This is a genomic window from Alkalibacterium putridalgicola (genome assembly GCF_900109825.1).
Lineage (GTDB): Bacteria > Bacillota > Bacilli > Lactobacillales > Carnobacteriaceae_A > Alkalibacterium > Alkalibacterium putridalgicola.
On sequence record NZ_FOBL01000022.1, the window covers coordinates 1 to 40,462 of the forward strand.

The window sequence follows — 40,462 nt, forward strand, 5'->3', positions numbered from 1 at the left end:
TAAATACCCCATGAACTGAGAAACACTCAATTTTGGTGGGATGCTGACTAACATATGAATATGATCCTTACATGCATTTGCTTCGTGTATCTCCACTCCTTTTCTCTGACAAAGTTCTCGGATAATCTCACCGATGCTTTGTTTATACTTACCATAGATTATCTGTCTTCTGTACTTTGGTGCGAAAACGATGTGATACTTACATCTCCATTGTGAATGTGCTAAACTGTTCTTGTCCTTCATGGGACGCCTCCTTCAATGATTTGAGTAAGTGGTCGGGAAACCAACTTTATCTTATCATGAAGTGAGGCTTTTTTTGAACCCACGCTAAAAGCTATCCTGAACCCCCGGCACAGCCGGGGGTTTTCAAAGTACATAAAAAGAGGCCCGCATCCACCGGGAATGCGGGCCTTCCTATCTACATCGTTCGATTATTTTACTTCTTTTTCTTCCTCTATCCGCACGATGCTTTCTTTATACGCATCCACGGGTACGCCGTCGGAATCTTCGTCTAAAATGAATGAACCGTTGCTGTACCGGTCGCTGAAGGCATAATCTTTCGCTCTGACTGTGAAATCATTGCCTTTATCCGTCACGATGGTCCATTCAGCATCCAATTGTTCGATATCGATCATCAGCGCCATACGGTGAGGTTTGTTTTTCAGTTCTCTTAATACCAGCAGGCCGCGTTTGGCTCGTGAAATAACATCGAAATCTGCGACATTCATTCGCTTGATCGATCCGCGGTGAGTGACCATCAGGGCGCTCTTGTTCCCTTCAGCAGGGTTAAAGATGAGTCCGCCGGCCACTTGATCCTCTTTCTTCAAGTTGATGGACTTCACACCACTGGCGTTGGCACCCACGGTCGAAACTTCAGGCAAGGTATAGCGCAGGCCGAATCCCAGCTGGGTGACTAAGAAAACATCATAGAGTGATTCGTCATTGATCAGATACACGGACAGCAATTCATCCGTTTTCCCTTTTAACTTGATCGCTGTTGCGGAACGGGAACGGTACGTCCGTTTCGGTGCATACTCGGAAACCAGCGTCTGCTTGATATACCCCGCTTTGGTGATGAAGACAAACTTCTGCTGCTCCGAGAATTCTTTCAGGCCGTAAGCCGCAATGATTTTCTCGTCAGGCTGTATGCTGATCGTCTGGGAAATATGTTCGCCCAGATCTTTCCATTTGATCTCAGGGATCTCATGGACCGGTCGGTTGATGACATTCCCTTTCGTCGTGAACAGAACCACATGATCCAGCGTCGAGATTTTTTCAGTGAAGACTGAGTAATCCCCGTCTCTCAAAGCAATCTCTTCAGCGTTCGTAGCACCATAAGAACGCAGACTGGTCCGTTTCAGGTAGCCCTCTTTGGTCACTGACACAACGACTTCCTCTTCAGTGACGAGCACTTCTTTTTCGACTTTCAGCTCTTCGATCTTGTCTTCGATCACCGTCTGTCTGTCTTTGGCGTTTTCTTTCTTCACTTCTCTCAGTTCTTTTTTCATGACTGATTCCAGTGTTTTTTCATCGTTCAAGATCTTATTATATTCGTCGATACGCGCTGCCAGCTCGTCTGCTTCTTTTTGAAGCTGCGTGATATCTGTATTGGTCAAGCGGTACAACTGCAGACTTACGATGGCTTCAGCCTGCATTGCAGTAAAGTCATACGCACTAATGATATTGTCCTTAGCATCGCCTTTGTTCTTGCTTGCCCGAATGGTCTTGATGACCTTATCCAGGATAGAGATGGCTTTGATCAAGCCTTCAACGATATGCGCGCGTTTCTGGTCTTTATTGAGCAGGAAATTCGTACGCTTTCTGATGATATCTTTCTTATGCGCGATATAAGCCGACAAGAACTCTTTAAGTCCGACTTGCTGAGGACGACGGTCGCTGATCGCGATCATATTCAGGTTGTAAGAGACCTGCAGATCCGTATTTTTGAATAAGTAAGTCAAAATCCCCTGAGTCGGCGTATCTTTTTTCAGCTCGACCACGATACGCAAGCCGGTACGGTCACTTTCATCACGCACGTCTGCGATGCCATCGATTTTCTTGTTGATGCGGATCTCGTCCATTTTACGGACCATCGTCGCTTTGTTCACTTCATAAGGGATCTCGGTGATGACGATCTGTTCTTTGCCGCCTCTCACTTTTTCGATCTCGGTCTTTGAACGGATGACGATTTTCCCTTTACCCGTTTTATAGGCATTTTTAAGTCCTTTGACGCCTTGAATGATGCCGCCGGTCGGGAAATCCGGTCCTTTGATAAAGTCCATCAGTTTGTCGACGGATGCATTCGGATGCTGGATCTGGTAGATGCAGGCATCGATGACTTCGCCCAGATTATGGGGCGGGATATCGGTAGCATAACCGGCAGAAATACCCGTTGCCCCATTAACTAAAAGGTTAGGGAAACGTGCCGGCAGGACGGTCGGTTCATTGGTCGTATCGTCAAAGTTCAGGACGAACTCGACCGTTTCTTTATCGATGTCTTTCAATAATTCATTAGCCACTTTTGACAGTCGCGCCTCGGTATAACGCATGGCTGCCGGTGGATCGCCGTCCATGCTCCCGTTGTTGCCGTGCATCGTAACTAAAGGTGTCTTCATTTTCCAGTCCTGGCTCATTCGGACCATGGCTTCATAAACACTGCTGTCGCCGTGCGGGTGGAAGTTACCGATAACGTTCCCCACCGTTTTCGCTGATTTTCTGAAGCCCTTGTCGTGCGTGTTGCCTTCTGAATACATCGCATACAGGATTCGGCGCTGTACGGGCTTGAGACCGTCTCTGATGTCCGGCAGTGCCCGTTCCTGGATGATATACTTCGAATATCTCCCGAAACGGTCGCCCATCACTTCTTCTAGTGTTAACTCTTGGATTTCTTCTCGTTGTTTTGCCATATCAGTAAGTCAAACCTTTCTCACAACTCTACAGTTTCTTCCACTTCTTCAAGGATGTCATTCGTTTCCAGAATGCTGCCTTCTTCTTCAAGCGAGAATTCCACATTCTCTTCGATCCACTTACGACGGGGATCGACTTTGTTCCCCATGAGGACAGACACCCGGCGTTCAGCCTGTGCGACGTCATCGATCGTCACACGTATGAGCGTCCGTGACTCAGGATTCATCGTTGTATCCCACAACTGGTCGGCGTTCATTTCACCCAAACCTTTGTAGCGCTGGATGATGTAGCCTTTACCGAATGTCTTCAGGAGTTTGTCCAGTTCTTCATCCGTCCAGGCATACTCGATGACCTCTTTCTTGCCTTTGCCTTTAGACACTTTATATAAAGGCGGCAGGGCGAGATACACTTTGCCTTCTTCGATCAGGGGTTTCATATAACGGTAGAAGAAGGTCAAAAGCAGGACCTGGATATGCGCACCGTCTGTATCCGCATCGGTCATGATGACGACTTTATCGTAATTACAGTCTTTGATATCGAATTCAGGTCCGACACCTGCACCGATCGTGTAGATCATCGTGCTGATCTCTTCATTTTTCAGGATATCCTGCATGTTCGCTTTTTCTGTATTGATGACCTTACCACGCAGAGGCAGGATCGCCTGGAATTTTCTGTCACGGCCCTGTTTGGCAGAACCACCGGCAGAATCTCCCTCGACGAGATACAATTCATTCTTCTTAGCATTTTTACTTTGAGCCGGCGTCAGTTTACCGGATAAAAGTGTTTCTTTACGTTTCTTTTTCTTGCCGTTTCGAGATTCATCTTTCGCTTTACGTGCCGCTTCCCGGGCTTCTCTGGCTTTGATCGCTTTCCGGACGATCTGCTGACTCATTTCGCCGTTTTCAGCCAGCCAGAAGTTGAACTGCTCTGAAATCACCGTATCACACGCTGCGCGTGCTTCAGTGGTCCCAAGCTTGCTCTTGGTCTGACCTTCAAACTGGAGTAAATGCTCCGGGATACGGACAGATAGAATGATCGCGATCCCTTCGCGCACGTCGGTCCCTTCGAGGTTCTTGTCCCGCTCTTTTAAAAGGTTCACGCGCTTGGCATATTCATTGAAGGTCTTTGTGATCGCGGTTTTCGTACCGATCTCATGCGTCCCGCCATCTTTGGTCCGCACATTATTGACAAAGCTCAAAAGGTTTTCTGAATAGCCGTCGTTATATTGAAAGGCACATTCCACTTCGATGCCTTTATATTCACCTTCAAAGTAGGCGATCGGTGTCAGTGTATCTTTTTCTTCATTGATATATTTGACGAATTCCTTGATGCCTTCTTCGTAATGAAAGATTTCTTCGGCATCTTCTTTGCGTTCATCTTTGACCGAGATCGTCACGTCTTTCAAAAGGAAGGCCGATTCTCTCAAGCGTTCACTCAACTGTGAGAAAGAATAGTCCGTTGTTGAAAAGATTTCAGGATCCGGTTTGAAATGCACCGTGGTCCCAGTCGCTTTTTTCTGGCCTTTTTTCTTCGTCAGTTTACCGTCAGGCTTTCCGCCCTTTTTAAAATGCTGCGTGTACTCAAAGCCGTCGCGGTTGACTTGGACCGTCAACTCTTCAGACAGCGCATTCACAACAGAAGCCCCTACACCATGCAGACCACCGGATGTTTTGTATCCGCCGCTCTGGCCGAACTTGCCACCGGCGTGCAGGACTGTAAAAATAACTTGTATAGTCGGCACACCAGACTTATGCATTCCCGTCGGCATCCCGCGTCCATCGTCTTTGACTGTGATGCTGTTGTCTTTGTGGATGGTAACGTCGATCCGTGTCCCATATCCGGCCAGCACTTCATCTACGGCGTTGTCAACGATCTCATAGACAAGATGGTGCAGCCCTCTGGAGTCTGTCGATCCAATATACATGCCAGGACGTTTTCTGACCGCGTCCAGGCCTTCCAACACTTGAATTGAACTATCATCGTAATTATTTTTTGCCATTACCACAGATTCTCCTTTGATTCTTCACATGCTGATATTTCGTTATTCAACTTTTTATAATAAAAATAGATTGTGTATTCTTTCGTTAAAAGCCAAGCACTATTAATCTTACCATAATTTAAGTAGCATGTGTAAAAAACCTTTGTTCCCCTAACGCCAGAGGCATGTTATGTGCCTTCACCTGCCATCTTTTATTGTTGTCACCGTCCTGTCATGGTAGAATAATAAAGGATTAAGGGTGAACTTAAGGAGGAAACATGTTTGATTGAACTAATACTCATTGCTGCAGCTTACCTGCTCGGATCGATCCCCTCGGGCGTATGGATAGGTAAAGCATTTTTTAAAACAGATATAAGAGAACAGGGAAGCGGGAACTCAGGGACTACGAATACTTACCGGGTCCTCGGGAAATGGGCCGGCACAGTCGTTTTGGTCATGGATATCGCCAAAGGAACACTAGCTGTTTTGCTGCCGCTCTGGTTTGGTGTCACGATCCATCCCATGATCTTCGGTTTGTTCGCGATCATCGGCCACGTTTATCCGATTTTTGCCGGATTTAAAGGCGGAAAAGCCGTGGCGACAACTGCTGGTGTCGCTCTGGGAGTCCAACCCCTTTTCGTCCTGGTTTTGATCATGGTGTTCGCGGCCATCCTGTATACATCGAGTATGGTCAGCCTTGCAAGCGTACTGACCCTGATCATCGCTGCCGGAGCTGCTCTCTTTGTAGGGGACTGGGTCTTCACTGCCATCGTCTGGATCGCTATGATTTTAGTTGTCGTGAGGCACCGGGCAAACATCGACCGGATCAGAAAGGGCGAAGAAAACAAGGTCCCTTTCGGATTGAATCAATCAGATAAATAAAGAGTAAAAGACCTTTTCCAGCTCAGTCTGTTTAATACGACTGAGTGTGGAAAAGGTCTTTTTTATCCGATTACCCGGTTTTTTCCGTTCGCTTTAGCTTTGTACAAGTTTTTATCCGCTTCTCTGAGAACATCCTCATGGTCCCCTTGGGTGTACAGAGTAAATCCCCCGCTGATAGTCAGCGATTCCAGTTTCAGGAATTCATTGGTTTCTATCGCTAACCGGCAGTCATTAAGCTGTTTTTCTGCTGCCTCTTTTGAAGTGTCGGGTAAAAGGATCAGGAATTCTTCACCGCCGTAACGGCCGACGATCCCTTTTCTATCCAGTTTACATTCCAGTGTCTTCGCGATTTCTTTGAGCACGTAGTCCCCAAAGACATGGCCTTTCGTGTCATTGAGATGCTTGAAATCGTCAATGTCCACCATGCTCACTGCCAGCTGTTTGCCTTTGACAGCCGAATCGATCATATGGGTCTTCAGTTCTCTGATGACTGCACGCCGGTTCCTGATCTGTGTGAGTTCATCTTTGTCGACAAGTTCGATCAGTGAAGACGTCAGATCCTCCAGATTTTCCACTTTGCTTTTCTGCTTGGAGACATCAAATACGATGCCTGCAGCAAATAAAGGTGCCCCGTCTTCTGCTCTTTTCGTGACTTTCCCTCGGTCATAAAACCATTTCCAGGTTCCATCCTTGGCTTTGATGCGGTATTCGACCTCATAAACAGGAGCCAGGCCTTTCAAGTGCTGCCGCATATTATCCATCACAGGTTCGTGATCCTCGGGATGCAGTTTGTTTGTAAAAAAATCATAAGGAATCTTTTCAGGCAGCTGATCGACAGAATAGCCGAGCGCTTCCACTTTCAAAGGATTAAAGACCACGTCATTGGTCTGGATATTCCAGTACCAGTGACCGAGATTTCCTTTCCAGGGATAGTCCAGCTTCGCTTCGGCTGCTTTTTCGGCCAGCAGTTCATCGATCAGCATTTGCTGTTCCTTGATCTTAAAGAGCAGTTCCTCTTTAGTCCGCTCATGTAATTGCTCACTCATCACTTCTGCACCCCAATAAATGTCTTATAAGATATAGCGGCTAAGGTCCTTGTTCTCGACGATATGGCCGATTTTATCTTCAACATATTTTTCTGTGATCTTCACTTCGCCCATCGTCATATCCGGAGATTCGAACAGCAGATCTTCAAGCAGGCGCTCAAGGATCGTATGCAGACGACGTGCACCGATGTTGTCAGTCGATTCATTGACATCATAAGCGATCTCGGCGATCTTCTCGATGGCTTCCATGGTGAAGATGACATCGATGTTTTCTGTTTCAAGCAGCGCACGGTACTGTTTCACCAGTGCATTTTCGGGTTCTGTCAGGATCTTCACGAAATCGTCTTTCGTCAAGTCATTCAGTTCCACGCGGATCGGGAAACGTCCCTGCAGTTCAGGGATCAGATCGCTTGGTTTAGACAGGTGAAAAGCGCCGGAACCGATGAACAGGATATGGTCGGTATTGACTGTTCCATATTTCGTACGCACACTGGATCCTTCAACGATCGGCAGGATGTCTCTCTGAACACCTTCTCGGGAGACCTGACCGCTGTTCTGCTGTCCTTTAGACGTGATCTTATCGATCTCATCCACAAAGATGATCCCTGAGTTCTCTGTCAAGTTGATCGCATCGGAATAAATATCTTCCGTGTTGATCAGCTTGTCTGCTTCTTCTTCCGTAAAGATATCGACCGCTTCTTTAACCGTGACTTTACGCTTCACTTTTTTAGTCGGGGTCAGCTGGCCGAATGTTTCTGACAAGTCGATACCCATCGATTCCAGCGGCTGGCTCATCGGACTATTCGACGCTTTTTTCTTTTCTTCGACTTTGATCTCGACTTCGCGTGAGTCAAGGATCCCGCGGCTGATCTGGTCGATCAGGGCGTCACGTTTGGAAGAGATCTCTTCCGTGACAGTTTCTTCTTCCTCTTCGGCATTCTGATTGAACTGATTCGGGTCCATGCCCATCCCTTTGAACATTCCCGCTAAAGGATTGTTGTCATAGCCGCTTTTTTCCTTCTTGATCCCTGGAGCTAGGGCTTTAGCGACGCGTTCGATGGCACGTCTTTCTGCACGTCCGCGTACGTTTTTACGGTACTCTTCACGGACCAGCTGGATCGCTGATTCTGTGAGGTCTCTGACCATGGATTCCACATCGCGGCCAATGTAGCCGACTTCTGTGAATTTCGTTGCTTCCACCTTGATAAATGGCGCATCCACGATAGCAGCCAGACGACGGGCGATCTCCGTTTTACCGATACCTGTCGCTCCGATCATCAGGATGTTTTTCGGTGTGATTTCTTTCTGCATGTCATCATCGAGCTTCAGACGACGGTAGCGATTACGCAGTGCGACTGCGACCGCTTTTTTAGCGTCCTTCTGGCCCACGATGTATTTATCCAGTTTGGTTACGATTTCTCTTGGTGTTAAATCATTTCTTGCTTTCATGTCATCAGTCTCCTTACAGTTTTTCGGTTACGATATTATGGTTGGTGTATACACAGATATCCGCTGCAATCGTCAAACTGTCTTTGGCGATTTCTTCTGCGGACAGGGTTTCTCCGTGTTTCTTCAAGGCACGGGCAGCTGACAAGGCAAAATTACCGCCTGAACCGATACCTAAAATACCATCGTCCGGCTGGATGACTTCACCATTACCGGAAACCAGAAGCATCTGTTCCTTGTTCATGACGATGAGCAAAGCTTCCAGGTTTTTCATCATCTTGTCTGTACGCCATTCCTTGGCCAGTTCCACGGCAGCACGCATGAGGTGACCGTTGTACTGGTTCAGATAGCCTTCAAATTTTTCTTCGAGTGTGAATGCATCAGCCACACTGCCGGCAAAGCCGACGAGGACTTCATTGTTATAGATCTTTCTTACTTTACGGGCTGAGCCTTTCATAATGACTTTCTCGCCCATTGTGACCTGACCGTCTCCAGCCATGGCACATTCGCCATTATGTTGAATAGCTAAAATCGTGGTTGCATGAAACTCTGTCATTTTGTATTCCTCCATTTAAAAGTGTTTAGTTTATGCTCTGGGGTGATAAGAATTATAATCCTTCTGCAGGTGCTCAGTGGTCACATGCGTATAGATCTGCGTCGAAGCCAGACTCTTATGCCCCAGCAGTTCCTGTACCGTCCGTATGTCGGCGCCATTATTAAGTAAATGAGTCGCAAACGTGTGACGCAGCATGTGAGGAGTGATGTTATGAGACAGCGAACTCTTTTTGATCAGCTGTGTCAGCACGAACTGAATGCCGTTCTGCGTGATCTGATCGCCATGATGATTGATGAACAGATAGTCGTGGTCTTTCTTGTATTTCGACATTACGACTTGACGTCCATCTTCAATATAAGCTTTCACGGCTTCACTCGCATAATGACCGAAAGGAATATAGCGTTCCTTCCGTCCTTTTCCTTTAACGAAAAGCATCCCCATCTCAAAATCGATATCTTCCAGCTGGATGCCCTGGCATTCGCTTACCCGGATCCCTGTGCCGTAAAGCAGTTCCAGAAGAGCCTGATTGCGCTGGTCGAGCGGGGCATCGCCTTCTGTCGCTTCAAAAAGCACCTTCATTTCTTCTTCATAGAAAAAGCTGGGCAGTCGTGACCCGCGTTTTTTCAGATGCAGATAAGAAAACGGGTTGTCCTTAACGATTTCGTTGTTGAGTAAAAACTGATAAAAAGCACGGATACTGGAGATTTTTCGCGAAATCGATGCACGCGAGTACTCTTTATCTGTCAAATAACTCAGATATATCCGTGCATCAGACAATTCAACTGTCAAGATGTCTTCTTCCCCTGTTTCTTTTAAAAATCGCTCAAAGGCCGTTAAATCGTCAATATAAGCAAGAGTCGTATGCTCAGAATAGTGACGTTCATTGGTCAGATAATTCGAAAAAAGGGTGATCCATTTATTTTCCATGCCTATCTCTCCTCACCTTCTCTATTTTACCATATGTGAGACACTGAGGCACATAAAGAAAGTGGGATAAAACAATGAAGATTTAAGAACATTTGAAATGAAGGATCGATCATGCTCGATCCCTTTAGTATCTGGAAGGTCAGCACAGGCTTAGCCTGTCACAATATCGAGAATCGGTTGTTCAAGTCTCTTAGCAACCGATTCTTCCACTGATTCAAGCGGAAAGTGGGTACAAAACCGATATAGTGACACGTTCAATCATCTAGGGCTCTGGAACCTGTCGCAATACCGTGATTAGAACACCTTTTATGCCGCACAGTACTCAAAACCTGTCGCAATACCGGCATAGCGGAAAATTCAAGCACAACATTCCTAAAGTTCTCGCTGCATTTAGACCCAACAGGCCAGCCTTGTAAGTTTGACCCCCTCAATGAGCTCTCTAAAGACGAAGAAAGAGGCTGTCTCCAGCCTCTTTCCACCGTATAACGATCTTTATTTTTGTGGTTCTTCCTTGTAATCACAATTGGAACAAATGACTTGCTTCTGTTTTTTCGTTTTCTTCTCGACCAGATAGTGATCGCATTTCGGACAATCGCGACCGATCGGTTTGTCCCATGACGTGAATTCGCATTCCGGGTAGTTTTCGCATCCGTAGAAGATACGTTTCTTCTTGGACTTGCGTTCCACCACTTCACCTTTTTTACATACCGGACACGTCACACCGATTTTCTTGACGATCGGTTTGGTGTTTCGGCAGTCAGGGAAATTGGAACAGGCATAGAACTTGCCGTAGCGGCCCATTTTAATGACCATGGGCGACCCGCATTTTTCACAGTCAAAGCCAGCCGGTTCATCCTCGATCTCCACTTCTTCGAGTTCTTTTTCTGCCGTTGTGACTTCTTCTTTAAAGGGTTTATAAAACTGATCGATGACTTCGACCCATTCTTTGGTCCCTTCTTCAACGGCATCCAGATCTTTCTCCATATCCGCTGTAAAGTTGACATCGACGATATTCGGGAAGAATTCGCCGATGATCGTATTGACGATGGTACCGAGCTCTGTCGGCTCAAACCGTTTGTTCGCCAGTGTCACATAATAGCGGCGCTGGATGGTTTCAAGCGTCGGTGCATAAGTCGACGGACGACCCACACCGTTTTCCTCCAGTGTTTTGATCAGAGTCGCTTCACTGTAGCGGGCAGGCGGCTGTGTGAAGTGCTGGTTCGGTTCGATCGCATCCATTTTGATCTTATCGCCTTCTTCAAGGTCCGGCAAGATGTTGTCCTTGTCTTTCTTGCTTTCAGCATAAGCCAGCTGATACCCTTTGAATTTAATCTGCGAACCGTTCGCTCTGAATCTCACACCGTTCTGCTCGATATCCACGCGGACGGTATCATAAACAGCCGGTTTCATCTGACTGGCAATAAAACGTGACCAGATCAGCGAATACAGTTTGTACTGATCTTTTGAGAGATACTGCTTGATGTCAGACGGTTTGCGCATGGCGCTGGTCGCACGGATGGCTTCGTGTGCATCCTGGGCAGACTGACTGTTTTTCTGCTTTCTGGGTTTAGTGGCCGCATATTCTTCACCGAACTCACTTAAAATCACTTCATGGGCTTCCTGTTTCGCCGTCTCAGACAAACGCGTGGAATCCGTACGCATATAGGTGATCAGTCCTGTGGTCCCACCTTTACCAAGTGAGATTCCTTCATAAAGCTGCTGGGCGATCATCATGGTTTTACGGGTCCGGAAGTTCAGCTTGCCAGCGGCTTCCTGCTGCAGGCTACTGGTCGTGAACGGTGCATAAGGATTACGCTTGCGTTCCTTCTTGACGACCTTGGTGACATCAAAGTCAGCCTTCTGGTCCAGTTTCTCCAGTACATTCTGTACGGCATCGTTATCCGGCAGTTTGGTTTTCTTGTTGTTCAAGCCGTAAAAATTCGCATCAAACACATTTTTTGCCTTTTTGAATTTGGCTTCGATGGACCAGTATTCTTCAGGCACGAAGTTCTTGATCTCTTCTTCGCGGTCGCAGATCATTTTCAAAGCAACAGACTGTACCCGTCCGGCACTCAGACCACGCTTGACTTTTTTCCAGAGCAGCGGGCTGATCTGATATCCCACGATACGGTCAAGGATACGTCGGGCCTGCTGGGAATCAATGAGATCCTCGTTCAGATTTCTCGGATTTTTTAAAGCGTTCTTCACGGCGTCTTTGGTGATCTCGTTAAAGACGACACGGTTTTTTTCTTCATTATCCAGTTTTAGGATGTGGCTTAAGTGCCAGGCAATGGCTTCCCCTTCTCTGTCCGGGTCAGCTGCGAGAAAAACTTTTTCAGCTTTTTTTGCATGTTTCTTTAGATCCTTGATGACCGGGCCTTTACCGCGGATCGTAATGTAATCGGGCTGGTAATCATGTTCAAAATCCACACCCATACGACTTTTGGGCAAGTCTCTGATATGACCTAAACTGGCCACCACTTTATAATTTCTTCCAAGATACTTTTCGATCGTTTTTGCTTTTGCGGGCGATTCTACAATGACTAAATATTTATAAGCCAAATTGCAGGCTCCTTCCTCATATACCATATTTTTTACGCTGATTTTCTATAATTGCGTCATATTCTTGGTCTTCACAAGAATCGTAATCTATCATAGGGCATATGAATTCACTTTGTCAACTTTTAAAACTATATTTAATTAAAAACTTCACACAGTCATGTGCCATTCTGATAAAATATCGTCGTACGACTGGCAGAGTATTGCTCCTGCTTTGATCAGATCCAGACATCCTTTTGACTGCTCGCTGAAAACAGAACCAGGAACGGCAAAAACATCACGTCCTTCTTCAAGAGCCAGTCGTGCCGTGATGAGACTTCCGCTCCGTTCTCTGGCCTCAACGACTAAGATACCACGGGAGAGGCCGGCAATGATCCGGTTACGCAGAGGAAAATACTGCTTCTTAGGTGTTCTGTTCAGCGGATACTCAGAAAGGATCAGATGGTTCTTGCCGATTTCCTCCTGCAGCGGTTTATTTTCCCTTGGATAAGCATATCCGATCCCATTCCCTAAGACCGCGATCGTTTTTCCTCCATTTTCAATAGTCTTGGTATGCACATACGTATCAATGCCTCTCGCCAGACCGCTCACTGTCACCAAATCATGGCAGACAAGGGGAGGAAGCAGCTCTTTGAGGAATCGCTCACCGTACTCTGTGCAGTCACGTGCACCGACAATGCCTATCGTCCCTTTATATACGAGAGAAAAATCTCCTTTATAAAAGAGGACCAGCGGTGGTTCATAACTTTTTCTCAGTGCATACGGGTAATCCTCCTGACTGAGATAAACGGTATGGATACCTGCCGCTTTCTCTTCTTCCATGGATGTAGCATAATCGAATTCTTTCAAATATCGCCAGAAAGCTGTTTTCTTCTGAAAAGTCATGGCAAGTGACCGGTCAGATATTAACGTGTAGTCACTAAATTCCGGATGGTCACTGATCAAGACCTTCCATTTTTCCTTATGACTTAAAAACGGGCAATAAGCTAACGCATATAAGTAATCTTCTGTCTGGATCGTCTGCAAAACATTATCTCCTTAAATAAAAAAATTGAGTTCCTATCTCTTTTATTGTTAAAAGAAATAAAAACTCACTAATTTTATTCGATTTTTTTACAGAAGGTCTTTGACCGGTCGGAACGACTTCCTGTGGATAGGTGTCACTCCATGCTTTTTCAGCCCATCAAGGTGATCTTTTGTACCGTACCCGGCATTTCTCTCAAAACCGTATCCCGGATATTTTTCCGCCAATTCCTTCATTATATTATCGCGTGTGACTTTTGCAATAATGGAAGCAGCGGCGATCGATATGCTTTTAGCATCGCCCTTGATGATTTTCTCCTGAGGGATCCGGCTGTCGATACGCATGGCATCGATCAGCAGACAATCGGGATGGATGCCCAGACCTTCAACAGATTCTTTCATCGATACGCGGGTCGCTTCATAGATGTTCAAACTATCGATCAGTTCTGGAGAGATGACCGAATAATTGATAGCCAGCGCCACTTTTTTTATCTTTTCAGCCCAGTGTTCCCGTTCTGCCTCACTGAGTTGCTTGGAATCATTGATACCAGCCAAATCAGGTTCTTCCGGCAAAATGACTGCAGCAGAAACGACAGGACCAGCCAGAGGACCGCGTCCCACTTCATCGATACCGGCGATATATCCTTTCCCCTGTTCCCGGAAAGCCCGCTCATACGACTGCATCATATGGTAATTCTCCTGTATCAAGGCCTGTTTCTTCAACCGGTTCTCATACTGCTTCACTGCCGTTTGAACACCTTTTCTTGCATCCTGTTTCAACAGTGCAAGATAATCGCTGGATATTTCTGTTCCACTGCTTAAGAGTTCTTTTATTTCTTTAATCGTCTGTGTCTTTTCCATAGATATCTTCTGGTCGCTCAAGTGTGATCCTTCCTAACAATCCATTTCTAAGTTCGTGAATGAACATTTCTGCTCCTCGGTCATAATCATCCCGGAACCCTCTGACTTTTGTTATCTCTAAAAGTAATTCCGGCAGGTCGAGTGCCTGTTCTCTACCCTCTTTTAAGTTATAACGTTCTGTCATCGCCCCTGGGTAATGTTCTTTCAAATAACCCATGGCATACAGAGCGATATCGTCCAGATGCAGCAGGGTATCTTTGATTGCGCCAGTTACGGCCAGTCGTTTCCCGACATCCTGATCTTCGAATTTCGGCCATAGGATCCCTGGAGTATCCAGAAGCTCCAGTTCTTTACCATACTTGATCCACTGCTGAGCTTTAGTTACACCCGGTTTGTTCCCAGTCCGGGCAATGTTCTTGTGTGCAAACCGATTGATCAGTGTGGATTTCCCAACGTTCGGTATGCCTACGCAGACTGCTCTGATCGCACGTGGTTTCATGCCTTTCGCTTCGCGTTTTTCAAAGAAAGGTTTCAGCACTTTTTTTGTCAGTTTCAAAATTTCTTTGAGGCCCTGTCCTTCTTTCGCGTTGATCGAGATGGCAGGGATCCCTCGGCTTTCATAGTCTCTCACCCAGGCAGCTGTTTGTCTGGGATCGGCTAGATCACTTTTCATTAAGATCACGATATGCGGCTTATCGCCGATCATTTCTTTGACATCCGGATTCTTGCTTGAATAGGGGATCCGTGCATCGATCAGTTCATAAACGACATCCACCATCTTTAATTTTTCCAGAAATTGTCTTTTTGCTTTGGCCATGTGGCCGGGATACCATTGTATCATGTGTCTTTCCTCTCCTTGCATGCCTGCTTAATACAGTACAGGCTTTTTACTCTGTGTCATCGATGAAGCCGAAGCGATCCAGCGGCCAGATGCGCAGACTTGTTTTGCCAGTCACTGAGTCCTTTTCGATAAAGCCGAAAGAACGACTGTCTTTGGAATTCACGCGGTTGTCTCCCAAAACGAAATAGGCATCTTCGGGGACTTCTTCGACGCCCTCGATGGAAGCCAGACTGAAGTTGCTGTTCAAAGACTGCAGGTCAGATTCACTCACACCTGACAGATCGATGTAGTCTTCTTCGATCGTCTCACCGTCGATATAAAGTGTCTGATCCGTAAATGTGATTTCATCTCCGGGAAGACCGATCACACGCTTGATGAACTGTTTATCGTTATCTTCAGGTGAAGGGAAGACGATCACATCAAAACGGTCGATATCACCCACTTTATTCAAAATCAAGCGGTCTCCATCATGCAGAGTCGGTTCCATAGACGCCCCTTCAACTCTGACGGGAGCTATAACGTAGAGTCTGATGCTTAAGAATATACCGGTGATGACAACAATATAAATAAATGTACTTATGATTTCTTGAAACAGTGTTTTTTCTTTTTGGGGCTTCTTATTATATTTGTCTCTTCGGGGAGTAAAAGATGAATCTTCCATACAATGACCTACTCTCTCTTATACATATTTAAAAAAGATAGAGAAAGAAAATGATCGGGCATCAGAAGACACGCGATATTTTCTTTCTCTTCCTTCTTAATTTTCCAATAAATAATCGACTGCCGCATCGTACTGTGCATCATTTGCTTCTATCAGTTCACGCAGTCTCTCGACGAGCGTACGTGCGGTATCACCGGTCACGATGCCATCCTGATCCAGTTCATTTTCAGCCTGGAAAGATTCCACAGCTTCTACCGTTTCTTCATCATAAGTGAAGTCGACTGACCCCACATCATAATCAAGGACATCCAGGATCTGTTCCAGATTATACACTTCTTCGGATACATCACCCGTTTCATACGTTTCTTCTGAATTCACGAGCATAAGGTTGATATAGTCAGGCATTTCAACTTCCATATCCGGAGCGATGCCTTCTTCATTGATCCATGTCCCATCAGCTGTCAGCCATTTTCCGGCTGTGAACTTGATTTCACCGTCACCGGTAATATCCAGGACATTCTGTATGGTCCCTTTGCCGAAAGTGGTCGTTCCGATCAGTGGGATATCAGCCGACTGACTCATTGCTCCGGCAAGGATCTCAGAAGCACTGGCGCTGCCGCCGTTGATCAGCAGGACACTTTCCTGATCCAATTTAAATTCTCCGAGTTCATCCGACGCCGTATAGACATAAGGTTCTTCACCTCTACCTTGAGACTGCATCAGTGGTTCGCCGTTTTCAACAAAAATGTTAGAAAGCTGCAGAGCAGAATCGAGCAGTCCGCCCGGATTTCCTCTCACATCAAAAATAAATTCTTCAGCGCCTTCTGCCTGAAGGGCCTCGATCGCGTCTACCAGTTCCTCGTAGGTCGGTCGATTGAAATTCGTGATGTGCACATAACCGATCGTCGGATTATCTGCGTCTATTTCATATACCACTGACTCGAGCGGGATGGAATCTCTGATGATGTTAACAGTAAATTCATTGTCTCCTCTGATGATCGACAATTCTACTTCTGTCCCTTGAGGGCCACGGATCAAAGCGACCGCTTCATTGATCGACAGTTCAGCTACGGATTCACCGTTCACCTCATCAATCAGATCGTTGGGCAGTAAGCCGGCTTCTTCAGCAGGCGATCCAGATATTGGTGAGATGATACGTACGTATTCGCCTTCTTTCATCACTTCAGCACCGATACCTTCAAAAGAACCTTCAATATCTTCGTTCATTGAAGTGGCTTCCACTTCATCAAGATACGTCGTATAAGGATCTTCCACAGCTTCAGCCATTCCTTGAAGCGCTCCTTCGATCAAGGTATCCGAATCTACTTCTTCCAGATACTGGGTCATTAAAATCGAGTAGACTTCTCTCAAAGGTTCAAAATCCACCTCATCTGCCAGGTCCTCTGATTCTGTTCCCAGTAAAGAATCTGCTTCTTCCGTTTCGTTTTGAAGGTCGGCCTGATCGTCTGAATCTCCAGTGACATTCAGGGCCAGGACTGTTCCTAAAACCGCAACCAGAAGTACGATCAGTAAGGATGCTATATATACAGTCAAACTGACTTTTTTCGTCTCTTTATTCTCCGGTTCGTGCTGCATGAAAGCCCTCTTCTCTTAAATTTACTTGTTGTCTTCCATTCTTAATGCTGCTTCGAGTGCAATGATCATCATATCGTTAAAGGTCGTCTGTCTCTCTTCGGAAGTCGTTTCTTCTCCGGTCAGGATATGATCACTGATCGTCAACAATGCCAAAGCTCTCTTATTGTGCTTGGCAGCCAGGGAGTAAAGACCTGCAGCTTCCATTTCTACAGCCATGATGCCGTAATCAGCCAGTTTCTGCTTGTCCAGCTCTTCATTATAAAAGCGGTCTGCACTCAAAACATTCCCGACACGAATGTTCATTTCTTTTTCCATACCGATATCGTAGGAATGTCTCAGCAAGTCAAAGTCTGCGATCGGTGCAAAATCCACCTGGTTCTTAAAAATGTGACGGTGGATACTTGAATCGGTCGTTGCTGCTTGAGCGAGAACGACGTCGCGGATCTTCACTTCTTTTTTCAGTGCCCCGGCTGAACCAACACGAATAAGATTCTCTACACCATATTCCTGGATCAATTCTTCACCATAGATCATCAGTGACGGGATTCCCATACCTGTTCCTTGAACGGATATTTCAGTCCCTTTGTAAGTTCCTGTATAACCGAAGGCATTTCTAACGGTATTGTACTGCTTGACATCTTCTAAAAATGTTTCAGCGATATATTTAGCTCGAAGAGGATCCCCCGGCATCAAGACCGTTTTTGCGATTTCACCTTTTTTTGCTTCTATGTGTACACTCATTTGACATTCTCCTTTAAAAATATTTTTTTATTTATTATTATCTTTATACATTTGATAAACTTTGTCAAAGACTTCCATTGAGACGACGTAATCCCCATTCATTTCCAGATAATCGGAAAGTTCATTATAATCAGTTGACTGCTTGGGAAATGTGCCGTCATGATCGACCGCATTCGCAAAACGTGTGATGTCGTCTTTTTTATACGGATCTCTTAACGTCTTGACATAGTGGTAAAATGAGCGTCTCATTCACAGACCTCCTGAGGATGTGATTCTGCCCATTGTCTCCGCTGTTCTTGTTCACGTGCATAAGCAGCCGGATTTTTTTTGTAAAACTGCTGGTGTTCTTCTTCAGCCGGATAAAAAGGCCCGGCTTTTTCTATTGTGGTCACAATAGGTTTATCGTAATCGTTCGATGTCTGAAGCTGAGTTCTAGAAGCTTCAGCCTTGACTCTCTGTGCTTCATTAAAATAGAAGATGACCGGACGATAACTCTCGCCGCGATCCATGAACTGACCCATGGCGTCTGTCGGATCCGTCTGCTGCCAGTAGATCGTCAGGAGGTCTTCGTAAGAAAGCTCCTCTTCATCGTAATGGACCATCACCGCTTCGGTATGACCGGTTTCCTGTGCCTTGACTTGTTCATACGTCGGATTCAAAACGTGTCCGCCAGTATAGCCCGAAACAACTTTACTTATTCCTTTCATCGTTTCAAAAGGCTGGACCATGCACCAGAAACATCCGCCTGCAAATAATGCCTTTTCCAATCAAAAAATCCTCTCTAAATATAAAGATACGAAACAAAACTATTATATCATTTTATAGCTTCTTCAGGCAAAATAATATCCAGTCTGATATCATCCGCTTCTAGATCGATTTTTTTCATCCGCAGCTGCATATCATTTTTCAGACTGAATTCATTAAATGCAACAAGGACAAACGCGTCATCGCTGTTTATGCGGATCCATTCCGGTAGTTCCAGCTGCTGATCTAAAATATTCAGCGCGATGTCGATCGGCAGGTCAAACGCCCCAAGCTGGATACGCTGCGCACGCAACTGCAGGTTACCATTATCCATGACTAAAGGTTCCATGTACAAACCGAAATCGACATCAAAGCCAAACACATTCAGTGCCCCTTCCATCTCGACCAGCTCATCAACAGTAACCGTGTAACCGTTAAACCGTTCATCTAACTCTTCCTGCAGATACAAATTAGCGACTCGTTCGACTTGAGTTTTGTCTGTGACTAACTCAAAGTCCATCGCCTCATCCGACACAGCGATTTCTTCTGTATCGGTCTGGATCGTTTCATTGTCTGAAAGGATATTCAGCTGCACAGCAAGCCATATCAAAATGCCGATATTGACCAACAGCAGTATGATGAATGCCCATTTCCAGCCAGATCCATGTTGTCCTGCTGTTCGATTTCCACGCGTATCCGCCAAATCGCATACCCTCCTTTATAACTGCACATTTCTACTTGATTTTAATTTATGTGTTAACATTTTATCTGTGTTATAATAAATAAAAATCAGAAAAAACGATAGTCTTTCTTAAGTAGTATAACAAAATTTCAACTATTCGTACAGAAAGTAACCGTTTTAAGGAGGTAATCATGTCAAACCAAACCGAATCATCCTCATTTTCAAGAAAATATCAAATCACAAATGAAGTCTTAAACGCCGTGACACATGGCATCGGAGTGATTTTGAGTATCATTGCTTTGATCTTTCTTGTGCAAAAAGGACTCGAAATGGGCGGAGTTTTAGAAGTAACCTCTTATACCGTATATGGAGTCACACTCATACTTCTTTACTTGTCCAGCACGCTTTACCACAGTTTCACTTTTACCCGTGCCAGATATGTGTTTCGCATCATCGACCACAGCAGTATCTTCCTGCTTATCGCCGGAACGTATACACCTTACACACTGATCACTATAGGTGATAAGCTAGGTGTGTTCTTAACGACACTCATATGGACGATCGCTTTTCTGGGCGTTTTATATAAAACGATCTGGTTCAAGAAATTTCAGGGGCTGTCTCTCTGGCTGTACATTGCAATGGGCTGGATATCCTTGTTCTTCATGCATTACCTGTATCAGGGGCTCGGAACAAGCGGCTTCTTGTGGCTGCTCGCCGGTGGACTCTCGTTCACGGTAGGTGCTCTCTTTTACCGTTTAAAGCATATTAAATTTATGCATGTCGTCTGGCATTTGTTTGTCATGTCCGGAACTATCTGCATGTTCTTCTCCATTTATCTCTACACTTAAAAGTAAATTAAAGGCAGATAAACACTGATGATCAGTGTTTATCTGCCTTTTTAATTTCTCTTGAAAATCTGAAAAGTATGGGCATGTTTATTTTTTACATCAACAGTTCCCTCTTTTTCCTCAATCAATTCGAACTGTGAATAGTCGATTGCAGGCATATAGGTATCTCCTTCGAACGACTCATGGATCACCGTACGATATAGCATATCCACATCGTCTTTAAAAAGTTCAAACAGGGAAACACCGCCGATTACATGCAGGGGCTTTTCTGAATCCTTGGTTTTCTCCAGGATCTCTTCTTTGGAATGACAGACATGGATACCTTCCAGCTCGAATGAAGGGTTCGATGTCAGCACAAAATTTTCTCTTTTTTTCAGAGGCGGTTTAGGAATACTCTCCAGCGTTTTCCTTCCCATCACGACGTCACCAGTTAACGTCACTTCTTTAAAAAACTGCATGTCAGCCGGCAAATGCCAGGGAAGCTCGCCATTTTTTCCAATCAGTCCATTTTTATCTTCTGCCCAGACAAACGTTATCATATCAGCACCTCTTTCATAATTTGTAACACGCAACTATATAGTTGCGTATGTCAACAACACCTTTTTCAGACAGCTATTGGTGCTTTTATGGCTTTGTGCGGATGGTAATCCAGCACTTCTATGTCATCCATCTCAAAATCAAAAATACTTTTCTCTTTGTTTAATTTGATCGTTGGGAAAGCTTTAGGTTCTCTTGATAGCTGTTCATGGATCTGGTCCATGTGGTTCATGTATAAATGCGCATCTCCTAATGTATGCACAAATTCTCCGACTTCCAGCCCTGTCTCCTGAGCGACAAGATGAGTCAGCAGTGCATAGCTCGCAATGTTGAACGGTACGCCCAAAAAGACATCCCCGCTGCGCTGATACAGCTGACAGCTCAATTTATTTCCTTCTACATAGAACTGGAATAATGTATGGCATGGCGGCAACGCCATTGTGGGTACTTCTTCCGGGTTCCAGGCGGAGACGATATGACGTCTGGACTGTGGATTGGTTTTGATGGATTCAATGACATTCTTGATCTGATCGATCACACCACCGTCTTTTTTCTGCCATGCCCGCCACTGGGCTCCGTAAACATTCCCTAAAGAACCATACTGTTCAGCAAAGGCATCATCGTTCAGGACACTCTCTCTGAATAGTGCCATCTGCTTCTTGTACTCTTCTTTAAACTCAGGATCTTTTTGAGATCGCAGCCCAAAGTCGGTCATATCAGGCCCTTTGTAGTCGGGACTCTTGACATATTTCTCAAAAGCCCACTCGTCCCAGATATGATTATTATTCTCAAGCAGGAAACGAATATTGGTATCTCCTTTTAAAAACCATAAAAGTTCACTCTTGATGAGTTTAAAATAGACCCGCTTCGTCGTTAAAAGCGGGAAACCTTTCTGCAGATCAAAACGCATCTGATGACCAAAGACCGACTTTGTCCCCGTTCCTGTTCTGTCCTGTCGTTCTGTTCCTTCTTCTAATATGCGTCTAGCTAAATCCAGATATTCTTTTTCCATTTTGCTTCACTCCTTATACATACTGTGCCAGATATTCCCAGCGGCTGTACTTCTCTTCCAGCTGATGACTGAGTTCCGTTTGTTTTTCCGTCAGTTCGTTCAACTTGACATGATCCGTGACGACCAGTTCTATCTCAGATTGCACATCTTCGAGTTCTGACTCCAGTGCTTCGATCTCTGACTCGATCGTTTCCCATTCTTTCTTTTCCATATAGGTCAGTGATGTTTTTTCTTTCTTTTCTCTTCGATCGTTCCCAGAACTCACTGTGTTCGATTGTAGCTTGGACTGTTTTTCTTTTTTAGTCAGATCGTTCTGCTCCAGATATTCAGTCAATGAAGCATAGGATTCTTCGATCTTTCCTTCTCCTTTAAAAATGAGCAGTTTGCTGGCGATTTTATCCAAGAAATATCTGTCATGGGAAACCGCGATCACAGCACCGCTGAACTGACCGATAAATTCTTCTAAAATCGTCAAGGTCTGGACATCCAGATCATTCGTCGGCTCATCCAAGAGTAGAACATTTGGCTGCTGCATGAGGATCTTCAGCAGATACAGACGGCGTTTCTCGCCCCCCGACAATTTATTGATGGGCGATCCATGCATGGAACGTTTAAAGAGAAAGCGTTCAAGCAATTGAGACACACTTATCGAGGAACCGTCTGACAACTTGACTTCTTCTGCGATCTCTCTTAAATAAGTGATCACCCGCTTGTCTTCATCAAACTCCTCATTGATCTGCTTGTAGTAACCGATCTTGACCGTTTCTCCCATGATCAGCACACCATTGTCCAACGCTTCTTCTCCGGCAAGGATATTTAAAAAAGTAGTCTTTCCAGACCCATTCGTCCCAGTGATCCCGATGCGATCTGTCTGCTGGATAAGCAGCTCAAAATCATCGAGGATCACTGTATCATCAAGCTGTTTCTCCGCCGCTTCCAGTTCCAGGACTTTTTTTCCTAAACGGGTACCGGAAAGCTGGAGTTCAAGCTCTGCCTTCTCCTCATGTCCTTTCACCTGTCCTTCAAGCTCAGAGAAGCGCTGCTTGCGTGCCTCCTGTTTTGTCCCTCGTGCCCTGACTCCTTCGCGCATCCAGGCCAGTTCCTGCTTGTAAAGCTGTTTCTGCTTGTGAGCGATCCGCTGTTCGGTGGCTTCTTTTTCTGCTTTCAACTGAATATACTGCTGGTAGTTCCCAGGGTATTGTTCCAGCTTCCCGTTATCCAGTTCCACGATTTCATTAGACACTCTATCCAGAAAATATCGGTCATGGGTGACCATCAGGAGGGACCCGCGGTAACTTGACAGATACCCTTCCAGCCATTCGATCATCTGAAAATCTAAATGGTTGGTTGGTTCATCAAGGATCAATAGGTCGGGTTCCTGAACAAGGACTTGAGCCAAGGCGGCCCGTTTCTGCTGACCGCCGGATAGATCGCTCACACGCTTATCCGTGTCTTCCAGACCCAGTTTATTAAGAATGGCTTTCGCGCGTGCATTGACATTCCAGGCATCTTCCTGATTCATTCGTTTCTCTGCTTCCGTAAACATCTGCTGAAACTTTGGATTGGTTGGGTCATTACTAAATTTTTTCAGTACTTCTTCATAATTTCTTGCAGCTCTGATCATGGGTGAATCGCCGTCAAAGACCACATCGAAAATACTCTTGTCAGTATCCAGTTCATTTTTCTGACTCAAGTAGCTGATTTCGTAATCTCCAGGGTGAGTCTTTTCACCTTCGTCCGGTTTCAGGACGCCGGCAACGATACGTAAAAAGGTTGTTTTCCCGGTTCCATTCACTCCGATCAGCCCGATTCTCTGATTTTCCTGAATCGAAAAGGATACGTCATCAAATAATTTTTTTATTCCATATGAATGTGTCAGGTGTTCGATTTTCCATTCTTTCATTATCACTTTCTCCTTAACATTAGAGTCCTTCTTATTTTAGCATACCAAAGGACCCTTTTTCACTTAAACTTTGAATCCTATCAATCGTTGACTATGAAAACGGTATCCTTTATACTGAAGGTTGTAGACGACTAAACTTAAGGAATCATTAGGGGGAAAACGATGACTAAAGGGACTGTTAAGTGGTTTAATAACCAAAAAGGTTATGGTTTCATCGAATACAACGAAGAAGATGATGTTTTCGTTCATTTTACTGGTATCAACATGGACGGCTATAAAGCATTAAATGAAGGCCAGTCAGTAGAATTTGATATCGTAGACGGGTCTCGTGGTCCTCAAGCTACGAATGTGAATGTCGTCGAAGCAGTTAACGAAAATAGTTAAGAACGGTTAAAGTCAGTTCTCCTATGAGACTGACTTTTTTCTATTTTATATGATGGAGTGTTTAAAATGTTAAGAATCTACAGTGATGCAGCAGTTTCGCCCAAAGAGCATTTAGCCGGTGCCGGGCTTGTCATCGTCGGTGAAGGGGTGTATGAACAGCTTTCCATTCCTCTCTCCTCTACAGAAGATAATCATCTGGCAGAGCTCATGGCTTTCCACCACGCTGTGAACTGGCCGATCGAACAGGACCGCTTAAAAGAGTGGACCATTTTCCATACAGATAGTCAGCTCGTTGCCCAAGCAATCAGAAAAAATCATATGAAGAGCAGCACCTATAAAGAAATCTTTGATGAAATCATCGCGTCATTGGAAAAATTGTCCTTCTATGAAGTGAAATGGATTCCTGAAAAAGAAAATAAAGGGGCAGATAATTTAGCCAAACAGGCATTGGCTAAACAAAGAAAAAACAGAAAGTGAGTTTAGATCTCACTTTCTGTTTTTTCTTTTTAAAGTAATTCTTTTCTTAACTGTGCGCCACTTTTCGGTGAAAGGTAGCCGGGTGCGATATCGAATACCGTTTTGGCCCCGTATTGTTTTTCACGTGCCAGTTTTCCGGCTGCACGGGCATAGGCGATCGCCACGGCTGCTGTAAATTCAGGGTTGGAATCCAGATCCAGTCCGAACTGGTAGATTGCTGTATGGTCATCGGTCGTCTTCCCTTGTCTCATCACCGTTCCCCCGTGAGGCATTCCGGCATGCTCTTTGTCAAAGGTTTCCTGATCGATGACATGGATCTCCGTTTCATAGCCTTCAAAATAGTCAGGCATCGTCTTGATCGTCTCTCTGACTTTACTTTCGTCAGCATCCTCTTCCAATACAAGATAGACCATGCGTTTATGGGCATCCAATTTATTATACTCGATAGACTGCTTGTCTTTGACTGCGTCCACCAGTTCTTCTTTAGGAACCGTGTACTGGACGGCATTCTTGACACCCGCTACACGTCTGACCGCATCGCTGTGACCTTGACTGAGTCCAGGACCCCAAAACGTATACGTCTCACCTTTAGGTAAAATGGATTCTGCGATCAGTCGATTCAGGGAGAACAGACCTGGATCCCATCCGGTTGAAATAACAGCGACCGTGTCGTTTTCTCTTGCGACTTGGTCAAGTTTTGCAAAATGTACAGGAATTTCATTGTGATTATCATACGTATCGACTGTGTTGAACGTCTTTGCCAGTTCAGGCCCCTGAACGGGAATATCTTTTTGTGAACCTCCGCAAAGAATCAGTACGTCGATGCTGTCTTTAAATCCCAAAAGATCATCCATGTGATAAGCGGGAGAAGTCGTTTCCAGCTGTTCGGGCTGACGCCGGGAAAAAATACCGGCCAACTCCAAATCTGATGACTGCTTTAGCCCCGCTTCGACCCCTTTACCCAAGTTACCGTAACCCACTATACCAATACGTGTGTTTGACATCGAATCACTCTCTTTCCATTTTTGCTTTTCAGCTTTTATTATCAACAGAGATTAGTTATAAAACAAATTTTCAGTTGGATAAACAGGATCGTTTGTAATATCTATCCCGAGCATTTTTAGCGTCTGTTCATTTTCATGGTTCATGATGACGGTCGAATGGGCCTGGGTATCTTTCAGTTTAGCTAACTGATTGTAAGCCAGCTGAGCTGTCGGATTCGTTACCGCACTGATCGCCAGAGCGATGAGCAGTTCGTTCGCTGACAGCGTCGGGACTTTACTGTTCAGTTCGTCCGTTTTCAGACGCTGGATCGTCTCAAGGATCATTGGAGCCAGCAAATCGATTTCATCCGAAATGTTAGCCAGGACTTTCAGGCCATTGACGACTGCTGCAGCGGAAGCATCCATAAGCGTGGTGGTGCGTCCGGTAATGATGTCCCCGTTGTTCAGCTCTATCGCTATGACAGCCTGAAGGTTAGCATCTTCATTTCTTTCCTGCAGTTTTTTTGCATAGTTTCGTGCGATCCTTACAGGACCCCGGTGTTCTTTTTTCAGATCCGATTCCTCAAGGATCAGCTGTATCCGGCGCAAAGTGTCTTCATCTGCCAGTCCTTTTTTATAATCATTTTCTACTGAAAAGGCCCGTCTGATGATTTCTTCATTCGCTGCTTTAACGACAACTGCTTCATCTATGATACCAGATTTGATCCGGTTGACCCCCATATCCGTTGGTGACTTGTAGACGGATGGCTTGCCGGTGATTTTTTCAATGATCCGTTTGATAACAGGGAACATTTCAATATCCCGGTTATAATTAACGGCCACTTCGCCATAAGCTTCAAAGTGGTAGTTATCCATCATGTTGACATCCTTCAGATCCACTGTAGCTGCTTCATAGGCAATATTGACTGGGTGTTTGATCGGCATGTTCCAGACAGGGAAGGTTTCAAATTTTGCGTAACTAGCCTTGTGTCCGTGAGCATATTCATGATAAAGCTGATTCAGACAGGTCGCCAGTTTCCCGCTTCCAGCTCCGGGGGCCGTCACGACCACAAGTGGTTTTGTCGTTTCGATATAGGTGTTTTTGGCAAAGCCTTCTTCACCGACGATGGCCTCCACGTTGGTTGGATAGCCGTCGATAGCGCGATGCGTATGTACATCGATCCCGCTGCGTTCGAGTTTGGACATGAATATTTTTACGTTCGGCTGTTCCTGATAACGTGTAATGAGCACACTGTTTACAGGGATACCGTAGGCTCTATATTCATCGATCAAGCGTAAAACATCCCGGTCATAAGTGATCCCGTAGTCTCCGCGGACCTTGTTTCTTTCGATATCTCCGGCATAAACGCAGATAATGATCTCTGCTTTATCTTTCAGCGTAGCCAGCAGTTTCATTTTTGCATCTTCATCAAAACCCGGCAGGACCCGTTTGGCGTGTTTGTCCCCGATCAGCTTACCGCCAAATTCCAGATACAATTTCTCACTATTTTCTACGCGTTCTAAAATATACGCAGACTGTTCCTTCAGATACTTCTCTGTATCAAAACCCACTTTATACATAACCGTCCTCCAGTTTTCTTTTTCTATCTCTTCTATTATATCACTCAATCTCAAAAGACCGAATACCTTTTGTTCTTTATACACCCGGTTCATCAAAAACATGAAAGATGTTTAAAGAAATATTCTACTATACTCTGCTTTGCACTTTCAAGTAAACTATTCCCCTATTTTGAACAAGCTGAAAACCGCCCAGGACAACTGGACTGTAAACGAGTAAATGAACGACATCCATAAAATATATTCTTTTATGCAGTCATACTTTTAAACGTCAACGTCCTTTTTAGCTTTTCAATTATAGACAATCACTGGATATATATTCAAAAAAAACACGACCCGGATCCGGGTCGTGTTTTCAACAAGCATGGTCAGAGTGACCTTTTAATCATTTACGGTATGAATAGCCATCTGCGGATAAGGGATCGAGATGCTTTCCTTATCAAAGGTCGTTTTCACTTCTTCAAGCAGGTCGAAATGAACGTCCCAGTAATCGTCCGCTTTGGTCCAGGCTCTGACCGTATACTCTACGGCGCTGTCTCCATGACCGGAAAGGCGGACAAAGGGTTCTGGATCCAGCAGGACTTTCGGGTGCTTCAGTACGATCTGCTTCAGTGTATCGAGGACATGCTGGTTGTCAGCTTCATAGCCTACGCCGAACGTGAAGTCGACGCGACGTGTGTCATGAACAGAATAATTGACGATGCCTGAATTAGACATGTTGCCGTTCGGTACGTATATCATTTTATTATCCGGCGTCACTAATTCCGTATACAAGATTTGAATCGCTTTGACCGTACCGCTGTATCCGGCTCCTTCTATATAATCTCCCACTTTGAACGGACGCATGGTCAAAAGCAGTACGCCCCCGGCCAGGTTCGACAAGGATCCCTGGAAAGCCAAGCCTAAAGCAAGACCAAAAGAACCCAGTATCGCTACGAATGAGGCTGTCGGGATACCTAAAATGCCAACGACACTGACCACAAGCAGCAGTTTCAATCCGATGCTGATGACCGACATGATGAAAGGTTTCAGGCTTTCATCCAGCTTCGACTTGTAAATCTGCTTGCTTATGATATTCACTAGGACTTTTATCACGGCAAGCCCTACTAAAAGTGTGACGATGGCCAGTACGACAGGCATCGCCATTTCAACAACAAGATTGATCCAATCCATTTAAAATCTTCTCCTTTTATAATGTAAGAATTGATGCAGCTTTTCTATCATAACACACCATTCCCTAGATTTATAATGAATTTTCCTAGCGATTTCAAAGAGGCAGGTAATGAACTTTTCTTCATATATAAGGTTTAAATATTTTTATTTTTTAATATTGGTTGCAATTCAGTTGTGCGCTAGTTATTATAGATTAGTCACGTTCCCTGTTTACAAGAGTATACGGAACGGATACTGATTTCGGAAAAAATCTTTATCTAGGGCCTTTAACCCTATGACCCATCTCTTTTCTTCGGAAAAGAACATTAAAGGAGAGATTTTTTATGACTATTTTAGGAATAGTTGGTGTTTTAGTCGCCTTTGTGCTGACATTGTTCGGCTTATGGAAACTTCAGCAGAAACATGTTAAGTTTTCGACACGTGTATTTGTCGGTCTGGGCGCAGGTATTTTATTTGGTGGTGCTCTTCAGGTCTTATTTGGAACAGAGAGCAGCATCACGAGTGGTGCGATGGAATGGATCAATATCGTAGGGAATGGCTATGTAGGCTTCCTGCAGATGCTGATCATGCCTTTGATCTTTGTTTCGATCATCGGTGCATTCACTAAGATACAAGGAAGTAAAGATTTAGGGAAAATCAGTTCATCCGTACTGATCACGTTGATTGCGACGACAGCTGTTGCTGCACTGATCGGTATATTGAGTGTGATGGCTTTCAATCTGGATGGTGCAGAATTCGTTCAAGGCGAGCAGGAAACGGCGCGTATCGAACAGCTCCAGGAAAGTCAGACGGCCGTTGAAGATCTGTCTATTCCGGAACAAATCACTAACTTTATCCCACGTAACGTTTTTGCCGATTTATCTAATGCAAGAAGCACGAGTACCATTGCTGTGGTTGTTTTCTCAGCTTTTGTCGGTACGGCTTATCTCGGTATCAAACGAAAAGAGCCTGAACAGGCCGAAACATTCAAATCGATCATTGACAGCTTATACGCTATCGTCATGCGTATCGTTACCTTAGTACTGCGCTTGTCCCCTTATGGAATTTTCGCTTTGATGACCAAAGCCATTGCGACCAGCAATTTCCAGGCACTTTTGAATCTGGGGCTGTTCGTTGTCGCCTCTTACGTTGCCATTGCTGTCATGTTTATCATTCACTTACTCATATTAGCCGGATTCAAAGTCAATCCAGTCACGTATGTTAAAAAAGTTTGGCCCGTTCTCAGTTTTGCTTTCACTTCACGTTCAAGCGCTGGAACACTGCCGTTAAATATTGAAACTCAAACAAAAGTATTGGGTGTCGATTATGCCTCAGCCAACTTTGCGGGAACATTCGGTTTATCGATCGGTCAAAATGGCTGTGCCGGTATCTTCCCCGCAACGCTTGTAGCGATCATTGCTCCAACAATGGGCATCGACATCACCAATCCCATGTATATCCTGACGATCATGGCTGTGGTAGCCATCAGTTCGTTTGGTGTTGCCGGTGTCGGTGGCGGTGCGACCTTTGCTGCCCTGATCGTTTTAGGTTCACTTGGTCTTCCGATATCGATCGTTGGACTTGTCATCTCGGTTGAACCGATCATCGACATGGCTAGAACCTTCTTAAATGTCAACGACAGTATCGTTGCAGGTATCATTTCATCGAAAACCATCAAACAATTTGATGAATCGATGATGAACGATACAAGCCTGGTTTTACAGGAAGAAATTTAAACTAAAAAGAGTATGGACGGGTTGAATCGTTCATACTCTTTTTTTGTTTATACGCCACCCCTGATCTTACAGGAGGGTCTGCTTTCTTTTTTAGTGATAAATTGCTGATTTTATATCGCCAGAACAGCTAATGTATGGTACGCTTACTTAATAAAATTTTGAAAGAAGTGATTCTATGCTACTAAATCCTGTTTTAATATCAGTTATAGTCATGGTGATATTATCTCTATTTAAACTCAATGTCCTGCTGGCTCTCATTATAGCCGCATTGACTGGTGGACTGGCTGCGGGCATGCCTCTGATCGAAACGATGGAAACTCTGCTTGGCGGTATGGGCGGAAATGCTGAAACAGCCCTGAATTATATTTTACTCGGTGCGCTGGCTGCGGCTATTGAAAAAACCGGAGCGGCAACCATCATCACTCAAAAATTATCAAAAAGCATGAAAGGAACAGGCAAGTCTTTGGTCTTCCTTATCGCTTTTATCAGTATCTTTTCTCAAAACCTGATCCCTGTACACATCGCCTTTATCCCCATACTGATCCCTCCCCTTATCATGGTCATGAATAAACTACGGATAGACAGACGTGCTGTTGCTTCAGCTTTGACGTTCGGACTCAAAGCGCCCTATGTCGCTCTGCCTGTAGGATACGGCCTGATCTTCCATAACATCATCCGGGATGAAATGGCACTCAGTGGTTTAGACCTCGGTGATGCAGAAGTCTGGCATGTCATGTGGATACCTGGCTTGGCCATGGTAACAGGCCTTTTGATCGCTATCCTAGTTACTTACCGCAAGCCACGCGACTATCAGGATAGTGAAAAAACTGGTTTCAAGTTCGGCTTTAAGGATCACGAATGGGCAGAAGTGACTTTCAACCGAGATCACGCCTTTGCGGTTGCCGGTGCCTTGTCTGCACTCATTGTTCAACTGACCATCGGTTCGTTAGTGCTGGGAGCTATCCTTGGTCTGCTGATCATGCTGGCCGGTGGAGCCATCAAGTGGTACAGTCTGGACGATATGATCCACAGCGGGATCAGCATGATGGGCTTCATCGCCTTTGTCATGCTCGTTGCTTCAGGTTACGGTGATGTCATCCGGGCAACCGGCGGTATCGAACCCCTCGTTGAATCCGTCAGCGGTTCGTTTGCGGGCAATCAGTTCATCGCTGCCACAGGAATGATCACCCTCGGCCTTTTGATCACCATGGGGATCGGAACTTCTTTTGGTACCATCCCTATCATCGCGGCCATATATGTTCCGTTAGCTTTGGAACTGGGCTTCAGCCCGATGGCAACTGTTTTACTCATTGGTTCAGCTGCTGCATTAGGCGATGCCGGCTCTCCTGCTTCTGACAGTACGCTTGGACCAACGGCCGGTTTGAATGTCGATGGCCAGCACGATCACATCTGGGATACGTGCGTTCCTACCTTTATGCACTATAATATCCCTATCATGATTTTCGGGATCATCGGTGCGCTCGTACTGTAAAAAATGAAGGTAAACCTGACTAAATAAAGATTTTTCTGTTCAACTAACAAAAGAGCTTGAAAGGACTGAATGATAAGTCTTTTCAAGCTCTTTTTCTATTTTGATTCAAATGTGTTAGAGAGGATCATTCATACTCATCAGTTCATACATTACTTCATCAACAGCATATAAATCTTCTTTTCACCACAAGTTCGATGCTGACTTTATCATAGAGATCTTCAATGACCCATTCCATCGAGTCTTGACGTACCAAGATTTTTTCAGGCTTACTCGTTTGGCATATCTCTTGAAGCATACCCAGAACTCGCTCTGGATCCTCCCTATTCTTTCGTACATATACTGATCCAGTACGTCTCCCATTGCTACGTTAGCTGTAAGAAACAGGCGAGGTATAACCGGCGCTGCTCTTCCTTTTCCGGAAAAGGTACAGGTGGATACAAAACATCCAACCTAAAGTAATCAACAGATAATTGTTGATCACAACTAAAATAGATCAAATCTTTCATTAATCAATGCTCTAATCTAGGGCAGTTTATACCGGTTCTTACTCTCACCCAGTCCCTTGTATCTACCCATCTGTTTTCTCGATATACAATCTGAACGCATTGAAGAAATGAGTTCTATGACTTCCAAAAATAATACGTGGAAACAAACAAATGGTTGTGTAATACATTCAATAATATGAACGCATACTTACTTGCAGATGGAAAGCTGATTACTAAATATTTTCCCCTATCTGTCTTTCTGCTCATTATTAAGCCACTCCTGAACCTTTTATAATACAACAACTCGTTTAACCTTTTGTCCTTCCTATACCAAGTAGAATAAAAAATGAAAAATTTAAACTCCAGACTTTGCATCGGTAAACATTTTAGACTGAGCATAAATGTCCCCCCTCTTCATTTTTTATTTATAGTATTCAAAGGATTTTATATCACAGAAGGAAATTTGTCAGTTGCAACTATCTATGTTATGATGGATAAGTTGTGATTTTATTAATCTTAGGAGGAAATAAAATGAAAAAGATTACGTTATCAAAAACTGCGGTACTGCTTGCTGCACCTTTACTGCTGACAGGATGTGGAGACAGCGACAGCGAGGCTTCTCAGGAAGAAAATGTCGGAGAAGCTATGGAGTATACGATCACTGGCATAGAACCTGGCGCAGGGATGTCTCAAATCGCTCGTCAGACACTTGAAGAATATGACAATCTAGAAGGCTGGGAAATTCAGGAGAGTTCGACTGCCGGCATGCTGACAGAACTAGAGCAGGCGATCAATAATGAAGAACCTATCGTTGTGGCAGGCTGGACACCTCATTACAAGTTTGAACAATACGACTTGAAGATACTGGATGATCCGAAGAATGTCTTTGGCGATGCTGAGGGCATCTATACATTAACACGTACAGGTCTCGAAGAAGAGATGCCTGAAGCCTTTGAAGTACTTAGCCGATTTGAATGGGAACCAGAACACATGCAGGCAATCATGCTTGAAGCTTTGGAAAGAGACTTTGAAGAAGTAACCGCTGAATGGGTCGAAGACAATCGCGAATTGGTTGATGAATGGACAGAAGGCATCGATAAAGTCGATGGCGAGTCGTTTGAATTAGGCTCTATTCCATGGGACACTGAACGATCATCTTCCAATGTTATGGCTCGTGTCCTTGAAGAAATAGGCTACGATGTCAAGATCACGAACCTTGACCCCGCTGTTCTTTATCAGGCCTTGAATCAGGGCGAAGTGGATGCAACCGTAGGCGCGTGGCTCCCGACTGCTCAAGGTGCATTTATGGAAACATACGGTGAAAACATTGTCGACTTAGGCCCTAACCTGAATGGTACCGTTGTCGGTTTTGTTGTTCCCGCTTATATGGAAGATATCGATTCGATCGAAGACCTGCCTGCTCGAGATTAAAAATAAAATAGGCAATCTAAAACAAGTAAAAGACGCAAGGCATTCTGCTATAGGAATGCCTTGCGTCTTTTCTGCTTTTTTTGAGAAACCAGACTGCTTAACTATTTTTAGTTATCACTAATAAAAGACTTTTCTAAATTTCGGCTGTTATGTCTGTTTTCTTCTAGCCCCTGCAGGATGTAATCTTTGTATCTTGTTCCGGAAATCCTTTCCCAGTGACTGAATCCTGTGCTGGCTTTTATAGAATCATACGCTTCATCAATGGTACCTGTAAAATAAGCATGGTTGAACTGAACAAACGTATCCGTCATCCTCTCTGTGACCGAGTCATCAAGTTCAAAATAAAGCAGATGACTGAAGACTTTCTTCCGAGAAACGTCATTAAAGAAATCTTTAGAATAGTCGGTCAATGTCTCACCTAGGTTTAGTCGTGATGTTCCATACGTTAGATTATTTTTAGAGGGATTAACGGTCACTTCACCAAAATAGTGCGGATACACACTCAAAGAACCGGAAGCAATATCATAAAAGTCCCCTTCATTAGCGATATCCTGTAAATGAATATGACCCGAAAAGGTTAAGTTCACCTGATAGCGATTTAAAAGCTCGACCACTTCTTCACTGTTATCTAAAGTAAAACTATTATTGGTGCTTCGATGGTGATTCAAAAAATTATGGTGATTGACCACAAGCGGCTGAATACCTCGTTTTTTACTTTCCTCTAAAACAAATGCGAGCCACTCCAGCGTTCCTTCTTTGATCTGACCAGATGAGATCGACTTGCGCTGTTGATTATGAAAGGCGTATTTATTGGAATCCAGCATGATGACCCATGCATCTTCAGAGAGCTCAGTTACATAACTTAAAGAACTTGGATCCTGACTGACGGCTGTTTCATATCCAAGTTCGGAATAGACCTCTTCAAATTCTTCAGCAGAAACTGAGTCTACTTTATACGTCGAATCTTCTGAAAAACCACGGGCATTATATGCATTGATATCGTGATTCCCGGGAATCACGCTCACCTCTATGTCATTATCTTTCAGTACACTCAACTTCTCTTCTAGAGCTATATGGCTTTCTTTTTCACCATCAAAAGTCAAATCACCGCTCAAGACCAGAAGATCCGGTTGTCTTTCTAATACTTCTTCGATAAAGGCATCCATGATTTCCTCGCTATAATGCGTTATCTTCCCATCACCAGTTTCGAGCAAGACCTTTTCCAGCAGCCCTTCTTCCATTAAATCCGGTGAAAGATAATGAATATCTGAGGCAATGAGTATATCCATTTCCTCGCCTTGAGGTACAGTCTTATTTGTATTTAATTTTATTCGCAGCTCTGTGTCCTCTTGCGTGGCATACATGCCTCCACCGACAAAAAACAAAGCAGCTATAATCACAACGATAAGAATTAATTTTCTCTTTTTCATTTTCATCTCTTTTCAATTAATTATCTGCGTTTATCTTAGTTTAACACATCAAATTGAACTATCACCATTCCCGCCAAGACGGTCACTCCTTTTACTATTTTCTTGAGGTAGTGGTGGATGCTTTCTCCCAGTTAGTATAATAATTGACACGCACAGTAGTTTTCTCTAATAACAGTCAAGGGGACTCTATCTGTGTAGAGAGATTTCATAAGAGTTTTAAAATAGTTCCAGGATCAGCCATGACACTTAGCTGGTTGATCCTGGAACTATTTATATCGGTCACCCATTATCCAGTCATTTCTTTTAAAACTCATGCCTCAATGAAAGTTTTATGAATCGGGTTTATCTTCATCGCTTATTTCTTCGATCTCTGCAATCTCTTCAAACTCTTCGATTTCATCGTTCTCTTTTTTAGCCAAGACTTCAACGACATTATCTATCAATACATCATCATCCACTCTTGTTTGGATAACTTCTGTAATGATATGGTCATCTCTTACGCGCTGTAGTTTTTGTTTGACCGCTCGTTCGATCAGGAATTCCTGCCTCAATCCTAGATATAGAGAATAGACCATGACGAGCAGGATAATCGTAAACGGCAAACCTGTGACGATCGAAGCAGTCTGCAAAGCAGTCAGTCCGCCACCGATCAGTAAAGTTGCTGCCACGACACCTTCCATTACAGCCCAGAACACACGCTGAGGTACTGGGGAATCCAATTTCCCACCAGAAGTTAAATGATCGACCACCAATGATCCTGAGTCAGACGAGGTTACAAAGAAGACGATAACGAGAATAACACCTATCAACGATAATAAGTTGGAGAATGGCAGATTCTCAACCAATGCAAACAAGGCTAGTGATTCATCGAGATCGACAATCGTACTGAGATTCCCTATGCCATTCAACTGCTGGAAAATAGCTGTTCCACCGAACACACTCATAAACAGGAAAGAAATAGCAGTCGGAATGATGATGACACCGATAATAAACTCTCTCACGGAACGTCCTTTTGATATACGGGCTATGAACATACCGACAAACGGTGACCAGGAAATCCACCAGGCCCAATAGAATATCGTCCAGCCTCCCTGCCAAGAAGTATCTCTAAAGGTTTCCGCCCACATACTCATCTCCATGAAGTTAGAGATATAATAGCCTATATTCTGAGTGAACCCGCTTAAAATATATATAGTTGGTCCTGCTACAAGAACAAACACTAAGAAAACACCTGCAAGAATCATATTGATTTCACTTAACCGTTTTACTCCGCCGTCAAGTCCCATAACTACTGAGATCGTAGCAAAAGCTGTAATCACGGCAATCAGTATGACTTGAGTAGTGACACTAATACTGAATCCAAAGAGGTAATTCAAGCCTGCATTCACTTGTGCCACACCTAAACCTAATGAGGTAGCAAGGCCGGTCAATGTAGCCAGGACAGATAAAATATCGATCGCATTGCCCCAGAAACCGAATATCTTATTCCCGATCAATGGATAAAACAGCGAACGTATAGTCAAAGGCAGTCCTTTGTTATAAGAAAAAAAGGCCAGTCCTAATCCAACGATCGCATAAATCGACCAGGGATGAATACCCCAGTGGAAAAAGGTTGTTGCCATGGCTGCCTGAGCAGCCTGTGGGGAATTCGGTTCTATCAAATTAAACATCGGGGAAGGATTCCCTAAGTGTGAAATAGGTTCTGCCACACTCCAGAACAGCAGTCCAATCCCCATTCCCGCACTTAACAGCATGGCATACCAGGCAAACCGGGAAAACTCTGGTTTAGCTTCCTTTCCTCCGATCACTATCGAACCATACCGCCCAAATGCAAAATAAACAGCAGCTATTATAAAGATGTTGGCCGCAAAAATCATAAACCAGCCTGCATAATTAGTAATAACAGTCAACAAACTGTCAAATAAATTATTGGCTTCAACAGGGAACGTCAATGTTGCCGCAATAAATAGAGTCAAAATAATGGTAGCTGGAATCGTGACCTGTGGATGGATATCAAACCCGTAACCCTCCCAGTTACGTTCTCCAACCTTTTCCCTTCCCTTTTCATCAAACAACGACACCGTTGGTCTTATCTGTAACCCTTTAAAACGTTCACGGTTATTTATGGCTTCTTTACGTGCGTTTACTTCTTCTTTTCTTAGTTTTTTAGCTAACTGACGTTCTGACTCAAGTAGGCGCTCTTTCTCAGTCATACTTGCGTATTCCTGCTTTTGCCTTTCTTGCTTTTTCTTTTTTTTGTTCTCTTTTCTACTCATATAATCCCCTTTCAACTAATATCATATATCAGTCGACCACATTAAGTAATAAAAAATCATGATACAATACATTCAGGGCTATGATCAACTGTCTTGACATGTTTTCAAAATATAAATCTCCACAAGAAAAGCCCCCAAAATAGAAGAATATTTTCTCTAGCTGTTTTTGGGGGGATAAATCAGTTTATTATTTTCTAGACGGACGTTTGCCCCAGTACTGGAAGTAATCCGTACGGAGATAACCGTTATAGAGCTTGCGTTTTTTAGTGGCTCTTTGTCCGTAATGCTCTTCAAAGTCCAGGTCACTTGTAATGATGTACTTGCTCCATGTTTCAAGCGGTCTGAAGGCTTTACCCATGTCGCGGTAGATCTGATAGGCTTCTTCCGGGTCACCGAGACGTTCACCGTATGGCGGGTTGGAAACGATGATACCGAACTCTTTGTCAGTTGTAAAGTCAGCCACCTGCATCTGTTTGAATTCGATACTATGTGTAAGGCCTGCTTCCATCGCATTCGCTTTAGCGATCTCGATCATGTGACCGTCGATGTCTGTTCCCAGGATATCGAGTTCCACATCATAATCTGCCTGATCTTCAGCGTCCTGACGCACTTTCTGCCATAATTCTTTCGGCATCCAGTCCCACTCTTCACATAGGAAGGAGCGGTTGAAGCCAGGAGCGATGTTGTGTCCGATCAGCGCCGCTTCGATCGGGATCGTTCCGGAACCACAGGTCGGATCAACGAACGGACGGTCTTTGCGCCAGGTCGTGAGCATGATGAGTGCTGCCGCCATATTTTCCTTGATCGGTGCGCCACCTTTATCGATACGGTAGCCGCGCTTGAATAAACTTGGTCCGGTCGTGTCGATTGTCAGCATGACCTTGTCTTTTCTGATAGCCACTTCGATCGGGAATTTGGCGCCCGTTTCCGGCAGCATGCCTCTTCTGTGGTAGACATCCTTGATTTTTTCGGCGATCGCCTTGTTCACGATACGCTGAACATCCGGAACGCTGTACAAGGTCGACTTGATCGACTTGCCGCTGACTGGGAAAGCTGCATCCATGGACAGGTAATCGTCCCAGGGTAGTGCTTTTGTCTGTTCAAACAAATCATCAAACGTTTTTGCTTCGAATTCACCAACGATGATCTTCACTCGGTCGGCTGTTCGGAGCCACAAATTGGCTTTGGCGATATCTTCTTTGCCGCCTTCAAAGCGAGCGCGTCCGTTTTCAACTTGGACTTCATAGCCTAAATTTTTCAGTTCATCTCCAACAAGCGCCTCAATGCCGCTTGCGGCTGTAGCGAGTAATTTATAAGTCATCTATCTGCCACCTCTCTTATTCTTCTAGTATGCCTTATCCATCTCTTTACGTAAAGAAATCCTCCCTAAAAAAGAGAGGATTTCGCCACTATGTACATCACTGTAAGCCATGTTCTGTCTAGATAAGACGGTGAAGTCCTATCCGAGATGATCATCTGTCTGCACGAGCATAATGCCCTGCCTCTTCTCTCTGTTCAATTCCAGGAGAAAAGTGCCCCGACCAAAGTTTGGGTTGCTCACTCGAGGGGTTTACCGCGTTCCACCAGACGCGTTTCCACGTCTGCTTCGTCACTGTGGCACTTTCAAGGGTACTCGAGCATAGGTATATACCCGTAGCTCTTTTTCCTGCCGTCATCCCATTACTGGGAGCCGCAGCTTATTGTTTCGCTGCGCACGAACACTACAGGCATCGCAGCCTGTGTGAGCATGGACTTTCCTCACAGTTCTATAAAAACTGCGCGATCATCCGTGATGTACACTATTCAGTTGTATTAGTCGTTATCTAATTTTGATCCGAAAACATGACGTTCAAGGTTAGATAGTCGTTTTAGAATATCAAAGTTGGATACTGTTGAATTTGTCTGGTTAGAACTTGAGCTTTGCGTGCTCAATTGTTTAGCTTGTTCATCGACCTTGTCAAGCAGCCGGTCATTCTCAGCTTTAAGCTGTTCGATTTCTTTCTGGAAATTGTCGTAGTCTCTGATCACGACATCAAGAAATTCATCCACTTCAGTTGGATCATACCCGCGCATTTTAGATTTAAAGTCTTTCTCTAAAATCTCTTTTTGGGTCAACTCTCTATCCATACCTACACCCCATCTTCTCATCTCAATAATATTATAACAGAATTAGTCAAAATTATTCATTTCTACAAATCTATTACTATATTTCTATTATAGCAAATATAAGCTGAAAAGTGAAGATTTCCCGGTTTAAACTTGTTTTATTTTGGCTGATTCTCATGTAATTCTTTTGTATACACTTTCACTGCGTTCACAAGGACTTCAGCTGCACCGTTTCCTGCTCGGTCATCGTAGTAAGCCTTGAACCGATCATCTGCCAGATACATCTCGACTAGTCCTTCATGCATAGCTGTAGAATACGTATCCCAAGTAAAACTGAGCCATTCGCGGTGCATTCCGCCAAGGGTCGATTTTTCTTCATCAGATATAACATCTCTTTCAAGCAGATTTTTTAGCGTTGAAATAATGTACTTCTCCAAAATTTTCCACTTATCAAAGTCTTTTTCTGACATTTTTAAGATCTGTTTGTTTGCTTTATTCAGTTTTTCTGAACCATATGCAGCTTCCACTTCTTCTCCATATATTCTGCTGTTTTCATCGACCATCACTTTTTTGAAACCTTCAAACTTTTCTTTATCTGACATAGTGATCGTTCCTTTCTTTTCAATCAGTGTTTTTTCAAGAGTGCTGATCAACTGAGAGAGTTTTTTCTGTTCTTCAATGAGCTGTCTTCTGTGTTTTTGCAAAGCTTTAATCTCATCAAAAGACGGGTCGTCCAGTATTCGTTTGATTTCTTTAAGCGGCAAGCCCCTCTCTCTGTAAAAAAGGATCTGCTGCAGCCGATCGACACTTCTTTTATCATATAACCGATATCCAGATTCACTTAATTCTGCTGGAGATAGTAAGTTTATCGAATCATAATACCTGAGGGTCCGGGAAGATAGCCCGGTCAGGTCTCCGAGCTCTTTCACTGTATACATTCACTCACGCCTCCTTTATATTCTAAGTTTAAACCTTAACGTTACGTCAAGGTCAAGGATTCTATCAATTACCTATTAAACTAATTAGTACAACTCAACTAAGAAAGTGATTGAGCACGCTCAATCACAACCTCATTGGCCCTGCTCAAATCCGATAAACCGTGAGTACGTCTAATGAGCTCCTCATTGGCATTACCCAACGCTACTTTTTCTGGAGTACGCCCAATGAGCTCCTCATTGGCAT

At 44.3% G+C, this 40,462-nt stretch carries 35 protein-coding genes and 1 other RNA gene; 7 read left to right on the top strand and 29 right to left on the bottom strand.

Features of this window, described 5'->3' with window-relative positions; genetic code table 11:
* The 3 genes from tnpA to parE all read right to left on the bottom strand — a co-directional run.
* The coding region (tnpA, locus tag BMX84_RS08050; protein ID WP_143058699.1) for an IS200/IS605 family transposase at positions 1-243 on the bottom strand (243 nt) is incomplete at its 3' end.
* A gap of 188 nt (positions 244-431) precedes the next feature.
* On the bottom strand, positions 432-2,906 hold the full coding sequence (parC, locus tag BMX84_RS08055; protein WP_091488724.1) for a DNA topoisomerase IV subunit A: 2,475 nt from the start codon (positions 2,904-2,906) through the stop codon (positions 432-434).
* A 20-nt stretch (positions 2,907-2,926) separates the two neighbouring features.
* The gene (gene parE / locus BMX84_RS08060) at positions 2,927-4,906 is read right to left on the bottom strand and encodes a DNA topoisomerase IV subunit B (RefSeq protein ID WP_091488726.1); all 1,980 of its coding nucleotides are present in this window, start codon (positions 4,904-4,906) and stop codon (positions 2,927-2,929) included.
* Between the two features lie 261 nt (positions 4,907-5,167).
* Here parE and plsY point away from each other — a divergent pair, with 261 nt between their 5' ends.
* Positions 5,168-5,767: a glycerol-3-phosphate 1-O-acyltransferase PlsY gene (gene plsY, locus BMX84_RS08065; protein WP_091488727.1), complete on the top strand. Its 600-nt coding sequence runs from the start codon at positions 5,168-5,170 to the stop codon at positions 5,765-5,767.
* A gap of 62 nt (positions 5,768-5,829) precedes the next feature.
* On the opposite strand, the gene BMX84_RS08070 is transcribed toward plsY, so the two are convergent.
* From BMX84_RS08070 to BMX84_RS08135, 14 genes are all read right to left on the bottom strand, one after another.
* A complete protein-coding gene (locus tag BMX84_RS08070) occupies positions 5,830-6,813 on the bottom strand; it encodes a sensor domain-containing diguanylate cyclase (protein WP_091488729.1) in 984 nt (327 codons plus the stop codon).
* 24 nt (positions 6,814-6,837) lie between these two features.
* Positions 6,838-8,262: an ATP-dependent protease ATPase subunit HslU gene (gene hslU, locus BMX84_RS08075; RefSeq protein ID WP_091488731.1), complete on the bottom strand. Its 1,425-nt coding sequence runs from the start codon at positions 8,260-8,262 to the stop codon at positions 6,838-6,840.
* Positions 8,263-8,275: 13 nt separating this feature from the next.
* Positions 8,276-8,815: an ATP-dependent protease subunit HslV gene (gene hslV / locus BMX84_RS08080; protein ID WP_091488733.1), complete on the bottom strand. Its 540-nt coding sequence runs from the start codon at positions 8,813-8,815 to the stop codon at positions 8,276-8,278.
* 30 nt (positions 8,816-8,845) lie between these two features.
* Positions 8,846-9,742 carry a tyrosine recombinase XerC gene (xerC, locus tag BMX84_RS08085; RefSeq protein WP_091488734.1) on the bottom strand — a complete coding sequence of 299 codons (897 nt, stop codon included), beginning with the start codon at positions 9,740-9,742 and terminating at the stop codon, positions 8,846-8,848.
* Between the two features lie 492 nt (positions 9,743-10,234).
* A complete protein-coding gene (gene topA, locus BMX84_RS08090) occupies positions 10,235-12,304 on the bottom strand; it encodes a type I DNA topoisomerase (RefSeq protein ID WP_091488736.1) in 2,070 nt (689 codons plus the stop codon).
* A 147-nt stretch (positions 12,305-12,451) separates the two neighbouring features.
* Positions 12,452-13,327, bottom strand: coding sequence for a DNA-processing protein DprA (gene dprA / locus BMX84_RS08095; RefSeq protein WP_091488737.1), 876 nt, complete (start codon positions 13,325-13,327; stop codon positions 12,452-12,454).
* Positions 13,328-13,414: 87 nt separating this feature from the next.
* Complete coding sequence (locus BMX84_RS08100) at positions 13,415-14,185, bottom strand: ribonuclease HII (RefSeq protein WP_091488739.1); 771 nt, start codon at positions 14,183-14,185, stop codon at positions 13,415-13,417.
* Positions 14,163-15,026 carry a ribosome biogenesis GTPase YlqF gene (gene ylqF, locus BMX84_RS08105; RefSeq protein WP_091488741.1) on the bottom strand — a complete coding sequence of 288 codons (864 nt, stop codon included), beginning with the start codon at positions 15,024-15,026 and terminating at the stop codon, positions 14,163-14,165. The genes BMX84_RS08100 and ylqF overlap by 23 nt, the downstream gene beginning before the upstream one ends.
* Positions 15,027-15,072: 46 nt before the next feature.
* Positions 15,073-15,687: a signal peptidase I gene (gene lepB / locus BMX84_RS08110; RefSeq protein ID WP_091488743.1), complete on the bottom strand. Its 615-nt coding sequence runs from the start codon at positions 15,685-15,687 to the stop codon at positions 15,073-15,075.
* A gap of 96 nt (positions 15,688-15,783) precedes the next feature.
* Positions 15,784-17,283, bottom strand: a complete 1,500-nt coding sequence (locus tag BMX84_RS08115) for a S41 family peptidase (protein ID WP_091488744.1) — start codon at positions 17,281-17,283, stop codon at positions 15,784-15,786.
* 21 nt (positions 17,284-17,304) lie between these two features.
* The gene (gene deoD / locus BMX84_RS08120) at positions 17,305-18,024 is read right to left on the bottom strand and encodes a purine-nucleoside phosphorylase (RefSeq protein ID WP_091488746.1); all 720 of its coding nucleotides are present in this window, start codon (positions 18,022-18,024) and stop codon (positions 17,305-17,307) included.
* A 27-nt stretch (positions 18,025-18,051) separates the two neighbouring features.
* Positions 18,052-18,273 carry a YozE family protein gene (locus BMX84_RS08125; RefSeq protein WP_091488748.1) on the bottom strand — a complete coding sequence of 74 codons (222 nt, stop codon included), beginning with the start codon at positions 18,271-18,273 and terminating at the stop codon, positions 18,052-18,054.
* Positions 18,270-18,791: a peptide-methionine (S)-S-oxide reductase MsrA gene (msrA, locus tag BMX84_RS08130; protein ID WP_091488750.1), complete on the bottom strand. Its 522-nt coding sequence runs from the start codon at positions 18,789-18,791 to the stop codon at positions 18,270-18,272. Before msrA ends, BMX84_RS08125 begins: the two co-directional genes overlap by 4 nt.
* A gap of 47 nt (positions 18,792-18,838) precedes the next feature.
* Positions 18,839-19,471 carry a YpmS family protein gene (locus BMX84_RS08135; RefSeq protein WP_091488752.1) on the bottom strand — a complete coding sequence of 211 codons (633 nt, stop codon included), beginning with the start codon at positions 19,469-19,471 and terminating at the stop codon, positions 18,839-18,841.
* Between the two features lie 170 nt (positions 19,472-19,641).
* Here BMX84_RS08135 and trhA point away from each other — a divergent pair, with 170 nt between their 5' ends.
* Positions 19,642-20,298, top strand: coding sequence for a PAQR family membrane homeostasis protein TrhA (gene trhA / locus BMX84_RS08140; RefSeq protein WP_091488754.1), 657 nt, complete (start codon positions 19,642-19,644; stop codon positions 20,296-20,298).
* Positions 20,299-20,348: 50 nt separating this feature from the next.
* On the opposite strand, the gene BMX84_RS08145 is transcribed toward trhA, so the two are convergent.
* The 3 genes from BMX84_RS08145 to BMX84_RS08155 form a co-directional block, all read right to left on the bottom strand.
* Positions 20,349-20,837: a dihydrofolate reductase gene (locus BMX84_RS08145; RefSeq protein ID WP_091488755.1), complete on the bottom strand. Its 489-nt coding sequence runs from the start codon at positions 20,835-20,837 to the stop codon at positions 20,349-20,351.
* A gap of 65 nt (positions 20,838-20,902) precedes the next feature.
* Positions 20,903-21,847 (bottom strand): thymidylate synthase, encoded by a 945-nt coding sequence (locus BMX84_RS08150; RefSeq protein ID WP_091488757.1) that lies wholly within the window; start codon positions 21,845-21,847, stop codon positions 20,903-20,905.
* 13 nt (positions 21,848-21,860) lie between these two features.
* Positions 21,861-23,750, bottom strand: a complete 1,890-nt coding sequence (locus BMX84_RS08155) for an ABC-F family ATP-binding cassette domain-containing protein (protein ID WP_091488758.1) — start codon at positions 23,748-23,750, stop codon at positions 21,861-21,863.
* Between the two features lie 162 nt (positions 23,751-23,912).
* Here BMX84_RS08155 and BMX84_RS08160 point away from each other — a divergent pair, with 162 nt between their 5' ends.
* Both BMX84_RS08160 and BMX84_RS08165 read left to right on the top strand, forming a co-directional pair.
* A complete protein-coding gene (locus tag BMX84_RS08160; RefSeq protein WP_091488760.1) occupies positions 23,913-24,134 on the top strand; it encodes a cold-shock protein in 222 nt (73 codons plus the stop codon).
* Between the two features lie 66 nt (positions 24,135-24,200).
* Positions 24,201-24,611, top strand: coding sequence for a ribonuclease HI family protein (locus BMX84_RS08165; protein ID WP_091488761.1), 411 nt, complete (start codon positions 24,201-24,203; stop codon positions 24,609-24,611).
* A gap of 29 nt (positions 24,612-24,640) precedes the next feature.
* On the opposite strand, the gene BMX84_RS08170 is transcribed toward BMX84_RS08165, so the two are convergent.
* From BMX84_RS08170 to BMX84_RS08180, 3 genes are all read right to left on the bottom strand, one after another.
* Positions 24,641-25,615, bottom strand: coding sequence for a diaminopimelate dehydrogenase (locus BMX84_RS08170; RefSeq protein ID WP_091488763.1), 975 nt, complete (start codon positions 25,613-25,615; stop codon positions 24,641-24,643).
* Between the two features lie 51 nt (positions 25,616-25,666).
* Complete coding sequence (locus BMX84_RS08175; protein WP_091488764.1) at positions 25,667-27,175, bottom strand: DUF1846 domain-containing protein; 1,509 nt, start codon at positions 27,173-27,175, stop codon at positions 25,667-25,669.
* Positions 27,176-27,553: 378 nt separating this feature from the next.
* Positions 27,554-28,345, bottom strand: a complete 792-nt coding sequence (locus BMX84_RS08180) for a mechanosensitive ion channel family protein (RefSeq protein WP_091488766.1) — start codon at positions 28,343-28,345, stop codon at positions 27,554-27,556.
* Positions 28,346-28,668: 323 nt separating this feature from the next.
* Between BMX84_RS08180 and BMX84_RS08185 the strand changes: the two genes are divergently transcribed.
* The 3 genes from BMX84_RS08185 (at position 28,669) to BMX84_RS08200 (ending at position 33,468) form a co-directional block, all read left to right on the top strand.
* Entirely contained in the window at positions 28,669-30,060 is a 1,392-nt protein-coding gene (locus tag BMX84_RS08185; RefSeq protein ID WP_091488767.1) for an L-cystine transporter, read from the top strand.
* A 175-nt stretch (positions 30,061-30,235) separates the two neighbouring features.
* Positions 30,236-31,552 (top strand): Na+/H+ antiporter family protein, encoded by a 1,317-nt coding sequence (locus BMX84_RS08190; RefSeq protein ID WP_091488769.1) that lies wholly within the window; start codon positions 30,236-30,238, stop codon positions 31,550-31,552.
* 1,016 nt (positions 31,553-32,568) lie between these two features.
* Entirely contained in the window at positions 32,569-33,468 is a 900-nt protein-coding gene (locus BMX84_RS08200) for a glycine betaine ABC transporter substrate-binding protein (protein WP_091488772.1), read from the top strand.
* A gap of 107 nt (positions 33,469-33,575) precedes the next feature.
* Here BMX84_RS08200 and BMX84_RS08205 read toward each other — a convergent pair whose 3' ends face one another.
* From BMX84_RS08205 to BMX84_RS08230, 6 genes are all read right to left on the bottom strand, one after another.
* The gene (locus BMX84_RS08205) at positions 33,576-34,898 is read right to left on the bottom strand and encodes a metallophosphoesterase (RefSeq protein ID WP_177165514.1); all 1,323 of its coding nucleotides are present in this window, start codon (positions 34,896-34,898) and stop codon (positions 33,576-33,578) included.
* 329 nt (positions 34,899-35,227) lie between these two features.
* Positions 35,228-37,111, bottom strand: a complete 1,884-nt coding sequence (locus tag BMX84_RS08210) for a BCCT family transporter (RefSeq protein ID WP_091488780.1) — start codon at positions 37,109-37,111, stop codon at positions 35,228-35,230.
* A 250-nt stretch (positions 37,112-37,361) separates the two neighbouring features.
* Positions 37,362-38,495, bottom strand: coding sequence for a THUMP domain-containing class I SAM-dependent RNA methyltransferase (locus BMX84_RS08215; RefSeq protein ID WP_091488775.1), 1,134 nt, complete (start codon positions 38,493-38,495; stop codon positions 37,362-37,364).
* A gap of 98 nt (positions 38,496-38,593) precedes the next feature.
* Positions 38,594-38,969, bottom strand: an RNA gene (gene rnpB, locus BMX84_RS08220) — RNase P RNA component class B.
* A 17-nt stretch (positions 38,970-38,986) separates the two neighbouring features.
* Positions 38,987-39,301: a cell division regulator GpsB gene (gpsB, locus tag BMX84_RS08225; protein ID WP_091488777.1), complete on the bottom strand. Its 315-nt coding sequence runs from the start codon at positions 39,299-39,301 to the stop codon at positions 38,987-38,989.
* A 137-nt stretch (positions 39,302-39,438) separates the two neighbouring features.
* The gene (locus BMX84_RS08230; RefSeq protein WP_091488779.1) at positions 39,439-40,218 is read right to left on the bottom strand and encodes a MerR family transcriptional regulator; all 780 of its coding nucleotides are present in this window, start codon (positions 40,216-40,218) and stop codon (positions 39,439-39,441) included.
* Positions 40,219-40,462 lie beyond the last annotated feature (244 nt).

Bases quoted from the DNA above. Each gene is read 5' to 3' on its own strand.
- parC (WP_091488724.1), bottom strand. From the start codon at position 2,906: ATGGCAAAACAACGAGAAGAAATCCAAGAGTTAACACTAGAAGAAGTG.
- parE (WP_091488726.1), bottom strand. From the start codon at position 4,906: ATGGCAAAAAATAATTACGATGATAGTTCAATTCAAGTGTTGGAAGGC.
- BMX84_RS08070 (WP_091488729.1), bottom strand. From the start codon at position 6,813: ATGAGTGAGCAATTACATGAGCGGACTAAAGAGGAACTGCTCTTTAAG.
- hslU (WP_091488731.1), bottom strand. From the start codon at position 8,262: ATGAAAGCAAGAAATGATTTAACACCAAGAGAAATCGTAACCAAACTG.
- hslV (WP_091488733.1), bottom strand. From the start codon at position 8,815: ATGACAGAGTTTCATGCAACCACGATTTTAGCTATTCAACATAATGGC.
- xerC (WP_091488734.1), bottom strand. From the start codon at position 9,742: ATGGAAAATAAATGGATCACCCTTTTTTCGAATTATCTGACCAATGAA.
- BMX84_RS08100 (WP_091488739.1), bottom strand. From the start codon at position 14,185: ATGGAAAAGACACAGACGATTAAAGAAATAAAAGAACTCTTAAGCAGT.
- ylqF (WP_091488741.1), bottom strand. From the start codon at position 15,026: ATGATACAATGGTATCCCGGCCACATGGCCAAAGCAAAAAGACAATTT.
- lepB (WP_091488743.1), bottom strand. From the start codon at position 15,687: ATGGAAGATTCATCTTTTACTCCCCGAAGAGACAAATATAATAAGAAG.
- BMX84_RS08115 (WP_091488744.1), bottom strand. From the start codon at position 17,283: ATGCAGCACGAACCGGAGAATAAAGAGACGAAAAAAGTCAGTTTGACT.
- deoD (WP_091488746.1), bottom strand. From the start codon at position 18,024: ATGAGTGTACACATAGAAGCAAAAAAAGGTGAAATCGCAAAAACGGTC.
- BMX84_RS08125 (WP_091488748.1), bottom strand. From the start codon at position 18,273: ATGAGACGCTCATTTTACCACTATGTCAAGACGTTAAGAGATCCGTAT.
- trhA (WP_091488754.1), top strand. From the start codon at position 19,642: ATGTCAAACCAAACCGAATCATCCTCATTTTCAAGAAAATATCAAATC.
- BMX84_RS08145 (WP_091488755.1), bottom strand. From the start codon at position 20,837: ATGATAACGTTTGTCTGGGCAGAAGATAAAAATGGACTGATTGGAAAA.
- BMX84_RS08150 (WP_091488757.1), bottom strand. From the start codon at position 21,847: ATGGAAAAAGAATATCTGGATTTAGCTAGACGCATATTAGAAGAAGGA.
- BMX84_RS08155 (WP_091488758.1), bottom strand. From the start codon at position 23,750: ATGAAAGAATGGAAAATCGAACACCTGACACATTCATATGGAATAAAA.
- BMX84_RS08160 (WP_091488760.1), top strand. From the start codon at position 23,913: ATGACTAAAGGGACTGTTAAGTGGTTTAATAACCAAAAAGGTTATGGT.
- BMX84_RS08165 (WP_091488761.1), top strand. From the start codon at position 24,201: ATGTTAAGAATCTACAGTGATGCAGCAGTTTCGCCCAAAGAGCATTTA.
- BMX84_RS08170 (WP_091488763.1), bottom strand. From the start codon at position 25,615: ATGTCAAACACACGTATTGGTATAGTGGGTTACGGTAACTTGGGTAAA.
- BMX84_RS08175 (WP_091488764.1), bottom strand. From the start codon at position 27,175: ATGTATAAAGTGGGTTTTGATACAGAGAAGTATCTGAAGGAACAGTCT.
- BMX84_RS08180 (WP_091488766.1), bottom strand. From the start codon at position 28,345: ATGGATTGGATCAATCTTGTTGTTGAAATGGCGATGCCTGTCGTACTG.
- BMX84_RS08185 (WP_091488767.1), top strand. From the start codon at position 28,669: ATGACTATTTTAGGAATAGTTGGTGTTTTAGTCGCCTTTGTGCTGACA.
- BMX84_RS08190 (WP_091488769.1), top strand. From the start codon at position 30,236: ATGCTACTAAATCCTGTTTTAATATCAGTTATAGTCATGGTGATATTA.
- BMX84_RS08200 (WP_091488772.1), top strand. From the start codon at position 32,569: ATGAAAAAGATTACGTTATCAAAAACTGCGGTACTGCTTGCTGCACCT.
- BMX84_RS08205 (WP_177165514.1), bottom strand. From the start codon at position 34,898: ATGAAAAAGAGAAAATTAATTCTTATCGTTGTGATTATAGCTGCTTTG.
- BMX84_RS08210 (WP_091488780.1), bottom strand. From the start codon at position 37,111: ATGACTGAGAAAGAGCGCCTACTTGAGTCAGAACGTCAGTTAGCTAAA.
- BMX84_RS08215 (WP_091488775.1), bottom strand. From the start codon at position 38,495: ATGACTTATAAATTACTCGCTACAGCCGCAAGCGGCATTGAGGCGCTT.
- gpsB (WP_091488777.1), bottom strand. From the start codon at position 39,301: ATGGATAGAGAGTTGACCCAAAAAGAGATTTTAGAGAAAGACTTTAAA.
- BMX84_RS08230 (WP_091488779.1), bottom strand. From the start codon at position 40,218: ATGTATACAGTGAAAGAGCTCGGAGACCTGACCGGGCTATCTTCCCGG.